Annotated in this window: 53 protein-coding genes and 3 rRNA genes (2 of these 56 cut by a window edge); 24 read left to right on the top strand and 32 right to left on the bottom strand. The window is 69.4% G+C overall.

What is annotated here, in order from left to right; translation table 11 throughout:
• From rrf to OG595_RS34045, 4 genes are all read right to left on the bottom strand, one after another.
• A 5S ribosomal RNA gene (gene rrf, locus OG595_RS34060) occupies positions 1-101 on the bottom strand; it reaches 16 nt to the left of the window's first position.
• 106 nt (positions 102-207) lie between these two features.
• Positions 208-3,330 (bottom strand): 23S ribosomal RNA (locus OG595_RS34055).
• 329 nt (positions 3,331-3,659) lie between these two features.
• Positions 3,660-5,188, bottom strand: a 16S ribosomal RNA gene (locus OG595_RS34050).
• Together the 16S, 23S and 5S rRNA genes form the textbook arrangement of a ribosomal RNA operon.
• A gap of 574 nt (positions 5,189-5,762) precedes the next feature.
• Positions 5,763-6,404 carry a DNA-3-methyladenine glycosylase gene (locus OG595_RS34045; protein ID WP_329278788.1) on the bottom strand — a complete coding sequence of 214 codons (642 nt, stop codon included), beginning with the start codon at positions 6,402-6,404 and terminating at the stop codon, positions 5,763-5,765.
• 145 nt (positions 6,405-6,549) lie between these two features.
• Here OG595_RS34045 and OG595_RS34040 point away from each other — a divergent pair, with 145 nt between their 5' ends.
• The 3 genes from OG595_RS34040 to OG595_RS34030 all read left to right on the top strand — a co-directional run bounded on the left by OG595_RS34040 (position 6,550) and on the right by OG595_RS34030 (position 8,575).
• Positions 6,550-7,332, top strand: coding sequence for a sporulation protein (locus tag OG595_RS34040; RefSeq protein ID WP_329278786.1), 783 nt, complete (start codon positions 6,550-6,552; stop codon positions 7,330-7,332).
• A 52-nt stretch (positions 7,333-7,384) separates the two neighbouring features.
• Positions 7,385-7,924 carry a YbhB/YbcL family Raf kinase inhibitor-like protein gene (locus tag OG595_RS34035; protein ID WP_329278783.1) on the top strand — a complete coding sequence of 180 codons (540 nt, stop codon included), beginning with the start codon at positions 7,385-7,387 and terminating at the stop codon, positions 7,922-7,924.
• A 144-nt stretch (positions 7,925-8,068) separates the two neighbouring features.
• Positions 8,069-8,575 (top strand): HNH endonuclease, encoded by a 507-nt coding sequence (locus tag OG595_RS34030; protein ID WP_327693945.1) that lies wholly within the window; start codon positions 8,069-8,071, stop codon positions 8,573-8,575.
• A gap of 90 nt (positions 8,576-8,665) precedes the next feature.
• On the opposite strand, the gene OG595_RS34025 is transcribed toward OG595_RS34030, so the two are convergent.
• From OG595_RS34025 to OG595_RS34015, 3 genes are all read right to left on the bottom strand, one after another.
• Entirely contained in the window at positions 8,666-9,616 is a 951-nt protein-coding gene (locus OG595_RS34025) for an SPFH domain-containing protein (protein ID WP_329278781.1), read from the bottom strand.
• A 148-nt stretch (positions 9,617-9,764) separates the two neighbouring features.
• Positions 9,765-10,199, bottom strand: a complete 435-nt coding sequence (locus OG595_RS34020; protein ID WP_329278779.1) for an NfeD family protein — start codon at positions 10,197-10,199, stop codon at positions 9,765-9,767.
• 97 nt (positions 10,200-10,296) lie between these two features.
• A complete protein-coding gene (locus OG595_RS34015; RefSeq protein ID WP_189150109.1) occupies positions 10,297-11,088 on the bottom strand; it encodes an ABC transporter ATP-binding protein in 792 nt (263 codons plus the stop codon).
• A gap of 129 nt (positions 11,089-11,217) precedes the next feature.
• Here OG595_RS34015 and OG595_RS34010 point away from each other — a divergent pair, with 129 nt between their 5' ends.
• The gene (locus OG595_RS34010; protein WP_329278775.1) at positions 11,218-12,000 is read left to right on the top strand and encodes a hypothetical protein; all 783 of its coding nucleotides are present in this window, start codon (positions 11,218-11,220) and stop codon (positions 11,998-12,000) included.
• A 197-nt stretch (positions 12,001-12,197) separates the two neighbouring features.
• On the opposite strand, the gene OG595_RS34005 is transcribed toward OG595_RS34010, so the two are convergent.
• The 4 genes from OG595_RS34005 to OG595_RS33990 form a co-directional block, all read right to left on the bottom strand.
• The gene (locus OG595_RS34005) at positions 12,198-12,437 is read right to left on the bottom strand and encodes a chaplin (protein WP_329278774.1); all 240 of its coding nucleotides are present in this window, start codon (positions 12,435-12,437) and stop codon (positions 12,198-12,200) included.
• A 218-nt stretch (positions 12,438-12,655) separates the two neighbouring features.
• Positions 12,656-12,901, bottom strand: a complete 246-nt coding sequence (chpE, locus tag OG595_RS34000; RefSeq protein ID WP_327693950.1) for a chaplin ChpE — start codon at positions 12,899-12,901, stop codon at positions 12,656-12,658.
• Positions 12,902-13,048: 147 nt separating this feature from the next.
• A complete protein-coding gene (locus OG595_RS33995; RefSeq protein WP_329278772.1) occupies positions 13,049-13,690 on the bottom strand; it encodes a response regulator transcription factor in 642 nt (213 codons plus the stop codon).
• Positions 13,683-14,828 carry a GAF domain-containing sensor histidine kinase gene (locus OG595_RS33990; RefSeq protein ID WP_329278770.1) on the bottom strand — a complete coding sequence of 382 codons (1,146 nt, stop codon included), beginning with the start codon at positions 14,826-14,828 and terminating at the stop codon, positions 13,683-13,685. Before OG595_RS33990 ends, OG595_RS33995 begins: the two co-directional genes overlap by 8 nt.
• A 185-nt stretch (positions 14,829-15,013) precedes the next feature.
• Between OG595_RS33990 and OG595_RS33985 the strand changes: the two genes are divergently transcribed.
• From OG595_RS33985 to OG595_RS33975, 3 genes are all read left to right on the top strand, one after another.
• Positions 15,014-15,709: an SDR family NAD(P)-dependent oxidoreductase gene (locus OG595_RS33985; RefSeq protein WP_329278768.1), complete on the top strand. Its 696-nt coding sequence runs from the start codon at positions 15,014-15,016 to the stop codon at positions 15,707-15,709.
• On the top strand, positions 15,706-16,818 hold the full coding sequence (locus tag OG595_RS33980; protein ID WP_329278766.1) for an S-adenosylmethionine:tRNA ribosyltransferase-isomerase: 1,113 nt from the start codon (positions 15,706-15,708) through the stop codon (positions 16,816-16,818). Before OG595_RS33985 ends, OG595_RS33980 begins: the two co-directional genes overlap by 4 nt.
• Positions 16,819-17,092: 274 nt before the next feature.
• On the top strand, positions 17,093-17,815 hold the full coding sequence (locus OG595_RS33975; protein WP_329278765.1) for a transglycosylase SLT domain-containing protein: 723 nt from the start codon (positions 17,093-17,095) through the stop codon (positions 17,813-17,815).
• Positions 17,816-17,919: 104 nt separating this feature from the next.
• Here OG595_RS33975 and OG595_RS33970 read toward each other — a convergent pair whose 3' ends face one another.
• Positions 17,920-20,430, bottom strand: coding sequence for an ABC transporter ATP-binding protein/permease (locus tag OG595_RS33970; protein ID WP_329278763.1), 2,511 nt, complete (start codon positions 20,428-20,430; stop codon positions 17,920-17,922).
• Between the two features lie 240 nt (positions 20,431-20,670).
• On the opposite strand from OG595_RS33970, the gene OG595_RS33965 reads away from it, so the two are divergent.
• Complete coding sequence (locus OG595_RS33965) at positions 20,671-22,713, top strand: streptophobe family protein (protein ID WP_329278761.1); 2,043 nt, start codon at positions 20,671-20,673, stop codon at positions 22,711-22,713.
• 105 nt (positions 22,714-22,818) lie between these two features.
• On the top strand, positions 22,819-24,021 hold the full coding sequence (gene serB / locus OG595_RS33960; RefSeq protein ID WP_329278759.1) for a phosphoserine phosphatase SerB: 1,203 nt from the start codon (positions 22,819-22,821) through the stop codon (positions 24,019-24,021).
• Positions 24,022-24,124: 103 nt separating this feature from the next.
• Here the strand turns inward: serB and OG595_RS33955 are convergent, their stop codons facing one another.
• From OG595_RS33955 to OG595_RS33940, 4 genes are all read right to left on the bottom strand, one after another.
• Positions 24,125-24,643 (bottom strand): SixA phosphatase family protein, encoded by a 519-nt coding sequence (locus tag OG595_RS33955; RefSeq protein ID WP_329278757.1) that lies wholly within the window; start codon positions 24,641-24,643, stop codon positions 24,125-24,127.
• 85 nt (positions 24,644-24,728) lie between these two features.
• Complete coding sequence (locus OG595_RS33950; RefSeq protein WP_329283432.1) at positions 24,729-24,935, bottom strand: hypothetical protein; 207 nt, start codon at positions 24,933-24,935, stop codon at positions 24,729-24,731.
• A gap of 157 nt (positions 24,936-25,092) precedes the next feature.
• Entirely contained in the window at positions 25,093-25,209 is a 117-nt protein-coding gene (locus OG595_RS33945; RefSeq protein WP_105974872.1) for an SGM_5486 family transporter-associated protein, read from the bottom strand.
• Between the two features lie 66 nt (positions 25,210-25,275).
• Positions 25,276-26,610: a CynX/NimT family MFS transporter gene (locus tag OG595_RS33940; RefSeq protein ID WP_329278754.1), complete on the bottom strand. Its 1,335-nt coding sequence runs from the start codon at positions 26,608-26,610 to the stop codon at positions 25,276-25,278.
• Between the two features lie 46 nt (positions 26,611-26,656).
• On the opposite strand from OG595_RS33940, the gene OG595_RS33935 reads away from it, so the two are divergent.
• The gene (locus tag OG595_RS33935) at positions 26,657-27,346 is read left to right on the top strand and encodes a FadR/GntR family transcriptional regulator (RefSeq protein WP_329278753.1); all 690 of its coding nucleotides are present in this window, start codon (positions 26,657-26,659) and stop codon (positions 27,344-27,346) included.
• Here the strand turns inward: OG595_RS33935 and OG595_RS33930 are convergent.
• The 3 genes from OG595_RS33930 to fabG form a co-directional block, all read right to left on the bottom strand.
• Positions 27,321-27,674 (bottom strand): hypothetical protein, encoded by a 354-nt coding sequence (locus OG595_RS33930; RefSeq protein ID WP_329278751.1) that lies wholly within the window; start codon positions 27,672-27,674, stop codon positions 27,321-27,323. The genes OG595_RS33935 and OG595_RS33930 overlap by 26 nt on opposite strands.
• Positions 27,675-27,870: 196 nt before the next feature.
• Positions 27,871-28,638, bottom strand: a complete 768-nt coding sequence (gene fabI, locus OG595_RS33925; protein WP_329278749.1) for an enoyl-ACP reductase FabI — start codon at positions 28,636-28,638, stop codon at positions 27,871-27,873.
• A 5-nt stretch (positions 28,639-28,643) separates the two neighbouring features.
• Positions 28,644-29,363, bottom strand: a complete 720-nt coding sequence (fabG, locus tag OG595_RS33920; RefSeq protein ID WP_329278747.1) for a 3-oxoacyl-[acyl-carrier-protein] reductase — start codon at positions 29,361-29,363, stop codon at positions 28,644-28,646.
• Between the two features lie 300 nt (positions 29,364-29,663).
• Here fabG and OG595_RS33915 point away from each other — a divergent pair, with 300 nt between their 5' ends.
• From OG595_RS33915 to tyrS, 3 genes are all read left to right on the top strand, one after another.
• Positions 29,664-31,187 carry a TldD/PmbA family protein gene (locus OG595_RS33915; RefSeq protein ID WP_329278745.1) on the top strand — a complete coding sequence of 508 codons (1,524 nt, stop codon included), beginning with the start codon at positions 29,664-29,666 and terminating at the stop codon, positions 31,185-31,187.
• Positions 31,184-32,578, top strand: a complete 1,395-nt coding sequence (locus OG595_RS33910; RefSeq protein ID WP_329278742.1) for a metallopeptidase TldD-related protein — start codon at positions 31,184-31,186, stop codon at positions 32,576-32,578. The genes OG595_RS33915 and OG595_RS33910 overlap by 4 nt, the downstream gene beginning before the upstream one ends.
• Positions 32,579-32,646: 68 nt before the next feature.
• A complete protein-coding gene (gene tyrS, locus OG595_RS33905; protein ID WP_329278740.1) occupies positions 32,647-33,912 on the top strand; it encodes a tyrosine--tRNA ligase in 1,266 nt (421 codons plus the stop codon).
• A gap of 73 nt (positions 33,913-33,985) precedes the next feature.
• Here tyrS and OG595_RS33900 read toward each other — a convergent pair whose 3' ends face one another.
• Positions 33,986-34,261 (bottom strand): GlsB/YeaQ/YmgE family stress response membrane protein, encoded by a 276-nt coding sequence (locus OG595_RS33900; protein WP_329278736.1) that lies wholly within the window; start codon positions 34,259-34,261, stop codon positions 33,986-33,988.
• A gap of 245 nt (positions 34,262-34,506) precedes the next feature.
• Between OG595_RS33900 and OG595_RS33895 the strand changes: the two genes are divergently transcribed.
• Positions 34,507-34,905, top strand: a complete 399-nt coding sequence (locus OG595_RS33895; protein ID WP_329278735.1) for a DUF3099 domain-containing protein — start codon at positions 34,507-34,509, stop codon at positions 34,903-34,905.
• A 209-nt stretch (positions 34,906-35,114) separates the two neighbouring features.
• Entirely contained in the window at positions 35,115-35,339 is a 225-nt protein-coding gene (locus OG595_RS33890; protein ID WP_329278734.1) for a hypothetical protein, read from the top strand.
• A gap of 7 nt (positions 35,340-35,346) precedes the next feature.
• Here OG595_RS33890 and moaA read toward each other — a convergent pair whose 3' ends face one another.
• From moaA to OG595_RS33875, 3 genes are all read right to left on the bottom strand, one after another.
• Positions 35,347-36,336, bottom strand: a complete 990-nt coding sequence (gene moaA / locus OG595_RS33885) for a GTP 3',8-cyclase MoaA (protein WP_329278733.1) — start codon at positions 36,334-36,336, stop codon at positions 35,347-35,349.
• Positions 36,337-36,515: 179 nt separating this feature from the next.
• Entirely contained in the window at positions 36,516-38,141 is a 1,626-nt protein-coding gene (locus OG595_RS33880) for a solute symporter family protein (protein WP_329278732.1), read from the bottom strand.
• A complete protein-coding gene (locus OG595_RS33875; RefSeq protein ID WP_329278730.1) occupies positions 38,138-38,494 on the bottom strand; it encodes a DUF485 domain-containing protein in 357 nt (118 codons plus the stop codon). The genes OG595_RS33880 and OG595_RS33875 overlap by 4 nt, the downstream gene beginning before the upstream one ends.
• Before the next feature lie 461 nt (positions 38,495-38,955).
• Between OG595_RS33875 and OG595_RS33870 the strand changes: the two genes are divergently transcribed.
• From OG595_RS33870 to OG595_RS33860, 3 genes are all read left to right on the top strand, one after another.
• Positions 38,956-40,488 (top strand): S8 family peptidase, encoded by a 1,533-nt coding sequence (locus OG595_RS33870; protein ID WP_329278728.1) that lies wholly within the window; start codon positions 38,956-38,958, stop codon positions 40,486-40,488.
• Between the two features lie 68 nt (positions 40,489-40,556).
• Complete coding sequence (locus OG595_RS33865; protein WP_329278726.1) at positions 40,557-42,095, top strand: S8 family peptidase; 1,539 nt, start codon at positions 40,557-40,559, stop codon at positions 42,093-42,095.
• A 180-nt stretch (positions 42,096-42,275) separates the two neighbouring features.
• Positions 42,276-43,256, top strand: coding sequence for a CopD family protein (locus tag OG595_RS33860; protein WP_329278723.1), 981 nt, complete (start codon positions 42,276-42,278; stop codon positions 43,254-43,256).
• On the opposite strand, the gene OG595_RS33855 is transcribed toward OG595_RS33860, so the two are convergent.
• Positions 43,222-43,923 carry a lysoplasmalogenase gene (locus OG595_RS33855; protein WP_329278722.1) on the bottom strand — a complete coding sequence of 234 codons (702 nt, stop codon included), beginning with the start codon at positions 43,921-43,923 and terminating at the stop codon, positions 43,222-43,224. The two genes, OG595_RS33860 and OG595_RS33855, sit on opposite strands and share 35 nt — an antisense overlap.
• Positions 43,920-44,789: a sterol desaturase family protein gene (locus tag OG595_RS33850; protein WP_329278720.1), complete on the bottom strand. Its 870-nt coding sequence runs from the start codon at positions 44,787-44,789 to the stop codon at positions 43,920-43,922. Before OG595_RS33850 ends, OG595_RS33855 begins: the two co-directional genes overlap by 4 nt.
• A 142-nt stretch (positions 44,790-44,931) precedes the next feature.
• Between OG595_RS33850 and OG595_RS33845 the strand changes: the two genes are divergently transcribed.
• From OG595_RS33845 to OG595_RS33820, 6 genes are all read left to right on the top strand, one after another.
• Positions 44,932-45,945 (top strand): DEDDh family exonuclease, encoded by a 1,014-nt coding sequence (locus OG595_RS33845; RefSeq protein ID WP_329278718.1) that lies wholly within the window; start codon positions 44,932-44,934, stop codon positions 45,943-45,945.
• A gap of 87 nt (positions 45,946-46,032) precedes the next feature.
• On the top strand, positions 46,033-46,266 hold the full coding sequence (locus OG595_RS33840) for a hypothetical protein (protein WP_327693980.1): 234 nt from the start codon (positions 46,033-46,035) through the stop codon (positions 46,264-46,266).
• A gap of 86 nt (positions 46,267-46,352) precedes the next feature.
• The gene (locus OG595_RS33835; protein WP_329278712.1) at positions 46,353-47,159 is read left to right on the top strand and encodes an SURF1 family cytochrome oxidase biogenesis protein; all 807 of its coding nucleotides are present in this window, start codon (positions 46,353-46,355) and stop codon (positions 47,157-47,159) included.
• Between the two features lie 135 nt (positions 47,160-47,294).
• On the top strand, positions 47,295-49,079 hold the full coding sequence (locus tag OG595_RS33830; RefSeq protein ID WP_329283430.1) for a glycoside hydrolase family 15 protein: 1,785 nt from the start codon (positions 47,295-47,297) through the stop codon (positions 49,077-49,079).
• Between the two features lie 5 nt (positions 49,080-49,084).
• Positions 49,085-49,840: an SDR family oxidoreductase gene (locus OG595_RS33825; protein WP_329278710.1), complete on the top strand. Its 756-nt coding sequence runs from the start codon at positions 49,085-49,087 to the stop codon at positions 49,838-49,840.
• A 177-nt stretch (positions 49,841-50,017) separates the two neighbouring features.
• Positions 50,018-51,997: a CASTOR/POLLUX-related putative ion channel gene (locus OG595_RS33820; RefSeq protein WP_329278708.1), complete on the top strand. Its 1,980-nt coding sequence runs from the start codon at positions 50,018-50,020 to the stop codon at positions 51,995-51,997.
• 206 nt (positions 51,998-52,203) lie between these two features.
• On the opposite strand, the gene OG595_RS33815 is transcribed toward OG595_RS33820, so the two are convergent.
• From OG595_RS33815 to OG595_RS33785, 7 genes are all read right to left on the bottom strand, one after another.
• Positions 52,204-53,121 carry a DUF6891 domain-containing protein gene (locus OG595_RS33815; protein ID WP_329278707.1) on the bottom strand — a complete coding sequence of 306 codons (918 nt, stop codon included), beginning with the start codon at positions 53,119-53,121 and terminating at the stop codon, positions 52,204-52,206.
• Positions 53,122-53,173: 52 nt separating this feature from the next.
• Complete coding sequence (gene amaP / locus OG595_RS33810; protein ID WP_329278705.1) at positions 53,174-53,752, bottom strand: alkaline shock response membrane anchor protein AmaP; 579 nt, start codon at positions 53,750-53,752, stop codon at positions 53,174-53,176.
• A gap of 6 nt (positions 53,753-53,758) precedes the next feature.
• Entirely contained in the window at positions 53,759-54,463 is a 705-nt protein-coding gene (locus tag OG595_RS33805) for a DUF6286 domain-containing protein (RefSeq protein WP_329278703.1), read from the bottom strand.
• On the bottom strand, positions 54,460-54,873 hold the full coding sequence (locus OG595_RS33800) for a hypothetical protein (RefSeq protein ID WP_443073272.1): 414 nt from the start codon (positions 54,871-54,873) through the stop codon (positions 54,460-54,462). Before OG595_RS33800 ends, OG595_RS33805 begins: the two co-directional genes overlap by 4 nt.
• 6 nt (positions 54,874-54,879) lie before the next feature.
• Positions 54,880-55,065, bottom strand: a complete 186-nt coding sequence (locus OG595_RS33795) for a hypothetical protein (protein WP_329278702.1) — start codon at positions 55,063-55,065, stop codon at positions 54,880-54,882.
• Positions 55,066-55,144: 79 nt separating this feature from the next.
• Entirely contained in the window at positions 55,145-55,645 is a 501-nt protein-coding gene (locus OG595_RS33790; RefSeq protein ID WP_329278701.1) for an Asp23/Gls24 family envelope stress response protein, read from the bottom strand.
• Between the two features lie 268 nt (positions 55,646-55,913).
• Positions 55,914-56,543: the 3' portion of an enoyl-CoA hydratase/isomerase family protein gene (locus tag OG595_RS33785; RefSeq protein WP_329278699.1), read on the bottom strand. The gene runs 192 nt beyond the window's last position; only the last 630 of its 822 coding nucleotides appear in the window; its start codon lies beyond the right edge, outside the window — the gene reads right to left on this strand; it ends in the stop codon at positions 55,914-55,916.

Raw genomic sequence — 56,543 nt, 5'->3', positions numbered from 1 at the left:
CTCTCCCACAGGGTCCCCCCTGCAGTACCATCGGCGCTATAAGGCTTAGCTTCCGGGTTCGGAATGTAACCGGGCGTTTCCCTCACGCTATGACCACCGAAACCCTATTGGTTTCGAGCGAACAAGCACACTCTTCAGTTAGATGTTCCAGCTCGAAAGCCGACAACGGTCGTTGTCTCAGAACTAACACAGTGGACGCGAGCAACTGAGGACAAGCCCTCGGCCTATTAGTACCAGTCACCTCCACCCGTTACCGGGCTTCCAGATCTGGCCTATCAACCCAGTCGTCTACTGGGAGCCTTACCCCATCTAGTGGGTGGGAACACTCATCTCGAAGCAGGCTTCCCGCTTAGATGCTTTCAGCGGTTATCCCTCCCGAACGTAGCCAACCAGCCATGCCCTTGGCAGGACAACTGGCACACCAGAGGTTCGTCCGTCCCGGTCCTCTCGTACTAGGGACAGCCCTTCTCAATGTTCCTGCGCGCGCAGCGGATAGGGACCGAACTGTCTCACGACGTTCTAAACCCAGCTCGCGTACCGCTTTAATGGGCGAACAGCCCAACCCTTGGGACCGACTCCAGCCCCAGGATGCGACGAGCCGACATCGAGGTGCCAAACCATCCCGTCGATATGGACTCTTGGGGAAGATCAGCCTGTTATCCCCGGGGTACCTTTTATCCGTTGAGCGACGGCGCTTCCACAAGCCACCGCCGGATCACTAGTCCCGACTTTCGTCCCTGCTCGACCCGTCGGTCTCACAGTCAAGCTCCCTTGTGCACTTACACTCAACACCTGATTGCCAACCAGGCTGAGGGAACCTTTGGGCGCCTCCGTTACTCTTTAGGAGGCAACCGCCCCAGTTAAACTACCCATCAGACACTGTCCCTGATCCGGATCACGGACCCAGGTTAGACATCCAGCACGACCAGACTGGTATTTCAACGACGACTCCACCCGAACTGGCGTCCAGGCTTCACAGTCTCCCAGCTATCCTACACAAGCCGAACCGAACACCAATATCAAACTATAGTAAAGGTCCCGGGGTCTTTCCGTCCTGCTGCGCGAAACGAGCATCTTTACTCGTAGTGCAATTTCACCGGGCCTATGGTTGAGACAGTCGAGAAGTCGTTACGCCATTCGTGCAGGTCGGAACTTACCCGACAAGGAATTTCGCTACCTTAGGATGGTTATAGTTACCACCGCCGTTTACTGGCGCTTAAGTTCTCAGCTTCGCCACACCGAAATGTGACTAACCGGTCCCCTTAACGTTCCAGCACCGGGCAGGCGTCAGTCCGTATACATCGCCTTACGGCTTCGCACGGACCTGTGTTTTTAGTAAACAGTCGCTTCTCGCTGGTCTCTGCGGCCACCCCCAGCTCGGAGAGCACGTCTCCTCACCAGTGATGGCCCCCCTTCTCCCGAAGTTACGGGGGCATTTTGCCGAGTTCCTTAACCATAGTTCACCCGAACGCCTCGGTATTCTCTACCTGACCACCTGAGTCGGTTTAGGGTACGGGCCGCCATGAAACTCGCTAGAGGCTTTTCTCGACAGCATAGGATCATCCACTTCACCACAATCGGCTCGGCATCAGGTCTCAGACTATGTGGCATGCGGATTTACCTACACACCGTCCTACACCCTTACCCCGGGACAACCACCGCCCGGGATGGACTACCTTCCTGCGTCACCCCATCACTCACCTACTACAGGTCTGGTCCGTCGGCTCCACCACTCCCCCTTGCCCGAAGGCTCCGGGGCGGCTTCACGGACTTAGCATCGCCTGGTTCACTGTTTGACGCTTCACAGCGGGTACCGGAATATCAACCGGTTATCCATCGACTACGCCTGTCGGCCTCGCCTTAGGTCCCGACTTACCCTGGGCAGATCAGCTTGACCCAGGAACCCTTAGTCAATCGGCGCACACGTTTCCCACGTGTGTATCGCTACTCATGCCTGCATTCTCACTCGTGAACCGTCCACCACTAGCTTCCGCTGCAGCTTCACCCGGCACACGACGCTCCCCTACCCATCCCAGCAGGCGTTGGCCCTATAGCTGGAATGACACGACTTCGGCGGTACGCTTGAGCCCCGCTACATTGTCGGCGCGGAATCACTAGACCAGTGAGCTATTACGCACTCTTTCAAGGGTGGCTGCTTCTAAGCCAACCTCCTGGTTGTCTGTGCGACTCCACATCCTTTCCCACTTAGCGTACGCTTAGGGGCCTTAGTCGATGCTCTGGGCTGTTTCCCTCTCGACCATGGAGCTTATCCCCCACAGTCTCACTGCCGTGCTCTCACTTACCGGCATTCGGAGTTTGGCTAAGGTCAGTAACCCGGTAGGGCCCATCGCCTATCCAGTGCTCTACCTCCGGCAAGAAACACACGACGCTGCACCTAAATGCATTTCGGGGAGAACCAGCTATCACGGAGTTTGATTGGCCTTTCACCCCTAACCACAGGTCATCCCCCAGGTTTTCAACCCTGGTGGGTTCGGTCCTCCACGAAGTCTTACCTCCGCTTCAACCTGCCCATGGCTAGATCACTCCGCTTCGGGTCTTGAGCGCGCTACTAAAACGCCCTATTCGGACTCGCTTTCGCTACGGCTTCCCCACACGGGTTAACCTCGCAACACACCGCAAACTCGCAGGCTCATTCTTCAAAAGGCACGCAGTCACGACTGTATGTGCAAGCACATACAGCGACGCTCCCACGGCTTGTAGGCACACGGTTTCAGGTACTATTTCACTCCGCTCCCGCGGTACTTTTCACCATTCCCTCACGGTACTATCCGCTATCGGTCACCAGGGAATATTTAGGCTTAACGGGTGGTCCCGCCAGATTCACACGGGATTTCTCGGGCCCCGTGCTACTTGGGTGTCTCTCAAACGAGCCGTTGATGTTTCGACTACGGGGGTCTTACCCTCTACGCCGGACCTTTCGCATGTCCTTCGCCTACACCAACGGTTTCTGACTCGTCTCACGGCCGGCAGACCATGAAAGAGAGATCCCACAACCCCGTATACGCAACCCCTGCCGGGTCTCACACGCATACGGTTTGGCCTCATCCGGTTTCGCTCGCCACTACTCCCGGAATCACGGTTGTTTTCTCTTCCTGCGGGTACTGAGATGTTTCACTTCCCCGCGTTCCCTCCACACACCCTATGTGTTCAGATGTGGGTGACAGCCCATGACGACTGCCGGGTTTCCCCATTCGGAAACCCCCGGATCAAAGCCTGGTTGACGACTCCCCGGGGACTATCGTGGCCTCCCACGTCCTTCATCGGTTCCTGGTGCCAAGGCATCCACCGTGCGCCCTTAAAAACTTGGCCACAGATGCTCGCGTCCACTGTGCAGTTCTCAAACAACGACCAACCACCCACCACCCCACCCACAAACGGGCGAGTTCACTGGGGCCGGCACTGAAGGCGACCAGACAAGCCGGCCGTACCCTCAGACACCCAACAGCGCGCCCGACCCGTCCCCGCCCGGAGATCATGCTTTCCACGCCCTCTTGCGAGAGCAGTACTTGCAAGCCTCCGACCCGTGAAACCGGCCGAATAATCAACGTTCCACCCATGAGCAACCAGCATCGGACATCCGCCGATGTACTGGCCTCTGACCGGAACCCCGAAAGGCCCCGGTAAGAAATGCTCCTTAGAAAGGAGGTGATCCAGCCGCACCTTCCGGTACGGCTACCTTGTTACGACTTCGTCCCAATCGCCAGTCCCACCTTCGACAGCTCCCTCCCCGTGAGGGGTTGGGCCACCGGCTTCGGGTGTTACCGACTTTCGTGACGTGACGGGCGGTGTGTACAAGGCCCGGGAACGTATTCACCGCAGCAATGCTGATCTGCGATTACTAGCAACTCCGACTTCATGGGGTCGAGTTGCAGACCCCAATCCGAACTGAGACCGGCTTTTTGAGATTCGCTCCGCCTCACGGCATCGCAGCTCATTGTACCGGCCATTGTAGCACGTGTGCAGCCCAAGACATAAGGGGCATGATGACTTGACGTCGTCCCCACCTTCCTCCGAGTTGACCCCGGCAGTCTCCTGTGAGTCCCCATCACCCCGAAGGGCATGCTGGCAACACAGAACAAGGGTTGCGCTCGTTGCGGGACTTAACCCAACATCTCACGACACGAGCTGACGACAGCCATGCACCACCTGTACACCGACCACAAGGGGGGCACCATCTCTGATGCTTTCCGGTGTATGTCAAGCCTTGGTAAGGTTCTTCGCGTTGCGTCGAATTAAGCCACATGCTCCGCTGCTTGTGCGGGCCCCCGTCAATTCCTTTGAGTTTTAGCCTTGCGGCCGTACTCCCCAGGCGGGGAACTTAATGCGTTAGCTGCGGCACCGACGACGTGGAATGTCGCCAACACCTAGTTCCCACCGTTTACGGCGTGGACTACCAGGGTATCTAATCCTGTTCGCTCCCCACGCTTTCGCTCCTCAGCGTCAGTAATGGCCCAGAGATCCGCCTTCGCCACCGGTGTTCCTCCTGATATCTGCGCATTTCACCGCTACACCAGGAATTCCGATCTCCCCTACCACACTCTAGTCTGCCCGTATCGAATGCAGACCCGGGGTTAAGCCCCGGGCTTTCACATCCGACGCGACAGACCGCCTACGAGCTCTTTACGCCCAATAATTCCGGACAACGCTTGCGCCCTACGTATTACCGCGGCTGCTGGCACGTAGTTAGCCGGCGCTTCTTCTGCAGGTACCGTCACTTGCGCTTCTTCCCTGCTGAAAGAGGTTTACAACCCGAAGGCCGTCATCCCTCACGCGGCGTCGCTGCATCAGGCTTTCGCCCATTGTGCAATATTCCCCACTGCTGCCTCCCGTAGGAGTCTGGGCCGTGTCTCAGTCCCAGTGTGGCCGGTCGCCCTCTCAGGCCGGCTACCCGTCGTCGCCTTGGTGAGCCACTACCTCACCAACAAGCTGATAGGCCGCGGGCTCATCCTTCACCGCCGGAGCTTTTAACCCCCACAGATGCCTGCGAGAGTATTATCCGGTATTAGACCCCGTTTCCAGGGCTTGTCCCAGAGTGAAGGGCAGATTGCCCACGTGTTACTCACCCGTTCGCCACTAATCCCCCACCGAAGCGGGTTCATCGTTCGACTTGCATGTGTTAAGCACGCCGCCAGCGTTCGTCCTGAGCCAGGATCAAACTCTCCGTGAATGTCAACCCGTAATCGGGTCACACCACGAGAGCGGAACAGTCAGGCGGAATAAGCCCGACCGTTCACAGCGTCCTCGCTGTGTTTACTACTTCAAAGGAACCTCAACCCACAGACAAAAGCCTGTGAGCCGGGGTATCAACAAACTTGGCGTTGATTTTTGGCACGCTGTTGAGTTCTCAAGGAACGGACGCTTCCTTCGTACTCACCCAAGAACACTCTCAGGCTTTCCTCTGGGCAGTTTCCCTTCGGTCCTACTATTCCTGCTGTTGTACTGTCCTGCTGTCTTGCGTTTCCGACTCTACCAGACCGTTTCCGTATCCGATTCCCTGTCGGCGGGACTGCCTCAGGCTTTTCGGCTTTCGCCTGTCGGCCTTTCGACATTCACTACGCTAGCCGATTCCCTCGGTAACTCATAATCGAGTTCCACCCGCTCGCAATTCGGTGTGCAGGCACGCCGAAATTGCCCCTGCGGAGAGGGAGTCATAGGTAGTGGGTTGGCCACTTCCGGCTGCAGGCGATCGCCGTACCCGGTTCAAGCGGCTCGGGCTACATTACGGACCCCCCAAGGGCTCGTCAAGTTGAGCGACGACGGGGCGCATGGGCTCGATAAGGGCTCACCGTAGGGTCGTTGGTGATCCAGAAGCGCCAGGGGTGCACGCCCCCGTCGCCGGCGACGCCGGTGCGCGGACCGCTGCTCACCTGCTCGGAGCGGACAGGGGTGCCGGTCAGGACCATGATCTGCGTGGACCCGGTGGCGCACGCGTCCGTACCGTCGAGGGTTCTGTCCACGTCCAGGGCCGTGGCCAGGCGGGCCGGGCCTTTGGCCAGTTCGTTATCGTTTCGGGCTGAAACTCGACGTTTGCGAGCCAGCTCGGTGCCCTCGATGATCTCGCCGGCCCGGAGCAGGACCCCGCTCGCCACACCCTCGGGGCCGCACACCAGGTTCATGCAGTGCCACATGCCATAGGTGAAGTAGACGTACACATGACCGGGCGGACCGAACATCACGCTGTTGCGGGGTGTGGGGCCGCGATAGGCGTGGGAGCCGGGGTCGTTCGAGCCGTCGTACGCCTCCACCTCTGTGAGGCGCAGTTCGATCGGGCCGTCCGGGGTGATGCGTACGAGGATTCGGCCCAGGAGGTCGGACGCGACCTCCAGTACCGGCCGGTCGAAGAACTCCCTGGGGAGGGGCGTACGGTCAGCGGGCGCGATCATGCCGCCCGAGCGTAGTGCAGGTGTGTCTCGGCGAACGGGGTGGCCAGGAAGCGTCCGCCTTGCCAGGGTTGGGGCGGAACCGGCCACGGTCGGATCGCGTTTCTAAGGATCAAGGGATCGCAAGGATCGCTGGAGAAGGAGAGACATGGCGTTCAAGAAGCTGCTCGCGAGCCTGGGTGCCGGTGGGGCTTCGGTCGAGACGGTGTTGACAGAGGTCAACGTCGTTCCGGGCGGTGTCGTCCAGGGTGAGGTGCGGATCCAGGGCGGTTCCGTCAACCAGCAGATCGAAGGGCTGTCCGTCGGACTCCAGGCCAAGGTCGAGGTCGAGGGCGGCGACCAGGAGTACAAGCAGGACATCGAGTTCACGAAGGTGCGGCTGGGCGGCGCCTTCGAGGTCCAGGCCGGTGCCGTGCACGTCGTGCCGTTCGGGCTGGAGATCCCGTGGGAGACACCGGTCACGATGATCGACGGTCAGGCGCTGCGCGGGATGCACATCGGGGTGACCACCGAGCTGGCCATCGCGCGTGCCGTCGACTCCGGTGACCTGGACCCCATCAACGTGCACCCGCTGCCCGCGCAGAAGGCGATCCTGGACGCCTTCGTCCAGTTGGGCTTCCGCTTCAAGAACGCGGACCTGGAGCGCGGTCACGTTCGCGGTACGCGGCAGAAGCTTCCCTTCTACCAGGAGGTCGAGTTCTTCCCGCCGGCGCAGTACCGGGGCCTGAACCAGGTCGAGTTGACCTTCGTCGCCGACGAGCACTCCATGGACGTCGTGCTGGAGATGGACAAGAAGCCGGGACTGTTCAGCGAGGGCAGCGACACCTTCCGGTCGTTCCAGGTGGGCCAGCACGACTACCAGGGCACGGACTGGGCGGCGTACCTGAACCAGTGGCTGGCCGAGGTCGGCAGCAAGCGCAACTGGTTCTAGTAGCGTCCGATACGGATCAGTTCCCGTCCCCGTCCCACCAGGAGGTACCGAGGTGACCGAGCTCAAGAGGCCGCCACTGCCGCACGACTTCCACCCTCCCGTGCCGTCGTTCACGGTCACGAGTGAGGATGTCGAAGCGGGTAAGACGCTCAAGGACGCTCAGGTCTACGCGTCCGGCAACACCTCGCCGCAGCTGCGGTGGGAGGGGTTCCCGCCGGAGACCAGGAGTTTCGCCGTGACCTGCTACGACCCGGACGCGCCTACGGGCAGCGGGTTCTGGCACTGGGTCGCGTTCGACATCCCTGCCTCGGTGACGGAGTTGCCTGCGGGCGCGGGCAGCGGCACGTTCGAAGGGCTGCCCGAGGGCGTGGTCCAGGTGCGCAACGACTACGGCACGAGGGACTTCGGCGGTGCCGCGCCGCCGGCCGGGGATGGTCCGCACCGCTATGTGTTCACGGTGTACGCCGTGGATCAGGAGAAGCTGGGTCCGGACGCGGACGCGTCGCCCGCGGTCGTCGGTTTCCATCTGCGGTTCCACGCGATCGCGCGTGCCCAACTCGTCGGTGAGTACGAGGTTCTCGCCGAAGACTGACGTTCATTGAACGTTTGCCCGCCTCTGGTCTTGGAAGTGATCAGAGGCGGGCATTTTTTATTGCGTTGTCCATCTCGGCGTGCCCGGCCAGAGTTGATCCAAGCCCGCCACGCGGTGGGCCTGTGAGCAGAGGAGGTGGGCTGGATGCGGGACACGCTGGTACTGAACGCGAGCTTCGAGCCGCTGTCGACGGTGACGTTGAACCGGGCCGTCGTTCTGGTGCTGCAGGACAAGGCTGTTGTCGAGCAGGCCCACCCCGAGATCCGTATGCGCGGAGCGGCGGTCGACATACCCGCGCCGCGTGTGATCAGGCTCTGCCGCTATGTCCGGGTGCCGTTCCGAAGACAAGCTCCGTGGTCGAGGCGTGGCGTGCTGGTCCGGGACCGGCACAGGTGCGCGTACTGCGGTCGGCGTGCGACGACCGTGGACCACGTGGTGCCGCGGGCGCAGGGCGGGCAGGACTCGTGGCTGAACACCGTAGCGTCGTGCGCGGAGGACAACCACCGTAAGGCGGCCCGGACTCCGGAGCAGGCGGGGATGCCGTTGCTGCGGCTGCCGTTCGAGCCTTCGCCTGCGGACGCGATGCTCCTGTCCTTGGGGCAGGGGGAGTTCGAGGCGCTGCCGGAGTGGCTGGTGCAGCCCGCGGCGTAGTCCGTGTGCGGGTCGGATGTGGTTGATCGCGCGGTTCCCCGCGCCTCTGAAGGGGCGCGGGGACACGCTCGCCGGGGTTCGGAGCAGCCGTCAGTCTGTGATTGACGGCTTTTCTCGGCGTTCGGTGCCACCGCCCGGGGTGTCTCCGCTGCCCGAACCGCCGCCCAGGTTGCCGAAGTTGCCCATGGCGCCGGACAGGCCCTTGAGGGCGTCGCCGATCTCACTGGGGACGATCCAGAGCTTGTTGGCGTCACCCTGGGCGATCTTCGGGAGCATCTGGAGGTACTGGTAGGAGAGGAGCTTCTGGTCCGGGTCACCGGCGTGGATGGCCTCGAAGACCGTACGGACGGCCTGGGCCTCGCCCTCGGCGCGCAGGGCCGCGGCCTTGGCCTCACCTTCTGCGCGCAGGATCGAGGACTGCTTCTCACCTTCCGCCGTGAGGATCTGGGACTGGCGGATACCTTCGGCGGTGAGGATCGCCGCGCGCTTGTCACGGTCGGCGCGCATCTGCTTCTCCATCGAGTCCTGGATGGAGGTCGGCGGCTCGATCGCCTTGAGCTCGACGCGGTTGACGCGGATGCCCCACTTGCCGGTGGCCTCGTCGAGGACTCCGCGCAGGGCCGCGTTGATCTCCTCGCGGGAGGTCAGGGTCCGCTCCAGGTCCATGCCACCGATGATGTTGCGGAGCGTGGTGACGGTGAGCTGCTCGATCGCCTGGATGTAGCTCGCGACCTCGTACGTCGCCGCCCGCGCGTCCGTCACCTGGTAGTAGATGACGGTGTCGATGTTGACGACCAGGTTGTCCTGGGTGATCACCGGCTGCGGCGGGAACGGTACGACCTGCTCGCGGAGGTCGATGCGGTTGCGGATGGTGTCGATGAACGGGACGACGATGTTCAGGCCCGCGTTGAGTGTCCGCGTGTACCGGCCGAACCGCTCCACGATGGCGGCGCTGGCCTGTGGGATGACCTGGATGGTCTTGATCAGGGCGATGAAGACCAACACCACCAGAATGATCAGGACGATGATGATGGGTTCCATCGTGGATCCCCGTATCCCTTCTCCGCCTTGACGCTCGCGGAAAGATCGTATGCCTGTTGAAGATCCTGCTTGTTGAAGATCTTGCTGGTCGAGTGTGACAGACCGTCGGCTGCCCCGTGGACGTTCCGTTCACTTGCGTCGTGCGAGGTCACATGACGATCGCCGTGGCTCCCTCGATCTCGACGACGTCCACCTCCTGGCCTACCTCGTAGGCTAGTTGGGGGTCGAGGGAGCGGGCAGACCAGATCTCTCCGGCGAGCTTGATCCGGCCACCACCGGATCCGTCGACACGCTCCAGGACGACGGCCTGTTTGCCCTTCAACGCGTCGATCCCGGACAGCAGTTGGGGCCGGTCAGCGCGGTGCCGGGTCGCGATGGGCCGTACGACGGCGATGAGCGCGGTCGAGACGACGGCGAACACGAGGACCTGGACGACGACTCCGCCGCCCAGTCCGGCCGCGACGGCAGCCGCCAGGGCGCCCACGGCGAGCATGCCCAGTTCCGGCATCGCGGTCACCACGAGCGGGATACCCAGCGCCACGGCGCCGACGAGCCACCACACCCATGCGTCGATGTCGTTCACATCGTCATGGTAGGTCCGCGGGCCTGGTCACCGACAGGGCGCCGATCAACTTGGCGCAGGGTTCTTCCAGTTGTTCCACAAGGGGGTTCGTGGGACGTCAGGACATCGAAAGGCCCTGCGCGGTCCAGCGTTCGCCGACCTGCTCGACGAGAAGGGGAAGGCCGAAGCACATCGACAGGTTGCGGGAGGTGAGTTCGAGCTCCAGGGGACCGGCGGCGAGCACCTTGCCCTGACGGATCATCAGGACGTGGGTGAAGCCCGGGGCGATCTCCTCGACATGGTGCGTGACCATGATCATGGAGGGTGCGATCGGGTCGCGGGCGAGACGGCCGAGACGGCGTACGAGGTCCTCGCGACCGCCGAGGTCGAGACCGGCGGCGGGCTCGTCGAGGAGGAGCAGCTCGGGGTCGGTCATCAGGGCGCGGGCGATCAGGGTGCGCTTGCGCTCGCCCTCCGAGAGGGTGCCGAAGCGACGGTCGAGGTAGTCGCTCATGCCGAGGCGGTCGAGGAAGGCGCGGGCGCGCTGTTCGTCGATGTCCTCGTACTCCTCCTGCCAGCCGGCCGTCATGCCGTAGGCGGCGGTCAGTACCGTCTGGAGCACGGTCTGGCGCTTGGGCAGCTTGTCGGCCATGGCGATGCCGGCCATGCCGATGCGCGGGCGCAGGTCGAAGACGTCGACCTTGCCGAGGGTTTCGCCGAGGATGGTGGCGGTGCCCTGGCTGGGGAAGAGGTAACTGGAAGCGAGGTTCAGGAGGGTTGTCTTCCCGGCGCCGTTCGGGCCGAGGATGACCCAGCGCTCGCCCTCCTTGACCGACCAGGAGACCTGGTCCACCAGAGCCCGGCCCTCGCGGACCACGGATACGTCCTCCAGCTCCAGAACATCGCTCATGAGCGGGTTGTCTCCCATTGCAGTGTCGGCCAGTCTCGCGTTCGTGTGCGCCTGTGGGCACAGCCCCCCACGAAATCTACGCCACCGGTCGGCCGGTCCCTCCCCTCGGTCGGTCCTTAGGGTGGGTGCATGCTTTCGGAACCACGCTCAGGACGACTGGCCGCATGGGGAAATGCCCTGTTGGCCGGACTTGTTTCGCCGGACGACGCGGTAGTGGCCATCGTCGGGGAGGACGCGGTGCACCGGGTCGAGGGGCTGCCCGGTGAGCCCGCGCCCGTCGGTCTCACGCTCGCGCTGGGACGGCTGCGGACGCTCGGTGCGTCCGGGCTGCGGATCGCGCTGCCCGCGCCGGGGCATCCGCTCGGGCTGAGCGGGCCCCCCGACTTCAACGCGCGGGCGCTGGAAGCGGAGGAGGCGGTGATCTGCGAGGGCACCGCGCTGGGGCTGGTCCCCGAGGTGTACGAGGCCGGGCCGGCCGGGGACGTGCACGTCGAGGTCGTCTGGCACTGCATGCCGGTGCGTGAGGCGCCGCCCGCCGACGTGCCGTCCCTCGGGGAGGCCGAGCGCGAGCTGGCCGAGGCTCTCCGGGACGCGACGGCGGTGTTGTCGCAGTTGGACGTCGCCGGTTCGGGTCCGGTCGCGGAGGCGGCCGTCGACGCTTACCGGGCGCGGGCGGAGCGAGGACGCGAGGTGTTGGCGCCGGGGTATCCGCCGCGGGCGGTACGGGTGCTGGCGCTGGCGCAGCGGGTGGGGCTGCTGATCTCGGTGGCGTCCGAGAACGGGCCCGGCGGGGCGGTGAGCGCGTCGGAGATCGCTGCGCGGGCGGAGGCGTTGCGGCCGGTGGAGCGGACGGCTCGGCGGGCGCAGGTCGCGGCGTACAACTCCGTTGTGGAGGAGCGGGGGGTGCGGTGAGGTTTGTTGTGCGGTGCGAGTCGGATGGTGTGGGCGTTGCTGGGGGTTGCCGCACCCAGGCCCCCGCTTCGGCCTGAACGGCCTCGCCCTCGAACTTCCCCAGAGGGGGACCCCCAGACGGGCTGGAATGCCGGTCGGCGCAAGCCGGAAGCCCCGCGAACCAGGTTCTCGTTCGCGGGGCTTCCGGCGTCGTGATGTCAGTCGTTCACGCCGTTGTTGCCGAAGGCCGGGTTCAGCAGGCCGATGACGTTGACGCTGTCGCCGACCACGTTGACCGGGACGTGCACGGGGATCTGGCCGAGGTTGCCCGACCCCACGCCGGGCGACTTCGCGGTCACGCCGTGGGCGCCCGCGTCGGCGGCAGCGACACCGGCACCCGCGGCCGCGGCGGCACCGGCGATGGTGACGGCCACGGCGGCCTTCTTGGCGATGTTCATGGGATGCGTCCTCCTGCGATTGCGTGGGCGACCCGGCCACGGGTCGTACGCTGCGCAACGCGGGAGGGGTACCGCGCGACACGGACCACGGAGGCAGACTGCCCGTTTGGGGCAATCCGTCGCATCGGACCGGCCTCCCGGGCGTACCCAGGAGGCCGGAGGTCAGGACCTCAGCACTTCAGTACTTCAGTACTTCAGTACTTCGGCGGTTCGGTTCCTCAGTGGTTGAGGCCGAGGTTGCCGAAAGCGGGGTTCAGCACGCCGATGACGTTGACGCTGTTGCCCACCGCGTTCACCGGGATGTGCACCGGGGCCTGGACGAGGTTGCCCGAGGCGACGCCCGGCGAGCCCACGGCCTGGCCATTGGCGTGCGAGCCCTCCGTGGCGGAGGCGAAACCGGCGCCGGCGGCGATCAGGCCACCTGCCACCATCGTCACGGCGGCGGCCTTCTTCAGGTTCTTCACTTCTGAGCCCTCCCATTGCGTTCACCGCGGCAGGTCGCCGCAGTACGCACTGAAGAACGCCGGAGATCCACGAAGGATGCGCCATCCGGGGGACATTCCCACGACGGTATGAATCTCAGCCCGGAAGGGAACCTTCCGAATTGCCGGTCATCCGGTCACACCATGACGTACCGCCCACAACGCCGCCTGCGTGCGGTCGGCCACGTCGAGTTTCATCAGGATGTTCGAGACATGCGTCTTGACCGTCTTCTCGGACAGCACCAGGGCACGGGCTATCTCCCGGTTCGAACGGCCGTCCGCGATCAGGGTCAGCACCTCCCGCTCCCGCTCGGTGAGCGAACCGCCCCTCCCCTGCCCCGAGTGCGTTTCCTCCTGGCTCAGCAGCGCGCCCGCGACCTCGGGCTGGAGCAGGATGTGCCCGGCGTGCACGGAGCGGATGGCGCCGGCGAGGGCGTCCGGGTCGATGTCCTTGTAGACGTACCCGGCGGCGCCCGCGCGCAGGGCGGGGACCACCGTGCGCTGCTCGGTGAAGCTCGTGACGATCAGCACGCGCGCGGGGTTGTCGAGTTCGCGGAGTCTGCGCAGCGCCTCGACGCCGTCCATGCCCGGCATCTTGACGTCCATGAGGACGACGTCGGGTTTCAGTTCCTGCGCGCGGTCGACTCCCTCCGCACCGTCCGACGCCTCGCCCACGACCTCGATGTCGTCCTGCACTTCGAGGAACGTGCGCAGGCCCCGGCGGACCACCTGGTGGTCGTCGACGAGCAGCACCCTGATTGCGTCAGCCACCGGGGACCTCCATCTCGATCGTGGTGCCCTTTCCGGGCGCCGATGCCACATCCAGCCGCCCGCCGACCCCGCTCGCCCGGTCCCGCATGGAGACCAGGCCGAGGTGGCGTCCGGCGCTGCGCACCGCCGTCGGGTCGAAGCCGCTGCCGTCGTCGGTGACACTCAGGGCGGCGCCCGGCCCTCTTCTCGCCAGGGTCACCTCCACCAGGGCCGCCCCGGAGTGCCTCAGCGCGTTGTGCAGGGCCTCCTGGGCGACCCGCAGCAGGGCTTCCTCCTGGGCGGCCGGCAGGGCGCGGACCCCGCGGCTCTCGAAGGTCACGCGCGCGGAGTGCGCGCGGTCGAGGACCTGGATGTGGGTGCGGAGCGTGGCGATCAGGCCGTCCTCGTCCAGGGCCGTGGGGCGCAGTTCCACGACCGCCGCGCGCAGTTCGTCGGCCGCCTCCGCGGCGAGGGCTGCCACCTGTTGCAGCTCGCCCTTGGCCCGGGCGGGGTCGCGGTCCACGAGGGTGGCGGCGGCCTGGGCCGTCAGGCGCAGGGAGAACAGTTTCTGGCTGACCGCGTCGTGCAGTTCGTGGGCGAGGCGGGAACGCTCCTCGGCGATGGTCAGTTCGCGGCTGCGTTCGTAGAGGCGGGCGTTGGTCAGGGCGATCGCCGCGTGCTGGGCCAGGATGGCGAGGAGGTCCTCGTCGTCCTCGGTGAAGCCGCAGCCGTCGGACGGTTTCGGACAGTTCTTGTTGGCGAGGAACAGGGCGCCCAGTACCTCGTCGCCGTCCCGGATCGGCAGGCCCAGGAAGTCGGACATGTCGGGGTGGGCGGACGGCCAGCCCTCGAAGCGCGGGTCCTCGCGGACGTCGGCCAGGCGCTCGGGGCGGGCCTCGCGCAGCATCGCGGCGAGGATGCCGTGCTGGCGCGGGAGCGGGCCGATGGCCTTCCACTGGGCGTCGCTGACGCCGTCGACCACGAACTGGGCGAAGCCGCCGTGGTCGTCCGGGACCCCCAGCGCCGCGTACTGCGCGTCGAGCAGCTCTCTGGCGGAGGCGACGATCGTCTTGAGGACGTCGCGCACCTCCAGGTGCCTGCTCATGGCCAGCAGCGCGGCGCTCACCGCGGCCAGGCCGGACCGTGGTCCTCGACTCATGACCTCACGGTACCGGCGGGGTGTGACAGCGCGTATCCGTCCTGTGTCGGCCCCGCCTGGTCCGGAGGACCTAGGGCGAAGGGCCTCACGTGTTGCGGCCCCCGGACGAGGCGGCCGGGACGGTCGCGTTCCTACGTTGGACGCACCGCCGATCATCGGCGGCCGAGGACGAGGGGACGCGTGTCATGCCGGTAGCGATCATCACAGGGGCTTCCAAGGGGCTGGGGCGGGCGCTGGCCTCGGCGCTGGCGCAACGTGGCTGGGATCTCGTGCTGGACGCCAGGACCCCGGAGGTCCTGCACACCACCGCCGAGGTGCTCGCCGCGCACGGAGTACGGGTGGAGGCCCTCCCCGGTGACGTCACGGACGCCGGTCACCGTGCCGGGCTGGTGTCGGCGGCGCGGAAGCTGGGCGGCGTCGATCTTCTGGTGAGCAACGCGAGCGCGTTGGGCGCCGAACCCCTCGTACGGCTGGAGGAGCTGTCCCTGGAGGGGTTGCGGCGGGCGCTGGAGGTGAACGTGGTGGCCGCGCTGGGTCTGGTCCAGGAGGCGTTGCCGGCGCTGCGGGAGTCGGCGGCCGGGACGGTGATCGCGGTCAGTTCGGACGCGGCGGCGGAGGCGTACGAGACGTGGGGCGGCTACGGGGCGTCCAAGGCGGCCCTCGACCAGCTGGCGGCGGTGCTCGGGGAGGAGGAGCCCGGGTTGCGGGTCTGGGCGGTCGACCCCGGTGACATGGGGACGGACCTGTACTCGGCGGCCGTACCGGACGATGCCGATCCGCGGCCGGAGCCCGGCAGTGTCGTGCCGGCCTTTCTGCGGCTGCTGGACGAGCGGCCGGCGAGTGGGCGGTACTCGGCGCCGTCCCTGCTGGAGGGGCGATGACATTGGCCGTACGGGTACCGGAGGAGTTGTCGGCGCGGGTGCCGGCCGAGCAGCGCGGGCCGGGGCTGGGCCGGGACGACGTACGGCTGCTGGTGTCGCGGGGGACGACGGTGTCGCATCACGCGTTCGCCGAGCTGCCCCGGCAGCTGCGGGCCGGGGATCTGCTCGTCGTCAACACGTCGTCGACGCTGGCCGCCGCCGTGGACGGGTGGATCGGGCACGCGCGCGTGGTGGTGCATTTCTCGACGCGCGGGGACGACGGACGGTGGGCCGTCGAGCTGCGGGATCCCGACGGAACGGGCACCACGCGTGCGCGTGCGGGCGTCGCGGGGACGGCCGTACGGCTGCCCGGGGGTGCGGGGCTGGTCCTGGAGGAGCCTCTGACCGTGCGCGGTCCCCGGCTTTGGTGGGCGCGGGTGGACGGGCAGGTGCTGTCTCTCCTGCGGGGGCACGGGCGGCCCATTCGGTACTCCTACACGGAACGCGACCAGCCGTTGTCCGTCTATCAGACGGTGTTCGCGCTGCCGTCCTGCGACGGGGCGGGCAGCGCGGAGATGCCGAGCGCCGCGCGGCCCTTCACCGCGCGGCTGGTGGCGGAGCTGGTGAGCCGGGGGGTGCAGTTCGCGCCCGTCACGCTGCACACGGGGGTCGCGTCCGCGGAGGCGCACGAGCCGCCGTATCCGGAGCGGTTCGCGGTGCCGGAGACCTCGGCGCGGCTGATCAACGCCGTGCGGGCCGGGGACGGACGGGTCGTGGCGGTCGGTACGACGGCCGTACGGGCCGTGGAGTCGGCGGTGGGGCCGGACGGTGCGGTCAGGGCGGCCGAGGGGTGGACCGACCTGGTGGTGACACCCGGGCGCGGGGTGCGGGTCGTGGACGGGCTGCTGACGGGGCTGCACGAGCCGGAGGCGTCGCACCTGCTGATGCTGGAGGCGGTCGCGGGGCGGGCTGCCGTCGACCGGGGGTACGAGGAGGCGCTGCGGGAGCGGTACCTGTGGCACGAGTTCGGGGACGTGCATCTCCTCCTTCCGGCGGAGGCGGGCGGCAGCCCCCTCACGCTGAGCATTGCTCCCGCAACCAATGGTGAGGCGGGCGCCCGGCCGATGTGACCCCGCGCATAGGACCCACATCACTTACTAGAGGCCATAGGAGACAAACGTCCACCCGGTGAGCGGGAAAGACGCTCCTGTCTGTCCCGTTTTGCCCTTACTGGGTCCACTACCCCTCGTAGTACGTCACACCTTTGCCACAGGATTTTGCGGCCGCTAAGAATGGCAGCCGTCGCTCAGCGCCGCGGGTTCCGCCCGCGGCGTTTGTGCCGGAAGCACGCCTGTCCCCCGGGCACCGAGCGACGTCCGCGCTATTCGAAGAGGTCCATCCGCCATGTCCAAGAACACCGCCACTCCTGGTCATAGTCGTACGTCGGCCAGGACCCGCAGGCTCGCGATCGCCGGTGCCGCCACGCTCGCCTCCGCCGCCCTCGCGTTCACCCTCGTGCCGGGCAGCGCGCAGAGCGGCTCCGAGGCCGTCTCCGCCGCTCCGGTGGTGTTCGACCAGAGCCAGATCAAGGACGTGAAGGCGAGCGTCACCGACCAGCTGGCCGGCGCGACGGTGCAGGCCGAGGCCGCCGCGGCGAAGAAGAAGGCCGCCGACGCGGCTGCCGCGAAGAAGGCCGCGGCGAAGAAGAAGGCTGCGGCGAAGGCCGCGAAGGAGCGCAGGGCGAAGGAGGCCGCGAGCCGGTCCGCCAAGCGCGCCGCGCTCAAGAAGGCCGCCACGAAGACGTACAGCAACAACCTCGACGGCTGGATCCGCGAGGCCCTCGACATCATGGGGAACAAGGGCATCCCGGGCTCCTACAACGGCCTGTACCGCAACATCATGCGGGAGTCGACGGGCAACCCGAACGCCGTCAACGGCTGGGACGTCAACGCCCAGAACGGCACCCCGTCGATCGGTCTGCTCCAGGTCATCCAGCCGACCTTCAACGCGTACCACGTCTCCGGGACGTCGACGAACATCTACGACCCGGTCGCCAACATCACGGCCGCCGCCAACTACGCGGCCGACAAGTACGGCTCGATCGACAACGTCAACGGCGCGTACTGAGGCCTGCGCGGACCTCCGACACGCAGCGGACCTCCAACCCGTACATGCGGAAGGGCGGCACCCCCACCGGGGTGCCGCCCTTCACCGTCCTGCGGCCGTGGCCGTCACTTGCGCATGACCTCGGGCTCGTGGCGCCGCAGGAAGCGGGCCACGAAGAAGCCGCAGATCACGCCGATGGCGATCAGAGCGGCCATGTCGATGCCCCAGGCGGTGGCCGTGTGGTCCCAGAGGGGGTCCGTGCTGCCGGGGTCGTCGACGTTCGGACTGATCTTGTTGAAGTCGAGGGTGGCGCCGGCCGCGGCGACCGCCCAGCGGGACGGCATCAGGTACGAGAACTCGTTGACGCCGATGTTGCCGTGCAGGATGAACAGGCAGCCCGTGAACACGACCTGGATGATCGCGAACATGACGAGCAGCGGCATGGTCTTCTCGGAGGTCTTCACCAGCGAGGAGATGACCAGGCCGAACATCATCGAGGAGAAGCCGAGCGCCATGATCGGGATGGAGAGTTCGAGCAGCACGAACTTGCCGAAGATCAGGCCCTCGTCGGGGATCGTGCGGCTGGAGAATCCGATCGCGCCGACCATGAGGCCCTGGAGGACCGTGATGAAACCGAGGACGATCACCTTGGACATCAGATACGCGGAGCGCGACAGGCCGGTCGCGCGCTCCCGTTCGTAGATGACCCGTTCCTTGATCAGCTCGCGGACGGAGTTCGCGGCGCCGGCGAAGCAGGCTCCGACGGCGAGGATGAGGAGCACGGTGGTGGCCGTGCCGTTCGGGACGTTCAGGCCGTTCCTGGCCACCTTGCCGGGCAGCAGGGTCTTGTCCGGGTCGATGAGCAGGCTCACCGCGCCGAGTACCGCGGGCAGGATCACCGTCAGGGCCAGGAAGCCCTTGTCGGAGGCAATGACCGTCACGTACCGCCGGATCAGGGTCATCAGCTGTGAGCCCCAGCCCTGCGGCTTGGGCGGGCGCATGGCCTGTGCGGCGGGCATGTCCACGGACTGCGGGGCGACGGCGTCGATGTCCGCGGCGTACATCTGGTAGTGCTGCGAGCCCTTCCAGCGCCCCGCCCAGTCGTAGTCGCGGTAGTTCTCGAAGGCGGAGAAGACGTCGGCCCAGGTGTCGTAGCCGAAGAAGTTCAGGGCCTCCTCGGGCGGGCCGAAGTACGCCACCGAGCCGCCCGGCGCCATCACCAGGAGTTTGTCGCAGATCGCCAGTTCGGCCACGGAGTGCGTGACGACGAGGACCGTACGGCCGTCGTCGGCGAGGCCGCGCAGCAGCTGCATGACGTCACGGTCCATGCCCGGGTCGAGGCCGGAGGTCGGCTCGTCCAGGAAGATCAGCGACGGCTTGGTGAGCAGTTCCAGGGCCACCGAGACGCGCTTGCGCTGGCCGCCGGAGAGGGAGGTGACCTTCTTCTCCTTGTGGATGTCGAGCTTCAGCTCGCGCAGCACCTCGCCTATGCGGTGCTCACGCTCCTCCGTCGTGGTGTCGGCGGGGAAGCGCAGTTTGGCCGCGTATTTGAGGGCCTTCTTGACGGTCAGTTCCTTGTGCAGGATGTCGTCCTGCGGGACCAGACCGATGCGCTGGCGCAGCTCGGCGAACTGCTTGTACAGGTTGCGGTTGTCGTACAGGACGTCGCCCTGGTTGGCGGGCCGGTAGCCCGTGAGCGCCTTCAGGAGCGTCGACTTGCCGGAGCCGGACGGGCCGATGACCGCGATCAGCGACTTCTCCGGGACACCGAAGGAGACGTCCTTCAGGATCTGCTTGCCGCCGTCCACGGTGACCGTCAGATGACGGGCCGAGAAGGAGATCTCGCCGGTGTCGACGAACTCCTCCAGGTGATCGCCGACCAGGCGGAACGTGGAGTGGCCGACGCCGACGATGTCGTTCGGGCCGAGCAGCGCGGTGCCGCCCTTGGCGATCGGCATGCCGTTGACGTACGTACCGTTGTGCGAGCCCAGGTCGTGGATCTCGAAGCGTCCGTCGGGCGTCGCGTGGAACTCGGCGTGGTTGCGGGAGACCTGGAGGTCGGAGACGACCAGGTCGTTCTCCAGGGCGCGGCCGATGCGCATCACCCGGCCGAGGTGCAGCTGGTGGAAGGTGGTCGGGCTGCGGTCGCCGTACACCGGCGGCGCGCCCGCGCCGGGGCCCTGCTGCTGCGGCACCGAGGCGGACTGCTGCTGCGGCTCATGCTGCGGCCAGCTCTGTTCCGGCGCCTGCTGCTGGGGCGGCTGGGCCCAGCCGGGGCTCGCGCCCTGGGCCGCGAACGGCTGCTGCTGAGGCTGTGCCGCCTGCGGCGTCGCCACCGGGGCCGCACTGCTGGAGAGGTTCAGACGGGGGCCGTCGGTCGCGTTGCCGAGATGGACGGCCGAGCCCGGCCCGATCTCCATCTGGTGGATGCGCTGGCCCTGCACGAAGGTGCCGTTGGTGCTTCCGTGGTCCTCGATGACCCAGCTGCGACCGCCCCAGCTGATCGTGGCGTGCCGCCAGGAGACCCTGGCGTCATCGAGCACGATGTCCCCCTGCGGATCACGCCCGAGGGTGTATGGCCTGGACGAATCGAGCGTCCAGGTCCGTTCGTTCAGTTCCAGTACGAGTTCCGGCACTCCATGCCCCACTGAGTTGTCCCCCGAAATTTGCCCCAACACGGGGAGTCTAGGGATGTCGAACATCGGGGGGAACTATTTCAGGCTCAGCCCCCTGACCGAAAGTCGGGCCTTGCGGACGGGGCGTGGAAGCGGACAGCGACGCGCCGTTGACGGGGTGGAAACCGGCCCGGAGAGTGGTAATCCCACGCGAGGGGGACACGCGGGGTGGACCGCCGCCGCGCGGATCGGGGGCTGACGATGGGCATCGAGACCGCCGAGCAAGGCGGGAGGCTGCCGTGGGGAGACGTACTGCTCTCCGCGGTCGCCTCTGTGAGCTGGGCGTTGATCGGAATGGCGGGCACCGCGGCGCTCGGTCTGCATCTGCTGGAGGCGGATGCGACGGCCTCGCTGGGGCCGATGACCGCGGCGGTTGTGGCACTTGGGGCGGGTGGTTCGGTCACTCCGTCCGGTGACGTGTCGGCCTTCGGCCTGAAAGGGGCGGAGGCGGCGACCGCCGTCGAGATCGCGCCACTGGGCGTCGGCCTGGTGGGCGCGCTGCTCCTGTCATGGTTCTTCCTCCGCTCCCTGCGCGGGGCGGGAGCGGTGATCCCGCTGTCCGAACTCCTCACGCGCGCGGGCACGGTGGTCGCCCTCTTCGTGGCCACCCTGGGCGGGCTGGCCTGGGCGGGGCACGACCTCATCACCATCGACGGGGGCGGTCTGGGCCTCGACAGCCTGCCGGGCACGGGCGGTGACGGAGGCGGGGGCCTCGACGTCCCCGGGCTCGGTGACATCAGCGGGCTGCTGCCCGACCGGGTCGGCGACCTGATCGACGCGAAGGCGGCGGTCGGCTTCACCGTCGACACCCTGCCCACCCTGCTCGGGGGGCTGGTCTGGGCGGCCGGGGTCCTGACGATCGCCCTCCTGGCGTCCCGCCGCACTCCCCTGCCGCCCGGCTGGGAAGCGGTCCACCGCGTCGTACGTCCGGCCGCGTCCGCCCTGGTCACCGTCGCGCTGGTGGCGGTGGCCGCGGGGTTCGCGGCAGCCGCGTACGCGGCGATCGGCGACGCCCACCCCAAGCGCATCGCGGGCGCGGCACTGCTCGGCGCCCCCAACGGGGTCTGGCTGGGTATCTCGATCGGCCTGTTCGTCCCGTTCGACGGCAGCGCGTCCGGGGTGCTCGTGAACGTCCTCCCGGACCCCCTCGACCGGCTGCTCAGCTCGGCGGACGACCAGTCGGTCAGCCTCGGGAAACTGGCCGAACTGGACAACCGGGTGTGGCTGCTGGGGGTCGCGGCGGTCCTGACGATGCTGCTCGCGGGCGTCCTCGCCGCGGCCCGGACACCGCTGGCCCGAGGTGTCGGCCCGGACGACGTCGACGGGCGGGTGCCCCTCGCCGTACGGGATCCGGGTGCGCTGCGTTTCGCCGGCCGCTGCGCGTTGCGGCTGGGGCTGGTGACCGCGGTGGCGCTGCCGCTGTTCACCTGGCTGGCGGAGGTGTCCGTGGACGCCTCGATCTCGGTCCTGGGCTTCGACGCGTTCGGCGCCGGAATCGAACTGCACGGGCAACTGGTCGCGGCCCTGCTGCTGGGCGCGGTCTGGGGCGCGGCAACGGGAGCCGTCGGCGCGCTGCTGGCGTACGCGAGCGGGGCGGCGGGCCGGCGGGCGGTGCCGTTGGCACTGGGTGACGCGTCGGCCGGGCCGGGCGGGACGCCTGCCGCTGTGGGGGCGAGCGGGGTGACGGGTGCGGCGGCCGAGGAGGCGCGGTACGGGGTTCACCCCGAGCAGGCCGGCGCCGGCGGCCCCGGTCCGTACGCCGGCCCGTACGCGCCCAGTTCGCCGTACCGGCCGCCGAACCGCGACACCAATCCGTACCTACGGATTCCCGAAGGGCATGCGGAACCCGAGGACGCGCGGCCGGCCGGGGCGGGGCCGCCCTACGGGGGCGGGTGGGCGCCCGATGCCCCGCGTACGGAGGCATGGTCGCCCGACAGGAGCAGCGCGCCCGGGCGGACCGGTTCCGGCGAGGGAAGCGGGCCTGGCTCGGGCTCGGGCAGCGGCTCCGGTGAGCAGCGCGGCTCGGGTGACGGGGGTGGTCCGGGTGAGGGGGAGCAGCCGCCCGAGAACCTGTACGGCCTTCCCACCATGGCCAGGCCGTTCTCGCCGCCGCCCCGACGGCCCGGACGGCCCAGGGGCGGCCCGTCGGAGTCCGCGCCGGAGAAACGGACCCCTCCCCCGCCCCCGCCGCCTCCTCCACCGCCGCCCCCGCCGCCTCCGCGGACGCCAAAGGGGCGTCGCTGACCTGCCCGTAAGGTCTTCGCCACCCCCGGGAAACGTACTGTTCGCCGTCCGTCAGGCGGACCGCGTGCGCGGTAGGCACTGGGTGCCGGATACGGTGGAAACACCATGAACGCTACGCAGACCGCTGACGTACCCACTCTTCTCGTCAAAATCTTCGGCAAGGACAGGCCCGGCATCACCGCAGGCCTGTTCGACACGCTTGCCGCCTACTCCGTGGACGTGGTCGACATCGAGCAGGTCGTCACGCGTGGCCGCATGGTGCTGTGCGCGCTCGTGACGCAGCCGCCTGCCGGGCTCGAAGGCGATCTGCGGGCCACCGTCCACAGCTGGGCGGAGTCCATGAAGATGCAGGCGGAGATCATCTCGGGGCTCGGTGACAACCGGCCGCGCGGGCTCGGGCGTTCCCTCGTCACCGTGCTCGGGCATCCGCTGACCGCCGAGTCGACCGCTGCCATCGCCGCACGGATCACCAGGACCGGCGGCAACATCGACCGTATCTTCCGGCTCGCCAAGTACCCCGTGACGGCTGTTGAGTTCGCCGTCTCCGGGGTCGCGACCGAGGTGCTGCGCACCGCCCTGGTCACCGACGCGGCGGCACTCGGTGTCGATGTCGCGGTCGTCGCGGCCGGGTTGCACCGGCGGGCTCAGCGTCTGGTCGTCATGGACGTGGACTCGACGCTCATCCAGGACGAGGTGATCGAGCTCTTCGCCGCGCACGCGGGATGCGAGGACGAGGTCGCCAAGGTGACCGCCGCCGCGATGCGCGGGGAACTGGACTTCGAGCAGTCGCTGCACGCGCGCGTGGCACTGCTCAAGGGGCTCGACGCGTCGGTGGTGGACAAGGTCCGCAGCGAGGTCCGGCTCACGCCGGGGGCGCGCACCCTGATCCGTACGCTGAAGCGGCTCGGCTTCGAAGTAGGTGTCGTCTCAGGTGGGTTCACCCAGGTCACGGATGATCTGAAGGAGCGGCTCGGGCTGGACTTCGCCCAGGCCAACACGTTGGAGATCGTCGACGGGAAGCTGACGGGCAAGGTCGTCGGCGAGATCGTGGACCGGGCGGGCAAGGCCCGGCTGCTGCGGCGGTTCGCCGCGGAGGCCGGGGTGCCGCTGGACCAGACCGTGGCGATCGGTGACGGGGCGAACGACCTGGACATGCTGAACGCGGCGGGACTCGGCGTCGCCTTCAACGCCAAGCCGGTCGTGCGGGAGGCCGCGCACACGGCGGTGAACTTCCCCTTCCTGGACACCGTGCTGTATCTGCTGGGGGTCACTCGGGAAGAGGTCGAAGCGGCGGACACCCAGGAGTAGCCCGCTGGGAGCCTCGGGGGCCGGTTCTTCGATGGGGCTCGTGCTTCGTCGTAGGCAGCAGGCAGCAGGCAGCACAGGCTGTGCCGCCTGCTGTCGCCGGGATCTACTCCGTCGGTGCCCAGAAGTCGAGCAGTGTCGCCGTCCCGGGCTCCAGGCCCTTCCAGGAGCCCGTGAAGGACAGGGTCGCGAAGGCCGCCGCCGGGAAGCCTCGGCTGTTCAGCCTGGTGCGGGGGTCGCTCTCGGTCTCGGCGGCCAGGATGTCGGTGAGGGCCTGCACGCCTGGGTTGTGGCCGATCAGGACCACGTTCTGGGTGTCGTCCGGGGTTTCGTTGAGCAGGGCGATGAGCTCGCCGGGTGAGGCGTCGTAGATCCGCTCCTCATAGACGGTCTTCGGCCGTTGCGGGAATTCCTGGACGGCGAGTTTCCAGGTCTCGCGGGTCCGGGCGGCGGTGGAGCAGAGAGCCAGGTCGAAAGGGATACCGGTGTCGGCCAGCCTGCGCCCGGCGACAGCGGCGTCCTTGCGGCCCCGGTCGGCCAGTGGTCGCTCGTGGTCGGCGACCTGGGGCCAGTCGGCTTTCGCATGCCGGAAGAGGACGATCCTGCGGGGTTCTGCGACGCTCATGGCACCCAGCTTCGCATGAAATACGCCATGGAGCGCAGGGAGTTGACGGGCGGCTCCGCAGGTGGGAATGAGGTGTTCACGGCGCTCAGCGCGTCATCAGGTCCCGTGCGCGCTCAAGGAAGTGGGCGATGGCCGGGTCGCCCGTCGCAGCCTGTGCGTCGGTCGGGTTCAGCATCAGCGCGAGCAGCGCGACGAAGGCGATCGTCGGCAGTGCCAGGGCCCACCACGGCAGCCGTATGTCGACTCCACGCGTGGTCGCCGGAAGGGGCCGGGAGTGCGTGCGGGCCGACATGGTGCCTCCGTGGGTCTTCGAGCCGTCCGTGGCCGGCATCTCGCGGCCACACCTCGAAGTTACGGAAGCCGCGGCCCTCAACCCATCCGGAGATCCACCCACTTGACCCTGAGACTCGCCCCCTAGGGGTTGGTGGGGATATCCCCACCCACGGTTCTCACGGTGAGGCGATCGTCGCGATGACGGCGATGATCACGAAGATGGCGAAGAACGAGCCGAAGACGAGCAGCATCTTCTTCTGGCCGTTCTGGGGGTTCGGGTCGAGCACTGGCATACGGCCAGTCTCGCACCCGTCCCGCCCACCCGTGCTCCGGGGGTACCCGCGCCCGGCGGGGTGAGGTCAGCGGGCCGCCGCCTCGTCCTCCACCGTGCGATCACGTCCCGCGAGTACGCCCACGGCCATCTGCGGCAGCAGCAGGCCGGCCATCAGCGCGAGCGGCAGCCCCCAGCCGCCGCTGTGCTGGTAGAGGACGCCTACGACGAGCGGCCCGGGGATGGAGATCAGATAGCCGGCGCTCTGGGCGAAGGCCGACAGCTGGGCGACGCCCGCGCCCGTCCTGGCCCGCATCCCGACCATCGTGAGGGCCAGCGGGAAGGCGCAGTTGGCGATGCCGAGCAGCACGGCCCAGGCCCAGGCGCCCTCGGCCGGCGCGATGTACAGGCCCGCGTATCCGAGAAGTCCGCAGCAGCCGAGCACGACCACGATGGGCCCCTGCCGGGGCAGGCGCGTGGCGACGCGCGGGATGACGAACGCGAGCGGCACCCCCAGCGCCATGGTCACGGCGAGCAGCAGCCCGGCGGTGCCGGCCGGGACGCCCGCGTCCCGGAAGATCTGCGCCATCCAGCCCATGGTGACGTAGGCGGCGGTGGCCTGGAGCCCGAAGAACACGGCGAGCGCCCAGGCGGTACGGCTCCGGGTGATGCGCAGTGCCCCGGCCTCCTCCCCCGTGGCGGACGTCCCGCGCGCGGGGAGCGCCTCCCGCCTCGGCCCGCCCGCGCCCCGATCCCCTACCAGCGGGATCCAGGGCACCACGGCCGCCGCCGCGAGAACCGCCCAGAGGGTCAGTCCCGTCCGCCAGCTCCCGCCCAGCGCCTCGGTCACGGGCACGGTGACCGCGGCCGCGGCGGCGGTGCCGAGGGCCAAGGCCATCGAGTACAGGCCCGTCATGGAACCGACCCGGTCCGGGAACCAGCGCTTGACGACGACCGGCATCAGGACGTTGCTGACCGCGATGCCCATGAGGGCGAGCGCGCTGGCGGCCAGGAAGCCGGCCGCGGTGCCCGTCCAGGGCCGGATCGCCAGGCCGGCGGCGATGGCGGCCATGCCCGCGCACACGACCGCGCCGACGCCGAAGCGGCGGGCCAGGCGCGGGGCCATGACGCCGAAGAGGGCGAAGCAGAACGGGGGTACGGAGGTGAGCACTCCGGCCGCGGTGCCGCTCATGCCGAGTCCGACGCGCACCTCTTCCAGGAGGGCGCCGAGGCTGGTGATGGCGGGCCGGAGGTTGAGGGCCGACAGCACGATGCCGACGAGGACCAGCCGCGTGACCCACGCGCGCGTGGCCGGCCTCCCGTTCCCGTTCTCCGGCTCGCTCTCCGGCTCGGTCGAGTTGCGTACGGACATGGCTGTGGACGTCGTCGTCCGGGATTCCTCGCTCACCATGAGAGCAAGCATAGAATCATAGGATGATTGGTTGTCATCCCCCGTGCGAAGATGTGCCATGCCGCCGCTGAGCCACCCCCGCCGATCGGCCCTGTCCGAGCAGGTCATCGCCGCACTGCGGAACCAGATCACCTCGGGCGAGTGGCCCGTCGGCTCCCGCGTCCCGACGGAACCCGAGCTGGTCGCGCAGCTCGGAGTGGCCCGGAACACCGTCCGGGAGGCGGTCCGGGCCCTCGCGCACAACGGGCTGCTGGACATTCGCCAGGGCTCGGGCACGTATGTCGTGGCGACCAGTGAGCTGGCCGGTGTGATGCACCGCCGGTTCGCCGACGCGGACCCCCGGCACATCGCCGAGCTGCGGTCCACGCTGGAGTCGGGCGCGGCCGAGCTGGCGGCCCTGCGGCGCACCGAACGTGATCTCAAGCAGCTGGACGCGCTTCTGGGGCGCCGGGAGGAGGCCTGGGAGTCGGGCGACGCGGAGGCGTTCGTGACGGCCGACGCGAGCCTGCACATGGCCGTGGTGGCCGCCTCCCACAACGACGTGATGACGGCGATGTACGCGGACCTGGGCGAGGTGCTGCGGGACTGGCTGCGCGACGACGTGGGCGGGAAACTGACCCCTCAGTCGTACGTGGACCACGCCCCGCTCGTCGACGCGATCCGCGCGGGCGACGCGGTGGCCGCCGCCAGGGAGGCGGCGGGCTATCCGTTCGCGTGCCGGCTCAGGCCGTCCGTTTCTGGTGGCTGACCCACACGGAGCGGACTTCCTTCCAGCAGCGGCCGGTGAGCCGTACGGTCTGCGCGGGCCCGGCCTCGACCGAGGAGCCGTCGCTGTCGAGGTCCCACCAGCGGTCGCACTCGATGTGCAGGCGTACGCGGTCGGCGGCCACGTAGGGGTTGTGGCAGTACGCGGTCACCTTGGAGCCGGTGACCCGGGTGTGGCAGGTGGAGCCGAAGGGCTCGGGCCGCTCCTGCTGCCGTCCCTCCACGCGCGCGTGCGGTACGGCCTCGTAAGGAAGCGTGGTGAGAAGGGCTACGGCGACGAGCAGCGGGGCGAAGCCGCGGGACAGGCGCACAAGGGGGGACCTCCTCGGCCGTGCTGGGGAGGGAACGCGCGGTGAACGCGTAATCCAGAGTGCCTGGTTACCTCTCTCCCCCGCCCGGCCGGATGAGCCGAACGAGTGACGGCGCACGCACACACCGAGGGCCCGCGCCGGAACGGAACGCGGGCCCTCGGAATGTCGGCCGAGCCTGTGGCGGCAGCGGCAGCGGTCACGCGCCGATCGCGTGCAGCCCGCCGTCCACGTGGATGATCTCGCCGGTGGTCTTCGGGAACCAGTCGCTGAGCAGGGCGACGACACCGCGGCCGGCCGGCTCGGGGTCCTTGAGGTCCCACTCCAGCGGCGAGCGGGCGTCCCACACCGAGGCCAGTTCGCCGAAGCCGGGGATGGACTTGGCGGCCATGGAGCCGATGGGGCCGGCGGAGATGAGGTTGCAGCGGATGTTCTGCTTGCCCAGGTCGCGGGCCATGTAGCGGCTGGTGGCCTCCAGGGCGGCCTTGGCCGGGCCCATCCAGTCGTACTGCGGCCAGGCGTACTGGGCGTCGAAGGTGAGACCGACGACCGAGCCGCCGTTCTGCATCAGCGGCAGGCAGGCCATGGTGAGCGACTTCAGGGAGTACGCCGAGACGTGCATGGCGGTGGCCACGGACTCGAACGGGGTGTTGAGGAAGTTGCCGCCCAGGGCGTCCTGCGGGGCGAAGCCGATGGAGTGGACGACGCCGTCGAGGCCGCCGAGCTCCTCGCCGACGAGGTCGGCCAGGCGGCCCAGGTGCTCCTCGTTCGTGACGTCGAGCTCCAGGACCTTGGTGGGCTTGGGGAGCTTCCTGGCGATGCGCTCGGTCAGCGTGGGCCGCGGGAACGCGGTCAGGATGATCTCGGCACCCTGCTCCTGGGCCAGCTTGGCGGCGTGGAAGGCGATGGAGGACTCCATCAGCACACCGGAGATCAGGACGCGCTTGCCCTCGAGAATTCCGCTCATGGTGATCAGTGACCCATTCCCAGTCCGCCGTCAACGGGGATGACGGCTCCAGTGATGTACGAGGCGTCGTCCGAGGCGAGGAACCGCACCGTTGCGGCGATCTCCTCCGGCTGCGCGTACCGGCCGAGCGGCACCTGCGAGACGATGCCCGCGCGCTGCTCGTCGGTGAGGACCTTGGTCATGTCGGTGTCGACGAAGCCGGGCGCGACCACGTTGAAGGTGATGTTGCGCGAGCCCAGCTCACGGGCGAGAGAGCGGGCGAAGCCGACCAGGCCGGCCTTGGAGGCGGCGTAGTTCGCCTGCCCCGGCGAGCCGTAGAGCCCGACGACCGACGAGATCAGTACGACACGGCCCTTCTTGGCGCGCAGCATGGCGCGGTTGGCACGCTTGACGACACGGAAGGCGCCGGTGAGGTTGGTGTCGAGGACGGACGTGAAGTCCTCCTCGGACATGCGCATCAGGAGCTGGTCCTTGGTGACACCTGCGTTGGCGACGAGGACCTCGACCGGGCCGTGCTCGGCCTCGATCTCCTTGTAGGCCTGCTCCACCTGCTCGGTGTCGGTGATGTCGCACTTGACGGCGAGGCAGCCCAGTTCCGTCAGGACTGCCGGCGGCTCACCGGAACGGTATGTGATGGCGACCTTGTCGCCGGCATCGGCGAACGCGCGGGCGATGGCGAGGCCGATGCCCCGGTTGCCTCCGGTGACGAGAACCGAGCGGCTCAACGGATCACCCTTTCGGTAGCGGTTCAGGACCTGTCCGAACACCCGGGCCGACAGGCCCCTTCTCCGAAAACCTATCGGTCCGTCCACACCCTCGGACAATCGGGCACCGACAGTGGCTCACCCCTGGTCCTGTCGGGTCCCTACAGTCGGGGTGCCTGGAGAAGGGTGCGCCGAACGGCGCCGAACGCGTGGGACGGGCGTGGTTGGCGGCGTGAATCCGGTGGAGGCCGGGGTGCCGGTTCTGCATGATTCACTGCGGGACATACTCATCTCGCCAACGGTGACAAGGGGAGGCCCCTCGTGGCCCATGAAATCGATCCGTCGTTCCTCGCGTTGCCCTTGCGGGCCCTCGCGGACGCGGCCCTGGCACGCGCGCGTGCGCTGGGCGCCGACCACGCGGACTTCCGGTTCGAGCGGGTGCGCAGCGCGTCCTGGCGGCTGCGGGACGCCAAGCCGTCGGGTTCGTCGGACACCACGGACCTGGGGTACGCGGTAAGGGTGGTGCACGGAGGTACCTGGGGGTTCGCGTCGGGCGTGGATCTGAGCATGGACGCCGCCGCGAAGGTCGCCTCGCAGGCCGTGGCCATGGCGAAGCTGTCCGCCCAGGTGATCAAGGCGGCGGGATCCGACGAGCGCGTGGAGCTGGCCGGCGAGCCGGTGCACGCCGACAGGACCTGGGTCTCGTCGTACGAGATCGACCCGTTCACCGTGCCTGACGAGGAGAAGGCGGCCCTGCTGGCCGAGTGGAGCGCGCGGCTGCTCGCGGCGAACGGGGTCAACCATGTCGACGCCTCGCTGCTCACGGTGCACGAGAACAAGTTCTACGCCGACACCGCGGGGACCGTCACCACCCAGCAGCGGGTGCGGCTGCACCCGCAGTTCACCGCCGTCTCCGTCGACGAGTCGAGCGGCGAGTTCGACTCGATGCGGACCGTCGCACCGCCCGTCGGACGCGGCTGGGAGTACCTCACGGGCCGCGGCTGGGACTGGGAGTCCGAGCTCGAACAGATCCCCGAGCTGCTCGCCGAGAAGATGCGGGCGCCGAGCGTCGAGGCAGGCCTGTACGACCTGGTCGTCGACCCGTCCAACCTGTGGCTGACCATCCACGAGTCCATCGGCCACGCCACCGAGCTGGACCGGGCCCTCGGCTACGAGGCGGCGTACGCGGGCACGTCCTTCGCGACCTTCGACCAGCTCGGCAAGCTCAGGTACGGCTCCGAGCTGATGAACGTCACCGGCGACCGCACCGCCGAACACGGTCTGGCGACCATCGGCTACGACGACGAGGGCGTCGCCGGTCAGTCGTGGGACCTGGTGAAGGACGGGACGCTGGTGGGCTACCAGCTGGACCGGCGGATCGCGAAGCTGACCGGGTTCGAGCGGTCCAACGGGTGCGCGTACGCCGACTCGCCCGGGCATGTGCCCGTGCAGCGCATGGCCAACGTGTCGTTGCAGCCGGACCCGGGCGGGCTGGCGACCGAGGATCTCATCGGCGGCGTCGACCGCGGGATCTACGTCGTCGGGGACCGGTCCTGGTCCATCGACATGCAGCGCTACAACTTCCAGTTCACCGGGCAGCGGTTCTTCAGGATCGAGAACGGCCGGATCACCGGGCAGCTGCGGGACGTGGCCTACCAGGCGACGACCACCGACTTCTGGGGCTCCATGGCGGCCGTCGGCGGTCCGCAGACATACGTCCTGGGCGGTGCCTTCAACTGCGGCAAGGCCCAGCCGGGGCAGGTCGCGGCCGTGTCCCACGGATGCCCGTCGGCCCTCTTCCGGGGCGTCAACATTCTCAACACCACGCAGGAGGCCGGTCGATGAGCGCCCGTTTGATCAAGCCGCACGAAATCGTCGAGCGGGCCCTCGAACTGTCCCGGGCCGACGGGTGTGTCGTCATCGCCGACGAGGAGTCGACCGCCAATCTGCGCTGGGCGGGCAACGCCCTCACCACCAACGGGGTCACGCGCGGGCGCACGCTCACGGTCGTCGCCACCGTCAGCGGCAAGCAGGGCACGGCCTCCGGGGTGGTCTCCCGCGCCGCCGTCACCGCCGACGAGCTGGAACCGCTCGTAAGGGCCGCCGAGGCCGCCGCCCGCGGCGCCGGGCCCGCGGAGGACGCCCAGCCGCTGGTCGCGGGCGTACCGGAGTCCCCGGACTTCACGGACGCGCCCGCCGAGACCTCGTCGGCGGTGTTCGCCGACTTCGCGCCGGCGCTCGGCGAGGCGTTCGCACGCGCGCGTGCGGGCGGCCGGGAGCTGTACGGCTTCGCCAACCACGAGCTGGTGTCGAGCTATGTGGGTACGTCGACGGGGCTGCGCCTGCGGCATGACCAGCCCAACGGGACCCTGGAGCTGAACGCCAAGTCCCCGGACCGTACGCGGTCGGCATGGGCCGGGCGGTCCACGCGGGACTTCAAGGACGTCGATCCGGCCGCCCTCGACGCCGAACTCGCCGTACGCCTCGGCTGGGCGGAGCGGCGGATCGAGCTGCCTGCCGGGCGCTACGAGACGCTGCTGCCGCCGACCGCCGTCGCCGACCTGCTGATCTACCAGATGTGGTCGGCGTCCGCGCGGGACGCCGCCGAGGGGCGCACGGTGTTCTCCAAGCCGGGCGGCGGGACGCGCATCGGCGAGAGGCTCACCGAGCTGCCGCTGACACTGCGCAGCGACCCGAACGAGCCGGGTCTGGAATGCTCCCCGTTCCTGCTCGCCCACTCCTCCGGCGACGACCAGTCGGTGTTCGACAACGGGCTGCCGCTGAGTGCCACGGAGTGGATCCGCGCGGGTGAGCTGAACCGCCTGATCACCTCACGGCACACCGCCGGGCTGACCGGTCTGGCCGTGTCCCCGGCGATCGGGAACATCGTCCTGGACGGGGGCGAGGACAAGTCCCTGGAGGAGATGGTCGCGAACACCGAGCGCGGGCTGCTGCTGACGTGCCTCTGGTACATCCGCGAGGTCGACCCGGCCACCCTGCTGCTGACCGGCCTGACCCGCGACGGGGTGTACCTCGTGGAGAACGGCGAGGTCAGCGGGGAGGTCAACAACTTCCGGTTCAACGAGTCGCCGGTGGACCTGCTCGGGCGGGCCGCCGAGGCGGGGCGTACGGAGAAGACGCTGCCCCGGGAGTGGAGCGACTGGTTCACCCGGGCCGCGATGCCGGCGCTGCGGGTGCCGGACTTCAATATGAGCTCTGTCAGTCAGGGCGTATAACCTCGTTGCCGGTGGTCACTCGGCTGCCGTAGAACTGAACGAAGACCATCCAAGGAGATACGAGAACCGTGACGGACATCGTCGACGAGCTGAAGTGGCGTGGGCTGTTCGCCCTGTCCACCGACGAGGACGCTTTGCGCAAGGCGCTCGCGGACGGTCCCGTCACGTTCTATTGCGGCTTCGACCCGACCGCGGCCAGTCTGCACGTCGGTCACCTGGTACAGGTGCTCACCATGCGCCGCCTCCAGGGGGCCGGCCTGCGTCCGCTGGCTCTGGTCGGCGGGGCGACCGGCCAGATCGGTGACCCGCGTCCCACCGCGGAGCGCACCCTGAACGACCCGGAGACGGTCGCGAACTGGGTGACCCGGCTCCGCGCGCAGATCGAGCCGTTCCTGTCCTTCGAGGGCGAGAACGCCGCGGTGATGGTGAACAACCTGGACTGGACGGCCGGCATGTCGGCCATCGAGTTCCTCCGGGACATCGGCAAGCACTTCCGCGTCAACAAGATGCTGACGAAGGACTCGGTCGCCCGTCGGCTGGAGTCCGACCAGGGCATCAGCTACACGGAGTTCAGCTACCAGCTCCTCCAGGGCATGGACTTCCTGGAGCTGTACCGGAGGTACGGCTGCACGCTCCAGCAGGGCGGCAGCGACCAGTGGGGCAACCTCACCGCCGGTCTCGACCTGATCCACCGCCTGGAGCCGGAAGCATCCGCGCACGCGCTGGCGACACCGCTGATGACGAAGGCGGACGGCACCAAGTTCGGCAAGACCGAGGGCGGCGCCATCTGGCTCGACCCGGAGATGACGACGCCGTACGCCTTCTACCAGTTCTGGCTGAACGTGGACGACCGGGACATCTCGGCGTACATGCGCATCCTGTCGTTCCAGTCCCGCGAGGAGTTGGAGGCGCTGGAGGCGCAGACCGCGGAGCGTCCGCAGGCGCGGGCCGCGCAGCGCGCGCTCGCCGAGGAGCTGACGACGCTGGTGCACGGCGCCGAGCAGACGGCCGCCGTGATCGCCGCGTCCAAGGCCCTCTTCGGCCAGGGCGAGCTGGGTGAGCTGGACGAGCGGACGCTGAGCGCGGCCCTTTCCGAGGTACCGCACATCCGGGTCGCCGAGGCGGGGCCGGTCGTCGACCTGTTCGCCGAGGTCGGACTGGTGGCCAGCAAGTCGGCCGCGCGCCGCACGGTGAAGGAGGGCGGCGCCTACGTGAACAACGCGAAGATCACCGCCGAGGACGCGGTGCCCGCGAAGGAGGACCTGCTGCACGGGAGGTGGCTGGTGCTGCGCCGGGGCAAGAAGAACCTCGCCGCGGTGGAGGTCACCGGCTGACCGGGCCGAAGGTGTCCGAGCACGTGTGAAGGGGGCGGCCCTGTCGACCGGGCCGCCCCCTTCACACGTACCGCTAGGCCCGCTGTCTCCTGCCGCGCATCATCGAGTACGCCATGTCGCCCAGGAACACGATCACGACGGCCGCCGCGAGCTGGAGCGCGTGGCGGCCCCAGTCGATGCCGCTCGTCTCGTCGATACCGAGACCTCGTGCGATCGCGTTGCCGATGACGGCGCCGATGATGCCGAAGACGGTCGTCAGCCAGAGCGGGCTGTGCTGCTTGCCCGGAATGATCGCCTTGGCCAGCAGACCCAGCACGAATCCCACGATGATCGCCCACAACCAGCCCATGGATGCCTCCTCGTACGGCTCTACGTGAGCATTACGCCCAGTGTCGGCCCGTTCGCGCTACGGCGCATGTCGGGGACGTCGGTACTCGGTACGGCGCAGACGGGTCACCCCGGCGGAAGGTGCCCCGGTCTCGTAGGCGACGCAGGCGCGGCGTAACGTGGAAGGCGTCCGGGTCCGGTTCCCCGACCGGGTTCGGCGCGGGGTACGGGCCGGGCGTGTCCGATTCGGGTGGATGGTGGAACGTGATGCGGAAGCGGAGCAACAGCGGCGGCGCCCAGGTCTTCCGGATCACCGGGGCCCGGCAGGGGCTCGCGGACGACGTCCGTGGCAGACAGCGCCGGTACGTCATCTCCATGTCCGTGCGCACGGTGGCGGTGGTCCTCGCGGCGGTGCTCTGGAACGTCGAACGGCACGTCGCGTTCGTGGCACTGGTGCTGGGCATGATCCTGCCCTACATCTCCGTGGTGATCGCCAACGCGGGCCGCGAGAACGCACCGGGCCTCCCGTCGACGTTCGTGACGGTTCCGGTGCGGCCGATGATCACGCCGCCACGGCCGGAAGAGGGCTCCGCGGAATCCCCGGCGGAAGACGGCGGGGGCGATCAGGGGGCCGGTATGCGGGGTAATCGGCACGAGCGATCCTGACCAGAAGTCAGTCCGCACGGCGTCGCGAAGCTCAAGAAAAGCTCAGATCAATCATGAAGTTCCGGTGCCGGTCGGACGGTTACCCGTGACATACTTCGTACGCGCTCCGCATCCCCCGTCGGAGCGACAGACCGACGCCGGGCAGCTCCCCCCGTGGCTGCTCGGCGTCGCCTTTTTGAGCCCTGTTTCCGCCGGGTTAGGGTCGTCAGATGATCGGCTCTGATCCTGACTCCCCCATCTGTTCCGCCAAGGCATGCCGGGCGGACGCGGAGTGGGTGCTCGCCTGGAACAACCCGAAACTGCACACGCCCGAGCGACGGAAGACGTGGCTGGCGTGCGAGGAGCATCGCGAGCACCTGTCCCAGTTCCTGGGGGTGCGGGGTTTCCTCAAGGATGTCGTGAGGCTGGAGGACTGGGAGTCTCCGGACGACTGAGCCCGCTTCAGCCCCCGATCGCCGACATCGGCCTGTCCGGCTGCACGAAGGTCGGATCGTCCAGGCCCGCTCCCGGCTTCTTGCCCCACATCGCCTCGCGCCAGATGCGGGCTATCTCGTCGTCGGGGGCGTCGGAGCGGAGGGCCGCTCGCAGGTCGGTTTCCTCGCGGGCGAAGAGGCAGTTGCGGATCTGGCCGTCGGCCGTCAGACGGGTGCGGTCGCAGGCCGCGCAGAACGGGCGGGTGACGGAGGCGATGACGCCGACGCGGTGCGGGCCGCCGTCGACCAGCCAGCGCTCGGCGGGGGCCGAACCGCGTTCGCCGGTGTCCTCCTCCGTCAGCTCGAAGCGGGTGCGGAGGGAGGTGAGGATGTCACCGGCGGTGACCATGCCCTCGCGCTTCCAGCCGTGCTGGGCGTCCAGGGGCATCTGCTCGATGAAGCGCAGCTCGTAGTCGTGCTCGACCGCCCAGGCGAGGAGGTCCGGGGCCTCGTCCTCGTTGAACCCCGGCATCAGCACGGCGTTGACCTTCACCGGGGTCAGGCCGGCCTCCCGGGCGGCTTCCAGGCCCGCGATGACGTCCTTGTGGCGGTCGCGGCGGGTGAGCGTCTTGAAGACGTCCGGGCGCAGGGTGTCCAGGGAGACGTTGACACGGTCCAGGCCCGCCGCCTTCAGGGCGGTCGCCGTACGGCCGAGGCCGATGCCGTTCGTCGTCAGGGACATCTGGGGGCGCGGGGCCAGGCCCGCGACCCGCTCCACGATGCCGACCAGGCCCGGGCGCAGCAGTGGCTCGCCGCCGGTGAAGCGGACCTCCTCGATGCCCAGGAGGCGAACGGCTATGTCTATGAGGCGGACGATCTCGTCGTCCGTGAGCAGGTCCGGCTTGGCCAGCCACTGCAGGCCCTCCTCGGGCATGCAGTACGTGCACCGCAGGTTGCAGCGGTCGGTCAGGGAGACTCGCAGGTCGGTGGCGACGCGGCCGTAGGTGTCGATGAGCACGTGGGCCCCCTCCCTCGTAGCGGATCGCGTGGGTAGAAGTTTCTCCTGTAGCTGCGAGCCTACGTGACCCCACCGACAACGAGGCCGACCCGATGCCACAGGACGCGGCGTGGGGCCGCCGTAGATCCCTACGACGGCCCCACGCGATGCCTGCGCCGGGCGAGCCGGCGAGCGGATGCCTAGTGCGCTCCGGTGCCCGTGAGGGACCGCACCTCCAGCTCCGCGTACTTGCCGGTGTCGGGCTCCTCCTTGGAGAGGACCGTGCCGAGCCAGCCCATGAGGAAGCCGAACGGGATGGAGATGATCCCGGGGTTCTTCAGCGGGAACCAGTGGAAGTCGACGCCCGGGAACATCGCCTTCGGGTCACCGGAGACGACCGGCGAGAACAGCACCAGGCCGACCGCCACGATCAGGCCGCCGTAGATCGACCACAGGGCGCCCTGGGTGGTGAACCTCTTCCAGAACAGGCTGTAGAGGATCGTGGGCAGGTTGGCGGAGGCGGCCACCGCGAACGCCAGCGCGACCAGGCCGGCCACGTTGAGGTCGCGGGCGAGGGCGCCCAGTGCGATGGAGATGATGCCGATGAAGACGGTGGCCCAGCGGACCGCCTTCATCTCCTCCTTCTCGGTGGCCTTCCCCTTGCGGATGACGTTGGCGTAGATGTCGTGCGCGAAGGAGGACGACGAGGCGAGCGTGAGGCCGGCGACGACGGCGAGGATGGTCGCGAAGGCGACCGCCGAGATCGTCGCGAGCAGTACCGCGCCCCAGGCCGAGTCCACGCCACCGATGTGCAGGGCGAGCAGGGGTGCCGCCGTGTTGCCCGATGGGTTGGAGTCGGTGATCTCTTTCTGGTCGATCAGCGCGGCGGCGCCGAAGCCGAGCGCGATCGTCATCAGGTAGAAGCCGCCGATGATGCCGATCGCCCAGTTCACGGACTTCCGGGCGGCCTTCGCGGTGGGCACCGTGTAGAAGCGGATCAGGATGTGCGGCAGACCGGCGGTGCCGAGGACCAGGGCGATGCCCAGGGAGATGAAGTCCAGCTTGGTGGTGCCGGTGGCGCCGTACTGGAGGCCGGGCTCCAGGAAGGCGTCGCCCTTGCCGCTGCGTTCGGCGGCGGTGCCGAGCAGATCGGAGATGTTGAAGTTGAACTTCAGCAGCACCAGGAACGTAATGAGGATCGTGCCGCTGATGAGCAGCACGGCCTTGACCATCTGGACCCAGGTGGTGCCCTTCATGCCGCCGATGGAGACGTAAAGGATCATCAGGACGCCGACGAGGGCGACGATGGCGACCTTGCCCGCGTCGGAGGTGATGCCGAGGAGGAGCGAGACGAGGACGCCCGCGCCGGCCATCTGGGCCAGCAGGTAGAAGATCGAGACGACGATCGTCGACGTGCCGGCGGCCGTGCGGACCGGGCGCTGGCGCATGCGGTACGCGAGGACGTCACCCATGGTGTAGCGGCCCGAGTTGCGCAGCGGTTCGGCCACCAGGAGCAGGGCGACCAGCCAGGCGACGAGGAAGCCGATGGAGTACAGGAAGCCGTCGTACCCGAAGAGGGCGATCGCGCCCGCGATGCCGAGGAAGGACGCGGCGGACATGTAGTCGCCGGAGACCGCCAGTCCGTTCTGGAAGGCGCTGAACTGGCGTCCGCCGGCGTAGAAGTCGGCGGCGCTCTTGGTCTGGCGGCCGGCCCAGACGGTGATGAAGAGGGTCGCGACGACGAACACCGCGAACAGGGTGATGATCAGTGGCCGGTGCTCGCTCGCCTCGCCTGCGGCGAGAACACTCTGCTGTACGGGGCTCATGCGTCGCCCTCCATCCGGGACTTGATCGCCTCGCCCTTCGGGTCGAGGTTGGCGGCGGCGTGCCGCGCGTACCACCAGGCGATGAGGAACGTGGTGACGAACTGGGCGATGCCCAGGGCGAAGGCGACGTTGATGTGGCCGACGAGCTTGGTGCCCATGAAGCCGCCCGCGTAGTTCGACAGCAGGACGTACAGCAGGTACCAGGCGATGAAGCCGACGGTCAGCGGGAAGGCGAAGGAGCGGTGGGCGCGGCGCAGTTCACCGAACTCAGCGCTCTGCTGGACCTCGATGTAGTCCTCCGTGGTCGGGAGGTCGCGTTCTGTCTTCGAGGGGGGCGGTGCGTCGGTAGCCACGGAGTCTCCTCGCGTTGCGGGTGCGGTCACGACAGTGGACGGGGGTGCGTGGTCGTTCGGGGACGGGGTCGGGCCGGGTACGGACATGTCTCTTCTCTGACCTCGCGGTGATCTGGATCACAGGTGGTCGGCTCGCGATGGTAGGGCCCCCACACGTGATCCGACAGGGGGCTCGACGGTCCTCGCGCTCCCTGCACAAGGTCACGGCGCCACGCGGGGACCGGTTCAACTCGCCGTGCTTCTTTCCGAACTGGTCTCCGGAAGTCATTGCTGGCCAGCGGCGATGCGGGATAGCTTCGCCCTGTACCACCCGTCATGTACCTGCAAAATCAGAGGTGTGGGCCGCGCGCCCGTGCCCGCCTTTTCGCGCGTAATCACTTGTTGTCCGTCCCTGCTACGCGCCTTGCCCGGCAACCATCCTTGTCCGGGCGGGCCTCGTTTCCGGATGATGTGGAGAACCCATGGCTCATCTGCGCTCCAGACGCCGGCTCGCTCTCGCGGTGCCGGTCGTGCTGTCCCTGACCGCCTCCCTCGGCTTCCTGCCCGTGGCCGCGTCGGCCGCCGAACCGGCCGCCTCCGCCGCCCGGGCGGCGGACGGTCCGAACCTCGCCTACGTCGTCAACACCAAGAGCACCGACCGTCACACGATCGGGGCGGTGACGAAGGCGATCTCCAAGGCCGGCGGCACCGTCGTCGTCACGTACGGCAAGATCGGTGTGATCGTCGTCCACTCCGCGAACCCCTCCTTCGGGGCGGAGATCCGCGCGGCGCGCGGTGTGAGGTCCGCCGGTGCCACCCGGACCACGCCACTGGTCGCCGCCGGGACGACCGACGAGGGCGCGGCGGACTATCTGACGGCCGCGGAGGCAGCCAGGGTCGAGGCCGTGTCGGCCCGGACCCCCGAGAGCGAGCCCCTCGAAGCCGACCAGTGGGACCTGCGGTCGATCGGCGCCGACAAGGCCGCGAAGATCAACCCGGGCAGCCGCAAGGTCACCGTCGCCGTGATCGACACCGGCGTCGACGACACCCACCCCGACCTCGCCCCGAACTTCTCCGCGGCCCAGTCGGCGAACTGCGTCGGCGGCGTCGCGGACACCAGCGCGGGCGCCTGGCGCCCGTACACCGCCGAGGACTACCACGGCACCCATGTGGCCGGTGAGATCGCCGCCGCCCGCAACGGCATCGGGGTGGCCGGTGTCGCGCCCGGTGTGAAGGTCGCCGGCATCAAGGTGAGCGACCCGGACAACGGGCTCTTCTACCCGGAGAGCGTCGTGTGCGCCTTCGTGTTCGCCGCCGACCACGGCGTCGAGATCACGAACAACAGCTACTACGTCGATCCCTGGCTGTACAACTGCCTCGACGACCCCGACCAGCGGGCCATCGTCGACGCGGTCAACAGGGCGCAGCTGTACGCGACGAAGAAGGGCACCCTCAACCTGGCGTCGGCGGGCAACTCCAGCCACGACCTGGACTCCGACGCGATCGTCGACGACAGCAGCCCCGACGACTCGACGCCGGTGACCCGCACGATCGACCCGCACGAGTGCTTCGACGTACCGACCCAGCTCCCGGGGGTCGTCACGGTGAGCGCCACGGGCGTCGACAACGTCAAGTCGTACTACTCCACGTACGGAAACGGTGTCATCGACGTCGCGGCCCCGGGCGGCGACCGCAAGTACCAGATACCGGACACGCCGTCGAAGAACGGCCGCATCCTGTCCACCATGCCGAACGGCGAGTACGCCTTCCTGCAGGGCACCTCGATGGCCTCGCCGCACGCCGCGGGCGTCGCCGCGCTGCTGAAGTCGAAGCACCCGAAGGCGACCCCGGCACAGCTCCAGACGCTGCTCAAGGTCCAGGCGAACAACCCGGGCTGCCCCACGTCGTACGACCAGGACGGTGACGGTACGCAGGACGCGGTGTGCGAGGGCGGCAAACGGGTCAACGGATTCTTCGGGTTCGGGATCGTCGACGCGCTGCGCGCGGTCAAGTGACCCGCAGGTTTTTCCGAGATTCCCGCACGGTCAGCACGTCCCACGAACGAAGGAACTGGAGACCCTCCATGTCAGCGTCCCACCCGCGCTCCCGTCGCGCCGTGGCGATCCCGGTCGGAATGGTCATGGCGTCGGCGTTCGCCTTCCTGCCGAACATCCAGGCCGTCGCGGCCGACGCCGCGACCACCACCGGTGCCTCCGCCGTCACGGCCGACGCGACGTCGCTCAGCTATGTCGTCAACGTGTTCCCCGGGTTCGGCACCTCCCGGCACCTGCAGAAGGCCATCTCCCAGGCCGGCGGCACGATCGTCACCTCGTACGACCGGATAGGCGTGGTCGTCGTCCACTCGGCGAACCCCGACTTCGCGAAGATCATCCGCAAGGTGCCGGGCGTCCAGTCGGCCGGCAACACGCGCAACGCGCCGCTGCCCGCGCAGTCGACCACCGACGAGGGCGCCCCGAAGGTGCTCTCCGCGGCGGAGGTCGCGAGTGCCACCGCCGCCGCCACCGCGGGCCAGGACCCGCTGGAGCCGTTGCAGTGGGACCTGCCCGCCATCAAGGCGGACAAGGCGCACGAGAAGTCCCTCGGCAGCTCCAAGGTGACCGTCGCCGTGATCGACACCGGCGTCGACGACACCCACCCGGACATCGCGCCGAACTTCGACCGCGCGGCCTCCGTCAACTGCGTGACGGGCAAGCCCGACACCACCGACGGGGCCTGGCGGCCGACCGCGGGCGAGAGCCCGCACGGCACGCACGTGGCCGGTGAGATCGCCGCCGCGAAGAACGGTGTCGGCGTCACGGGCGTCGCGCCCGGCGTGAAGGTGTCCGGCATCAAGGTGTCGACCACGGCCGGCTACTTCTACACCGAGGCCGTCGTCTGCGGCTTCGTGTGGGCGGCCGAGCACGGCGTCGACGTCACGAACAACAGCTATTACACGGACCCCTGGTACTTCAACTGCAAGAACGACCCGGACCAGAAGGCCCTGGTCGACGCCATCACGCGGGCGACGCAGTACGCGGAGCACAAGGGTGTCGTCAACGTCGCGGCGGCCGGCAACGAGAACTACGACCTCGCGGCCGACGAGATCACCGACCCGGTCTCCCCCAACGACGCGACCCCCTCGGACCGGGTCGTCGACCCCTCCAAGTGCTACGACATACCGACCCAGCTCCCGGGCGTGGTGACGGTCGCCGCGACCGGCGCCAAGGGCATCAAGTCGTCCTTCTCCAACCACGGCCTGGGCGTCATCGACATCGCCGCCCCCGGTGGCGACTCGACCCGCTACCAGACCCCGGCACCGCCGGCCACCAGCGGCCTGATCCTCGGCCCGCTGCCCGGCGGCACGTGGGGCTACATGGCCGGTACGTCGATGGCGTCCCCGCACGTCGCGGGTGTGGCCGCCCTGATCAAGTCGACGCACCCGCGCGCGTCGGCCGCCCTGGTGAAGGCGCTCCTGTACGCCGAGGCGGACGCCACGCCGTGCACGGACCCGTACGACATCAACGGTGACGGCAAGGTCGACGCGGTGTGCGAGGGCCCGAAGAACCACAACGGCTTCTACGGCCACGGCATCGCGGACGCGCTGGACGCGGTGACGAAGTAGATCCCTCGTAGGTCCTCACCGATCCCTTCGGTTCGGATTCTCCTCGGTGGGCCGGGCAGCATCGCGCTGTCCGGCCCACCGTGTTGATCCAGTGCATATGTTGATACCCGGTGCGGAAGACGCGGCATTGGGGTGGGCTTGACACGATCGACAGACGGGGCGTCCGACGAGGGCGGGCCCATGAGAACGCGCGGCGGCGGACGTCCCGGTACCGGACCGGCCGTCGCGGTGCTCGTGCTGGTGGCGTTGGCCGCGCTGATACCGCTGCTCGGCCCGTCCGTCGCGCTGGACGGCACCGGGGAGGCCGCAGCGCCCGGCGTGGGCGGGATCGGGCTGCTGCGGACGGTGCTGTTCGCCGCGCTGTGTGTCCCGGTGGGCGAACTGTTCGTGCGGAGGCTGGCCGGCGGGCTGCCCGGGGCGCCGCCGGAGCGGGCGCGCGGCTGGGCACCGTACGCGGCCGGTGCCGGTTTCGTCGCCGCGCTGGGGCTGGCCTCGGTGGTGTCGACCGGCAACCTCGTGCCGCACAGCCTGGCCGCCATCGATGTGGGCGGCCTGTACCAGTCCCGGGACGGCAAACTCGCGCTGCTGGAGGTCAACGGGTTCGCCGCGGCGAGCCTGTGCGCCCTCTCGGCCCGTCCGGCCACGCAGGTCTGGCCGTTGGCTGCCGTGGCCGTGGCGGAGGCGCTGCGGGCCCATCCGGCACCGGAGACCGATCCGCTGACCGGCTCGGCGCTGACGTTCGTCCATCTGACGTGCGCGGCGCTGTGGGTGGGCGGACTGCTGTACGTACTGCGGACGTTGCCCCTCTGGGAGGCCGCCCGGGAGGCACGCGTCGCGTTGCTGGGCCTCTACGCGCGCGTGGCTGCCGTTCTGCTCGCCCTGATCACCGCCACGGGCATCTGGAGCACCCTGCGCCGGATGCCGCCGGACACGGTCCTGGACCAGCTGACGTCGACTGCGTACGGCCGCACCCTGCTCGCCAAGGTGATCGTCGTGGCCGCCGTCGCCGTCCTCGCCCTGTGGGCGCGGCTGCGGCTGAGCCGGGCGGCCGACCCGCTGACCGCGTGCTCCCCCGCGCGCGCGGAGGTCGTCGTGCTGGGGCTGGTGGTCGCCGTGTCGGGGCTGCTCACCGCGCTGCCGGTGCCGATCCGCTGGACGTGACGGGTGAAGGTGCCGCGGTTCCGGCCGCCGCGAGTACACCGCCGGCCAGGAGCCACTGGGCGGCGAGGTACGTGAGCATGATCCAGAAGTCGGGTCGGGGCAGCTGGGGCAGGCCGGCGACGCCGGTCGCGATGAGCGTGTCGGACAGCAGGAAGAGCGCGCCGCCCATGCCGGTGAGGAGCCCGAGTGCGTTGGCCCGGTGGGCCATCGCGGTCAGCAGGAGGCTGTAACCGGCGACGGGGACACGGAGTTCGGCGGGAAGGCCGGGCCAGAGGACGGCGAGGGTGCCGGCCAGGGCCAGGGCGTAGACCCCCGCGAGCCGGACGCGTGCGGCACGCGCGCGTGGGGTGCCGTTCGCGTCTCGGTCCTCGTCGCCGTACCTCCGGAAGAGGGCGAGGTAGCAGACGTGGCCGGCCGCGAAGGAGGCCATGCCGGCCAGGAACGCCGGATCGGCGTCGGAGAGGAGCAGGACGTCGCCGGCCCAGCCGAGGAGAAGGGCGACGGTGAGGAGTCGCGGGGCGCCGCGCACATGGGTGTGGGCGGCGAGGAGAGGCATCAGAAGGGGCTTGGCGAGGGCGTGCCCGGTGTCGGAGCCGGCCGCGAGGGCGGTCAGGTCGACGGCCGCCGTGAGGGCGAAGGCGGCGAGGAGAACCCGGGCCGGCCTCACGCGACGACGGTCTCTTCGGCCGGTTCCCGGTGCGGGTGCGCGGGCTGCCAGCCGGGCCCCCCGAACACCCGCCCGGCGCGCTCACGCCAACTGCCCGCCGCCTTGATGTCCTTGACGATCGCGACGTACTCATGGGTGGCGACCTTGACCGGGTTGAACGTGTTGATGTTCTTCGTCAACCCGTAGACAGGCCGTTCGGTCTCGGCGACGAACGAGCCGAACAGGCGGTCCCAGACGATGAGGATGCCGCCGAAGTTGCGGTCCAGGTAGCCGCCTTGGGAGGCGTGGTGGACGCGGTGGTGGGAGGGCGTGTTGAGGACGTACTCGAACCACCGGGGCATGCGGTGGATCCGCTCGGTGTGGATCCAGAACTGGTAGACGAGGTTCGTGGAGGAGCAGAAGGCGAGCGCGGCCGGGTGCACGCCGAGGGCGACGAGAGGGACGTAGAACGGCCAGACGGTGAGCGTGGTCCAGGGCTGGCGCAGGGCCGTGGTGAGGTTGAAGCTGCGGCTCGAATGGTGGACGACGTGGCAGGCCCAGAGGATGCGGACGACGTGGTGGCCGCGGTGGGACCAGTAGTAGAAGAAGTCCTGCGCGAGCAGCATGAGCGGGACGGTCCACCACAGGACGGGGACGCGGAGCGGGGTGAGTTCGTAGATCGCCGTGTACACGGCGAGGATCGGGATCTTCCAGAGGAAGTCGAAGGCCAGGCTCCCGAGTCCCATGCCGACACTGGTCGCCGCGTCCTTGGCCTCGTACCCGGCGGCGTTCTCCTCGGGGTGGATCCGGACACTGATCATCTCGATCACGGTGAGCAGCACGAAGGCGGGTATCGACCAGGCCACGACGTCGGGAAGGTTGGGCATGACTGCACGTTAGGGCGGCCCGCAGGTGGCGCATAGACGTTGTTACTGACAAGTATTCAGTGCAGTACGCGCTTGCTTGTTGGTGGTCTCCGCCAACGGGTGCGCGACGGGCTGTCAGTCGCGGCCCGTATTCTCTGGGACCATGCTCGAAGACCTGACGCCCACGCCGTCCCCCGCCCCGTGGCCGGCCGCATATCCCCAGGGATACGCGGTCGTTGACGTCGAGACGACCGGTCTGTCCCGGGACGACCGGATAATCTCCGCCGCCGTCTACCGGCTGGACGCGCGCGGTGAGGTCGAGGACCACTGGTACACGACGGTCAACCCGGAGCGGGATCCGGGGCCGGTGTGGATCCACGGGCTGACGAGCGACGCCCTGGAAGGCTCCCCGCTCTTCGTGGACATCGCCGAGGAGTTCGCGTCCCGGCTCGCCGACCGGGTGCTCGTCGCGCACAACGCCGTCTTCGACTGGTCGATGATCGCCCGGGAGTACGCGCGCGCGGAGCGCGAGGCGCCGGTGCGTCAGCGGCTGTGCACCATCGCGCTGTCCAAGGAACTGGGGCTGCCCCTGCCCAACCACAAGCTGGAGACACTGGCCGCGCACTTCGGGGTCGTCCAGCAGCGGGCCCACCACGCGCTGGACGACGCGCGGGTGCTCGCCGAGGCGTTCCGGCCCAGCCTGCACGCGGCGGCCCGGGGCGGCGTACGGCTGCCGCTGCTGGAGTGCCGGGCGCTGACGGAGTGGTCGGCGCCGGCGACCGGTTCCGCCCGGCCCCAGATCGGACGGCAGGCGTCCGGGGGTTACGGAGGCTCCGGCGGCTACCAGCCGGCCAGTTGGCGGCCGTCCCGCAAGCGGCCCGCGTGTCCGTACCCCAACCCGGGGCGGTACGAGGACGGCAAGCCGCTCAGGCAGGGCATGCGGGTGGCGTTCTCCGGGGACACCTCGGTCGAGCGCGACCTGCTGGAGGACCGGGCCGTCGAGGCGGGGCTGCATGTCGCGACGAGCCTGTCCCGGCTGACCAGCCTGCTCGTCACCAACGACCCCGACTCCATGACCTCGAAGGTGGTCAAGGCCCGGCAGTTCGGCACGCCGGTCGTCGACGAGGCGGCCTTCGGGCAGCTCCTGCGGGACGTGGAACCCGCGGCGGGGCAATGACGTGACAACCGTACGGACGGGTGATTGGCGCCCGACTCGCCCGGCGCCGTCTCGCTCGGGCGCCACCGACGGCCCACCCTGTGGCGCATGGCCAGTTGTGAAGTCTGCGGGAACAATTACGGGATGACCTTCGAGGTGCACGCGCAGGGGTCGGTGCATGTCTTCGACTGCTTCGCCTGCGCGATCCACCGTATGGCGCCCATCTGCGAGCACTGCCGGGTCCAGATCATCGGGCAGGGCGTCGAGGCCGAGGGCCACTGGTACTGCGGGGCGCACTGCGCGCGCGCGGAGGGGAGGGTGGGGATCGTCGACAGGGTCTGAGGAGGCTCGCGAGGGCCCGCGCGGGTCCGCGTCCGAGTCCGTACCCCCCTGAATGCACCCCACGGGCGAGTTGTACCGTCAGTGGGGTGTACCGCTTCCTCTTGTCCCGGCAGTGGGTGATCCTCACGCTGGTCGCCCTCCTTCTCATCCCCACGATGATCAGGCTGGGCATCTGGCAGATGCACCGCTACGAGGAGCGCAGCGCCCGCAACCAGCTGGTCGCCGACGCGCTGTCCGCCGAGCCGGTGCCCGTGGAGAAGCTGACCTCCCCCGGACACACCGTCACCACCGACGAGCGCTACCACTCCGTGAGCGCCAAGGGTCACTTCGACACCGAGGACGAGGTGGTCGTCCGCCGCCGCACCAACTCCGACGACGAGGTCGGCTACCACGTGCTGACCCCCTTCGTCCTGGCCGACGGCAGGGTCCTGCTGGTCAACCGGGGCTGGATCCCCTCGGACGGGCCGAGCCAGACCGCGTTCCCCACGATCCCGGCGCCCCCGAGGGGCGAGATCACCGTCACCGGGCGGCTGATGCCCGCCGAGACGACCGCGGCGAGCGGCATCAAGGACCTCAAGGGGCTGCCGGACCGGCAGGTCATGCTGATCAACAGCGAGCAGGAGGCCCGGCGGCTGGGCGCCGAGGTGCTCGGCGGCTACATCGTGCTGACGACGCCCGAACCGAAGGGCGACACCCCGGAGCTGCTGGGCAGACCCGGCGACGAGAACGCCGCGCTGAACTACGCCTACGCCATCCAGTGGTGGCTGTTCTCCGCGGGTGTTCCCCTGGGCTGGGTGATCCTCGTGCGCCGCGAACGCCGGGACCGGGCGGAGGCCGAGGCGGCGGCGCGTGAAGCGCGGGAATCGCCGGACGCGGAGCCCGCCGCCGTGTGACGCGGCCGGCCGGGTGACGCAACCGGGGATCTCGGCGTGTGACAGCACGATCTCGTCCGAATGCCGGGGCCCTGCAGGGGGAACCTGCACGTCGTGCACCCCCGTGAGAACGACCGAATCCCCCACGTCCCCCGGATTCCCCGGATCGAGGACTACGCCCTCGTGGGCGACCACCAGACCGCCGCGCTCGTCGGCATGAACGGTTCCGTCGACTGGCTCTGTCTGCCCCGCTTCGACTCGGCCGCCTCTTTCGCCGCGCTGCTCGGCGACGAGCGCAACGGGCACTGGCGGATCGCCCCCGAGGGCGCCGACCGCTGCACCCGGCGCTCCTACCGGCCCGGCACCCTCGTCCTCGACACCGAATGGGAGACCGACGAGGGCGCGGTACGCGTCACCGACCTGATGCCCCAGCGGCATCGCGCCCCCGATCTCGTCCGGATCGTCGAGGGCGTACGCGGCGAGGTGACCGTCCGCAGCACGCTGCGGCTGCGGTTCGACTACGGGTCGGTCGTGCCGTGGATGCGCCGGGTGAACGGGCACCGGGTGGCCGTCGCGGGGCCGGACTCGGTGTGGCTGCGCACCGACGAAGGGGTGCGCACCTGGGGCCGGGACTTCACCACGTACTCGGAGTTCACCGTCGCCGAGGGCGAGCGGGTCGCGTTCGTGCTGACCTGGCATCCCTCGCACGAGCCGCATCCGCCGTTCGTCGACCCGTACGAGGCACTGGACACGGCCGTCTCGGACTGGCGGGACTGGTCGGCGCGCTGTACGTACGACGGGCCGCACCGGGACGCCGTCGTGCGCTCGCTGATCACCCTGAAGGCGCTGACGTACGCGCCGACCGGCGGCATCGTGGCCGCCCCCACCACCTCGCTCCCCGAGGAACTGGGCGGCGTACGCAACTGGGACTACCGCTACTGCTGGCTGCGCGACTCCACGCTCACCCTGAACGCGCTGCTGGCGGCGGGCTACCACGAGGAGGCCGAGAGCTGGCGCGACTGGCTGCTGCGGGCGGTGGCGGGCGACCCGGCGGACCTCCAGATCATGTACGGGCTCGCCGGTGAGCGTCGGCTGCCCGAGTTCGAACTGGACTGGCTGCCCGGTTTCGGCGGCTCGGCCCCGGTGCGCATCGGCAACGCGGCCGTGCGGCAGCTCCAGCTCGACGTGTACGGCGAGGTGATCGACTCACTGGCGCTGGCCCGGCGTTCGGGGCTGCCGTCCAAGCCGCACATGTGGCGGGTGCAGGTCGCGCTGATGGAGTTCCTCCGGACGGCCTGGCGGCAGCCCGACGAGGGGCTGTGGGAGGTGCGCGGCCCGCGCCGGCACTTCGTGCACTCGAAGGTGATGGCCTGGGTGGCGGCGGACCGCGCGGTGCGTCAGCTCGAACTCAACCCGAAGCTCAACGGCGGCGACCTCGAAGGCTGGCGGGCGATGCGCGACGAGGTGCACCGGGAGGTGTGCGAACGCGGCTACGACCCGGAGCGGAACACGTTCACGCAGTTCTACGGCTCCCGCGAACTCGACGCCGCCGTACTGCTCCTGCCCCGCGTCGGCTTCCTGCCCCCGGACGACCCGCGGATCGTCGGCACCGTCGACGCCGTCAGGGACGAACTGGGGAACAACGGATTCGTACGCCGCTACAGCACGGACGGTCCCGTGGTCGACGGGCTGCCTGGTGACGAGGGCGTGTTCCTGGCCTGCTCGTTCTGGCTGGCGGACGCCCTGCACATGATCGGCCGTACGAAGGAGGCACGCGCGCTCTTCGAACGCCTGGTCGGCGTCACCAACGACGTGGGGCTGCTGGCGGAGGAGTACGACCCGGTCGCCGACCGCCAGCTCGGCAACTTCCCCCAGGCGTTCAGCCACATCGGCCTCGTCAACACGGCCCTCGCCCTGTACGGCGACGAGCGGGCAGGATAGGGACCATGGATCTTGGACTGAAGGACCGGGTGTACGTCGTCACCGGAGCCACCCGCGGACTGGGCAACGCCGCCGCGCGCGAACTCGTCGCCGACGGCGCGAAGGTGGTCGTCACGGGGCGGGACGAGAAGACGGTCGCGGAGGCCGCCGCCGAACTGGGCCCCGGGGCGGTGGGCGTGGCCGCGGACAACGCCGACCCGGAGGTCGCGCAGCGGCTAGTCGCGGCGGCCCGCGAGCACTTCGGGCGCTTCAACGGCATCCTCATCAGCGTGGGCGGTCCGGCACCCGGGTTCGTCGCCGACAACACGGACGAACAGTGGCGGGCCGCGTTCGACTCGGTGTTCCTGGGGGCGGTACGGCTGGCCCGTACCGCCGTGGCGGAGCTGGAGGCGGGCGGGGTCGTCGGGTTCGTGCTGTCCGGGTCGGTGCACGAGCCGATTCCGGGGCTGACCATCTCCAACGGCCTGCGGCCGGGGCTCGCCGGGTTCGCCAAGTCCCTCGCGGACGAGGTGGGGCCGCGGGGGATCCGGGTGGTGGGGTTGCTGCCGGCGCGCATCGACACGGATCGCGTGCGCGAGCTGGACGGGCTGTCCGCGGATCCCGGGGCGACCCGGGCCGCCAACGAGTCGCGGATTCCGTTGCGGCGGTACGGGAGGCCGGAGGAGTTCGGCCGTACGGCGGCGTTTCTGCTGTCGCCCGCCGCGAGCTATCTGACGGGGGTCATGGTGCCTGTCGACGGGGGGATGCGGCACGGGTTCTGAGCCTGTGCCTCCTGGACCGGGCCCCCCGCCCGGGTTTCGGCCCAGGTCGCTGCCCGAAAGGATGAAGATCCCGGTGGAACGGCGTGTCGCCGACCGTGGGACCGGCACGCTTCCCTTTCCGGAGACGGGCGCGGCGATCAGGGGGCTGGAGTGGAACGGCGACAGGAACGAACTCCGTTGCACCACCGGACGCGTTACCTGTTCGACAGGACACTGGCCCGCAGCACCGGAACCCTGCTCGGCTGGCTCGCCCTGTGCTGCCTGGCGATCGTCGTACCCGTCAGCGCCCTGCTGGTGTGGACGGACCCCGCCGCCCCGCCCTCCCTGTCGGGCCGGCTCACCCAGGTGTGGCGCACCAGCGCGGAAACCCTGCGCCTCGGCGCCGCGACCGGCGCACCCCTGCGGATGCTGCTGTCCGTCCTGCTCGGCCTGATCGCCCTGCTGTGCGTGTCGACAGTCGTCGGAGTCGTCACCACGAGCCTGGGAGACCGGCTCACGGAACTGAGACGAGGCCGTTCCCGGATCCTGGAACACGACCACACCGTGGTCCTCGGCTGGTCCGACCAGATCTTCACCCTGGTCGCCGAACTGATCGCCGCACGTCCCGCCGGCGCCCGGCATGTGATCACCATCCTCGCGGACCGGGACCCGGCCGCCATGGAAACGGCCCTCACCACCGCCCTGGGAGCCGCCGTCGGCGTCCGCCTGGAATGCCGCACCGGATCACCGACCGACCCCGACTCCCTGGCCCTGGTCACGCCGGGCACGGCCCGGACGGTGACGGTACTGCCAGCCGAGGACGCCGACGGCGATCTGACGGTCGTACGGACCCTGCTGGCACTGCGTACCCTGCTGGACGCCGAGAACGGCCCGCGCGTGGTGGCCGCCGTACGCGACGGACGCCATCTGCCGGCCGCGCGGCTCGCCGCCGGACCGCGCGGCACCGTCCTGGAGACCGACCGGACCACCGCGCGGCTGCTCCTCCAGACCGCCGGACACCCCGGGATGTCGTCGGTGCTGCGCGACCTCCTGGACTTCTCCGGAGCCGAATTCCACGTCATCGGCATTCCGCAGGCGGCGGGCCTGACCTTCGAGGACATGGCGCTGCGCCTGGAGACGTCCTGCGCCGTGGGACTCCTGCGGGCGGACGGCCCTCCGCTGCTCACTCCGGCGCCGTGGACCGTGCTGGAACCGGGAGACCGGCTGGTGACCGTCGCCCACGACGACCGCCCCGTCCCGCTCACCGACCGCCGCGCACAGGTCGACGCCAGCGCCGTGGCACCGCCCCGCCCACGGCCCGGCCCTCCCTCACGGCTGCTGCTCCTGGGATGGAACCGGCGTGCCCCGCTGATCGTGGACATCCTGCGCCGGACCGCCCGGCCGGGCTCCGTCCTCGACGTCGTCACCGCCGAGGACACCGGCCCCCCGCCGAACCGGACCCCGGGCCGCGAGCACCCCTCGCCGCTGCGTGTCGCGCACCGAACGGGTGACCCTGCCGCCCCCGAGACCCTCAGCGGCCTGGACCTCGGCGCCTACGACAGCGTCATCGCCCTCGGAGCGGACCAGGAGACATGCCCCGAACGGTCCGACGGCCGAACCCTGTTGAACCTGCTGACCCTGCGCTCCTGGGAAGAGAGAACACACCGGGTACTGCCCGTGGTGGCCGAGATGCACGACCACCGCAGCCGGCGGATCGCCCCGCTCGGCCACGCGTCCGACGTAGTCCTTCGGGGAGAACTCACCGCCCTGCTGATGGCACAGATCGTGCACGACCCCGAACTGGCCGCCGTGTTCGAGGAGATCTTCGCCGTGCGCGGCGGAGCGCTCGCCCTGCGCACGGCCGACCACTACGTGCTGCCCGGCCGGGAGACCTCCTTCGCGACCGTGGTCGCGGCGGCACTGGGACGCGACGAGTGCGCGATCGGCTACCGCGCCCATGACCCGCACACGCTCCGCCCCCACCACAGCGTCCAGCTGTGCCCCGCCAAGTCCGAACGGCGCGTCTGGAGCGCCGAGGACGAGATCCTGGTGCTGACGCCGGGCCGGAGCGAACCCGGCACGCCCGGCCCCGGCCGGTACGCCCTGCCCGGCATGCGGCCGGAACGCGGGGAAGGAGACTCGCCGCCGAGCGTGCCCGAAGCCGGTGTCTCCCCTTGAGTGGTTCCGGTGCCCGGCCCACCCGGTGACGCGGTCCGTGCGGGTCGTCCACGGGGCCGGGCGGGTCGTCCGTCCAGCGGCGGCCCCGTCCCGCGCGGGCAGCATGCCGAGCCGGCCTCGGGGGTGTCCCCGGCACGCCACGGCGTCGGCCCTGGCGCCGGTACACGCCGCGGCCATGACGGAAGCGGACGCTCCGGAGCCGATCCCTAGCCGACCAGGCGGCGGCGCCACTCCAGAGGAGTGACGGTGATGGCCCGGTCGGGGTCACGGTCCCAGTCGGCCTGGAGACCGGCCGCTTCCAGGGCGGCCACGACCTCGTGGCCGACGGCCGCGGTGGTCTCGGACGAGCCGTCGAAGCCTCCGTAGAGAAGCGTCATTCCGTGGCCTGCCGCTGCGGAGTCCGTGCACTGGGAGTGGAAAAAGACGAAGCCACGGGCGTCCGTCCCGCCCTCGCCGCCGATCTCGGACCGGCCGCAGCCGAGGCAGCAGGTGAAGTTCTCGCGGGCGGTGATACCGGCCTCCCGCAGGGCGGCGAACGCGCGGGTGAGCCGTTCCGGGTCGGTCTCGCCCTTCCAGTCGGCCTGCTCCGCGACACGCTCCAGCCACATCCGGTCGGCCAGCGCCGCCGCCTGCTCGCGCGACACGGGCCGGCGGTCCGCGGTGACCAGGTACTCCTCGGCGAGCTCCGCCAGCTCGGCACGGTCCGCGTACCCGCCGACCAGCACCTCGCGGACGCGCTTCTCCAGCTCCTCGCGCTCGCCTTCGGCCAGGTCGAGCGGCGGCACCTCGCGGGTGAGGCCCATGTCCAGCAGCGACCAGGCCGGCTCGGTGCCCCGGCCGGACCCGGGCCGGGCCCAGCCGGTCAGCGCCTCGATCACGGCTTCGGGACCGTCGACCAGCACCTGGAAGTGGCGGGCGGCGGTACCGGCGCGGTGCTCCAGCGTGTAGTCCCCGCCCGTCTCGTGCCAGACCTGGGCGAAGACATCGGGCAGGTCGGGGATCCGCTGGACCACCAGGAACCGGTCACCGTCACCGCCGATCCGCCGGACCAGCCCGGCCAGCTCCTCCGCGGACACACGAACGTGCCGCTCCCCGTTCTCGGTCCTCACCACGATCTCGAGCATGCTCCGACTGTGACACGCCCCACTGACAGCGGGCCTCCCCGGGACCCGCGGCTCAGCTCACCCTTTCCGCCGAGTGCTTCGCGCCCCGCAGGCTCACCTCTGTCGGCAGTGACTTGAGGCCCGCCGAGTCGCGGGCGTTCGCCAGCGCCTCCGTCGTGAGGCGCAGCAGCGCCTCGCCCGGGGCCGCGTGCGGCTGCAGGAGGAGCTGGACCCGGGCCTCGGGTGCTGTGCGTCGGCCTGTCAGGGCGACATGGGCTCGTTGCACGCCCTCCAGTCGGGCCGCCTCCCCTGTGATCGCGTTCTCCATGGCCCGGCCTCGCAGAAGGGCTCCCTCGCCGTCGCCCGTGTCGACCAGGACCTCGGTGAGGCGACGTCGGCGGAGTACCGCGGCCAGCCACCACAGGGCCAGGAGGACCACGGCGGCCAGGACGGCAAGTACCGTCGGCCACCACCAGCCGGCGTCCCGGTAGTGGGTCCGCTCGGCGTTGCTCAGCAGTACGTCGTGGCGGTCGTCGTGGATCCACCATGTCGGCCATCGGCTGCCCAGCCCCACGGCCAGTACCGAGCCGCCGGTGACGATCAGGGCGAGGCCGACGAGGCCCACCAGTACGCGGTTGACGATGCGCTGCATCCGTCCTCACCCCTTCCGGCCGGGGCGGGCGACACTCACCGACAGGGCCGGCGGCCGGGACAGGCCGAGGCTCCTGATCGCGTCGGCGAGCACGTCGTCCAGGTCGGCCCGTACGTCGTCGAGTTCGCGGAAGTGGCAGACCGCGCGGATGTCGGCCCTGGTGCGGGTCATCCGGACCCGGACCGACTGGACGCCGGACACCTCCACGGCCCGGTCGCGCAGCACCATCGCGGCGGCGGCCCGGTGCAGGCCGGCCCGGACGTCGGTGTGGGCGCGGCGCATCGGCAGGACGCCGCGCAGACCGGGTGTGACGGCGAGGACGAGCAGCCAGCCGCCGACGGCCACGGCGGCACCGGCGCCGACCAGGACCCAGGTGTCGTCGAGGGGGCGCTGCGCGAGCTGCCTGGCGAGTGACCTGCGCCAGCTCATGGCGGGGCGGTCGGCGCGTACGGCGGTGATGTCGTAGAGGAACGCGCCCGCGCCGCAGAGGAGCAGCAGCGCGAGGAGGGCCGCGGGGACCCGGCGCGCCGACCAGAAGCGGCGGCCCGGGGCGCCGTCCGTGTCGCCGCCGAGGGTGGGCAGTGGGTCGTGGACGGGGTCGGACAAGGGCCGCCCCGGTCCGTTGGTGCCGGTCGCGTCTTCGTTCGTCTTCTCCAGTACTGGCAGTCGTCGGGTGTTCCCGGAGCCGTCGAAGCCCTGGGGCTCGCTCATCGCGTCCTCCCCTGTGCCTTCCCTGGTGCCGCACCGTGCGGCGGTGCCAGGTGCAGCCGCTCGATCTCCACGGCGACCTCCGGCACATCCATTCCCGCCAGGCCGTGTACCCGCGATGCGACCCGATCACGCACCGTCGCGCACTGGCCTCCGATATCGGAGGGATACGGGAGTTCGAGGCTCACGCGGACGCGGGCCCTGCCGTGGTGGACGACGACCGTGGCGTGCGGCGGTACCGCGTCCGGGGGCAGTGCGGCCAGCGCCTCGCGGGCCGCCTGCGCGGCGATCTTCGCGACGACCCGGTCGGCGATCCGGGTGGCACCACGATCACCCGGCGGCACGTCCGTCCGGGCACTGCCGGGCGTACGGGTCCGTCCGGACCGTTCCTCACCGGACTGCGCCTCGGCCACGGGGCGTCACCGCCGTCTGTCGTCGCGGGTACGGAAGAAGTCGCGCGGGTCCAGGTCGCCCTCCAGGAACCGGCCGACGACGAAGCCGAGGGCGCCCAGGGCCGCCACCAGCAGAAACGCGCCGAAGCCGCCGAAGTACCCGGCGAATCCCAGTGCCATTCCGGCGATCATGCCGATCACGGCGATGCTCATGCTGCCCTGCCTCCCCGGTCGTTCCCGGTTGGTTTCCGGTTCCCTTTCGATGCCCCGAATCTCGATGCCCGGAAATCAGTCACTGCAGCCGGGGTTCGGGGGCTTCTTCCTCTTCGTCGGGCAGTTTGACGTCCGTCACCGCGATGTTGACCTCGACGACCTCCAGGCCGGTCATGCGCTCGACGGCCGCGATGACGTTCTCGCGCACGGCCCGGGCCACGTCGGCGATCGAGACGCCGTACTCGACGACGATCTCCAGGTCGAGGGCCGTCTGCACCTCTCCGACCTCGGCCTTCACACCGCGGGCGACGGATTTCGAGGCGCCGCCCGGCACCCGGTCGCGGACCACGCCGAAGGTCCGGGACAGGCCGCTGCCCATGGCGTGCACGCCGAGGACGTCACGCGCGGCGAGCCCGGCGATCTTCTCGACGACTCCGTCGGCGATCGTGGTGCGCCCCCGGTCCGCGGGGTCGCCGCCGCCGCGCCTGGTGACGTTCGTCTTCCGGAGCGGAGCGGCCGTCGGGTCGTCGCCCTCGTTCCCGGGCTGCTCGGGCTGGTTCCGCTGGGTCATGTCGGTCATCGCCGTACATCCCTTCCGGTCGTCCTCCACGGCCCACATTAGGCGGGGTCGGGCGGACGCGCGCCGGGGATGCGGCAGGCAGGCGATACGAGTGTGGGCGGACGGTCCGGGGAGCCGGGCTCGACCGCCCCGGGGACACCGGCGTCGGCGACCGCGACCGGAGCCGCCGCTGCCCGGTCCGAGCGGCGGGCGGACCGGGGCGCCACAGACGGGGACCGGGAGCCGCCGCCCTGCGGCGACGGCCTCTCACCAGCGTGTACGGGCGGGGTCAGTCGCCGACGCCCGCCAGGTCCCGCAGCCGGCGGGCCTGCGCGGCACGCTCGGCGGTGCGCTGTTCGTCGTACGTCCGGCCCTGGACGCCTCGCAGCAGCGCCTTCGTCTCGACGAGGGCGTCGCGGGGCGCGGCGAGCAGGGCGGCCGACAGGTCGCGTACGGCGTCGTCGAGCCGCTCGGCCGGTACGGCGATGTTGGCGAGGCCCGTGCTCACGGCCTCCTCCGCCTGGACGAAGCGGCCGGTCGCGCAGATCTCCAGCGCGCGGGCGTAGCCGACCAGGCCGACGAGCGGATGGGTGCCCGTCAGGTCGGGCACGAGGCCCAGGCTGGTCTCGCGCATGGCGAACTGCACGTCGTCGGCGACGACGCGCAGGTCACAGGCGAGCGCGAGCTGGAAGCCCGCGCCGACGGCGTGTCCCTGGACGGCGGCGATGGACACGAGGTCGCTGCGCCGCCACCAGGTGAAGCCCTCCTGGTACTCGGCGATGGTGCCGTCCAGGGTGGCGTCGTCGCTGCGTGCGAGGTCGATGAACGACGGCTCGCCGTCGAAGCCCTCGGGTGTGAAGGCCTGCCGGTCGAGTCCGGCCGAGAACGACTTGCCCTCGGCGCGCAGCACGACGACGCG

This window comes from Streptomyces sp. NBC_01451, from assembly GCF_036227485.1.
Lineage (GTDB): Bacteria > Actinomycetota > Actinomycetes > Streptomycetales > Streptomycetaceae > Streptomyces.
The sequence above is the reverse complement of the archived record's forward strand: the minus strand, read 5'-3'. Positions and strand labels throughout refer to the sequence as shown.

Excerpts from the sequence above, each read along its gene's own strand:
- OG595_RS34045 (WP_329278788.1), bottom strand. The coding sequence starts at position 6,404 with ATGATCGCGCCCGCTGACCGTACGCCCCTCCCCAGGGAGTTCTTCGAC.
- OG595_RS34040 (WP_329278786.1), top strand. The coding sequence starts at position 6,550 with ATGGCGTTCAAGAAGCTGCTCGCGAGCCTGGGTGCCGGTGGGGCTTCG.
- OG595_RS34030 (WP_327693945.1), top strand. The coding sequence starts at position 8,069 with ATGCGGGACACGCTGGTACTGAACGCGAGCTTCGAGCCGCTGTCGACG.
- OG595_RS34025 (WP_329278781.1), bottom strand. The coding sequence starts at position 9,616 with ATGGAACCCATCATCATCGTCCTGATCATTCTGGTGGTGTTGGTCTTC.
- OG595_RS34015 (WP_189150109.1), bottom strand. The coding sequence starts at position 11,088 with ATGAGCGATGTTCTGGAGCTGGAGGACGTATCCGTGGTCCGCGAGGGC.
- OG595_RS34010 (WP_329278775.1), top strand. The coding sequence starts at position 11,218 with ATGCTTTCGGAACCACGCTCAGGACGACTGGCCGCATGGGGAAATGCC.
- OG595_RS34005 (WP_329278774.1), bottom strand. The coding sequence starts at position 12,437 with ATGAACATCGCCAAGAAGGCCGCCGTGGCCGTCACCATCGCCGGTGCC.
- OG595_RS33990 (WP_329278770.1), bottom strand. The coding sequence starts at position 14,828 with ATGAGTCGAGGACCACGGTCCGGCCTGGCCGCGGTGAGCGCCGCGCTG.
- OG595_RS33985 (WP_329278768.1), top strand. The coding sequence starts at position 15,014 with ATGCCGGTAGCGATCATCACAGGGGCTTCCAAGGGGCTGGGGCGGGCG.
- OG595_RS33980 (WP_329278766.1), top strand. The coding sequence starts at position 15,706 with ATGACATTGGCCGTACGGGTACCGGAGGAGTTGTCGGCGCGGGTGCCG.
- OG595_RS33975 (WP_329278765.1), top strand. The coding sequence starts at position 17,093 with ATGTCCAAGAACACCGCCACTCCTGGTCATAGTCGTACGTCGGCCAGG.
- OG595_RS33965 (WP_329278761.1), top strand. The coding sequence starts at position 20,671 with ATGGGCATCGAGACCGCCGAGCAAGGCGGGAGGCTGCCGTGGGGAGAC.
- serB (WP_329278759.1), top strand. The coding sequence starts at position 22,819 with ATGAACGCTACGCAGACCGCTGACGTACCCACTCTTCTCGTCAAAATC.
- OG595_RS33955 (WP_329278757.1), bottom strand. The coding sequence starts at position 24,643 with ATGAGCGTCGCAGAACCCCGCAGGATCGTCCTCTTCCGGCATGCGAAA.
- OG595_RS33950 (WP_329283432.1), bottom strand. The coding sequence starts at position 24,935 with ATGTCGGCCCGCACGCACTCCCGGCCCCTTCCGGCGACCACGCGTGGA.
- OG595_RS33945 (WP_105974872.1), bottom strand. The coding sequence starts at position 25,209 with ATGCCAGTGCTCGACCCGAACCCCCAGAACGGCCAGAAGAAGATGCTG.
- OG595_RS33940 (WP_329278754.1), bottom strand. The coding sequence starts at position 26,610 with ATGCTTGCTCTCATGGTGAGCGAGGAATCCCGGACGACGACGTCCACA.
- OG595_RS33935 (WP_329278753.1), top strand. The coding sequence starts at position 26,657 with ATGCCGCCGCTGAGCCACCCCCGCCGATCGGCCCTGTCCGAGCAGGTC.
- fabI (WP_329278749.1), bottom strand. The coding sequence starts at position 28,638 with ATGAGCGGAATTCTCGAGGGCAAGCGCGTCCTGATCTCCGGTGTGCTG.
- OG595_RS33910 (WP_329278742.1), top strand. The coding sequence starts at position 31,184 with ATGAGCGCCCGTTTGATCAAGCCGCACGAAATCGTCGAGCGGGCCCTC.
- OG595_RS33900 (WP_329278736.1), bottom strand. The coding sequence starts at position 34,261 with ATGGGCTGGTTGTGGGCGATCATCGTGGGATTCGTGCTGGGTCTGCTG.
- OG595_RS33895 (WP_329278735.1), top strand. The coding sequence starts at position 34,507 with ATGCGGAAGCGGAGCAACAGCGGCGGCGCCCAGGTCTTCCGGATCACC.
- OG595_RS33890 (WP_329278734.1), top strand. The coding sequence starts at position 35,115 with ATGATCGGCTCTGATCCTGACTCCCCCATCTGTTCCGCCAAGGCATGC.
- OG595_RS33880 (WP_329278732.1), bottom strand. The coding sequence starts at position 38,141 with ATGAGCCCCGTACAGCAGAGTGTTCTCGCCGCAGGCGAGGCGAGCGAG.
- OG595_RS33870 (WP_329278728.1), top strand. The coding sequence starts at position 38,956 with ATGGCTCATCTGCGCTCCAGACGCCGGCTCGCTCTCGCGGTGCCGGTC.
- OG595_RS33865 (WP_329278726.1), top strand. The coding sequence starts at position 40,557 with ATGTCAGCGTCCCACCCGCGCTCCCGTCGCGCCGTGGCGATCCCGGTC.
- OG595_RS33860 (WP_329278723.1), top strand. The coding sequence starts at position 42,276 with ATGAGAACGCGCGGCGGCGGACGTCCCGGTACCGGACCGGCCGTCGCG.
- OG595_RS33850 (WP_329278720.1), bottom strand. The coding sequence starts at position 44,789 with ATGCCCAACCTTCCCGACGTCGTGGCCTGGTCGATACCCGCCTTCGTG.
- OG595_RS33845 (WP_329278718.1), top strand. The coding sequence starts at position 44,932 with ATGCTCGAAGACCTGACGCCCACGCCGTCCCCCGCCCCGTGGCCGGCC.
- OG595_RS33840 (WP_327693980.1), top strand. The coding sequence starts at position 46,033 with ATGGCCAGTTGTGAAGTCTGCGGGAACAATTACGGGATGACCTTCGAG.
- OG595_RS33825 (WP_329278710.1), top strand. The coding sequence starts at position 49,085 with ATGGATCTTGGACTGAAGGACCGGGTGTACGTCGTCACCGGAGCCACC.
- OG595_RS33815 (WP_329278707.1), bottom strand. The coding sequence starts at position 53,121 with ATGCTCGAGATCGTGGTGAGGACCGAGAACGGGGAGCGGCACGTTCGT.
- amaP (WP_329278705.1), bottom strand. The coding sequence starts at position 53,752 with ATGCAGCGCATCGTCAACCGCGTACTGGTGGGCCTCGTCGGCCTCGCC.
- OG595_RS33805 (WP_329278703.1), bottom strand. The coding sequence starts at position 54,463 with ATGAGCGAGCCCCAGGGCTTCGACGGCTCCGGGAACACCCGACGACTG.
- OG595_RS33795 (WP_329278702.1), bottom strand. The coding sequence starts at position 55,065 with ATGAGCATCGCCGTGATCGGCATGATCGCCGGAATGGCACTGGGATTC.
- OG595_RS33790 (WP_329278701.1), bottom strand. The coding sequence starts at position 55,645 with ATGACCGACATGACCCAGCGGAACCAGCCCGAGCAGCCCGGGAACGAG.